Here is a 57,671-nt window from a genome sequence, read left to right as displayed (position 1 = left end):
GGTGCGGTGGATCCGCTCGAAGCCTTCGGCGGCGATCGCTTCCACACCGGCCAGGCGCACGCCCTTGGCGGCCCAGTCACGTGAGCTGCCCTGGCCGTAGTCGGCACCGGCGATGATGATCAGCGGCTGCTTGCGGCTCATATAGGTTTCGATCGCTTCCCACATCCGGGTGACCTGGCCCTCCGGCTCCACACGCGCCAGCGAGCCTTGCGTGACCTGGCCATCGACTACGGCCATTTCATTGATCAGCTTCGGATTGGCGAACGTCGCACGCTGCGCGGTGAGGTGGTCACCACGGTGGGTCGCGTAGGAATTGAAGTCCTCCTCGGGCAGGCCCATCTTCGCCAGATACTCGCCGGCCGCGCTGCTGGCCATGATCGCGTTCGACGGTGACAGGTGATCGGTAGTGATGTTGTCGCCGAGCACCGCCAGCGGTCGCATTCCGGTCAGGCTGCGCGCACCGGCCAACGCGCCTTCCCAGTACGGCGGGCGGCGGATGTAGGTGCTCTGCGGGCGCCAGTCGTACAGCGGGCTGATCGGGGCGCCGTGTTCCACCTTGAAGGTGAACATCGGGTCGTAGACCTTGCGGAACTGCTCCGGCTTGACGCTGGCCTTGACCACCGCGTCGATCTCGGCATCGCTCGGCCACAGGTCCTTCAGCGTGATCGGGTTGCCGTCGGCGTCATGGCCGAGCGCGTCCTTCTCGATATCGAAGCGCACCGTACCGGCGATCGCATACGCCACCACCAGCGGCGGCGAGGCCAGGAAGGCCTGCTTGGCGTACGGGTGGATGCGGCCGTCGAAGTTGCGGTTGCCCGAGAGCACGGCGGTGGCATACAGGTCGCGGTCGATCACTTCCTGCTGGATCTTCGGGTCCAGCGCGCCACTCATGCCGTTGCAGGTGGTGCACGCGAAGGCGACGATGCCAAAGCCCATCTGTTCCAGCTCGGTCAGCAGGCCGGCTTCTTCCAGATACAGCTGCACGGCCTTGGACCCCGGCGCCAGCGAGCTCTTCACCCACGGCTTGCGGGTCAGGCCGGCGTGGTTGGCATTGCGCGCCAGCAATGCCGCGGAGATCACGTTGCGCGGATTGCTGGTGTTGGTGCAGCTGGTGATCGCGGCAATGATCACCGCGCCATCGGGCATCAGGCCGTCGGCCTGTTCCAGCTTGCCCGAGGCCAGCTTGCCTTCATCGGCGATGCCGCGGGCGGCCAGGTCGGTGGTCGCCACGCGCTTGTGCGGGTTGGACGGGCCGGCCATGTTGCGCACCACGGTGGACAGGTCGAACTGCAGCACGCGCTCGTACTGCGCGGTGACCAGGTCGTCGGCCCACAGGCCGGTGGCCTTGGCGTAGGTTTCCACCAGCGCGACCTGGGCATCTTCGCGGCCGGTCAGGCGCAGGTAGTCCAGGGTCTGCTGGTCGATGTAGAACATCGCCGCGGTGGCGCCGAACTCCGGCGTCATGTTGGAGATCGTGGCGCGGTCACCGATGGTCAGCGCGTTGGCGCCCTCCCCGTAGAACTCGATCCACGCACCGACCACGCGCTCCCTGCGCAGGAATTCGGTCAGCGCCAGCACCACGTCGGTGCAGGTGATGCCGGGCTGCGGGCGGCCGGTCAGCTCCACGCCGATGATGTCGGGCAGGCGCATCCAGGAGGCACGGCCGAGCATCACGCTCTCTGCTTCCAGGCCGCCCACGCCGATCGCGATCACGCCCAGCGCGTCCACGTGCGGGGTGTGGCTGTCGGTGCCCACGCAGGTATCCGGGAAGGCCACGCCATCGCGCACCTGCACGACCGGCGACATCTTCTCCAGATTGATCTGGTGCATGATCCCGTTGCCCGGCGGAATCACGTCGACGTTCTTGAACGCCTTCTTGGTCCAGTTGATGAAGTGGAACCGGTCTTCATTGCGACGGTCTTCGACGGCGCGGTTCTTCTCGAACGCAGCCTTGTCGAAGCCCGGGAATTCCACCGCCAGCGAGTGATCGACGATCAGCTGGGTCGGGACCACCGGATTGATCTGCGCCGGATCACCGCCGGCATCGGCGATGGCATCGCGCAGGCCGGCCAGATCGACCAGGGCGGTCTGGCCGAGAATGTCATGGCAGACCACGCGGGCCGGGAACCACGGGAAATCCAGGTCCTGGCGGCGTTCGATCAGCTGGCGCAGCGAGGCCTCCAGCGTGGCCGGGTCGCAGCGGCGCACCAGGTTTTCGGCCAGCACGCGCGAGGTATACGGCAGCGTGGCATAGGCACCGGGCTGCAACGCGTCGACGGCGGCACGGGTATCGAAATAGTCCAGCGCGGTGCCGGGGAGGTTCTTGCGGTACTGAGTATTCATGGCTGGCGATAGCTGCTTGTTGGCGGGCCGGGGCGTCGTGACACCGGCGAAGAAGGAGTAGCGACGCCGCAACGGAGCAGACCGGCATCGCGCCGGCCTGTTCCGCAAAGCACCCGCGAACGGGTGCGGTACGTCTGTCTTACTTGCGCTGGTCGATCGGCACGAAGGCCTGGTCTTCCGGCCCGGTGTAGTTCGCGCTCGGACGGATGATCTTGCCGTCGATGCGCTGCTCGATGATGTGCGCGCTCCAACCGGAGGTGCGGGCGATCACGAACAACGGGGTGAACATCGCCGTCGGCACGCCCATCATGTGGTAGCTGACCGCGCTGAACCAGTCCAGGTTCGGGAACATCTTCTTGATGTCCCACATCACCGACTCCAGACGCTCGGCGATGTCGTACATCTTGACGTTCTGCTGCTCTGCGGACAGGTCGCGCGCCACGTCCTTGATGATGCTGTTGCGCGGATCGCTGACGGTGTAGACCGGATGGCCGAAACCGATCACGACTTCTTTGCGCTCGACGCGGGCCTTGATGTCGGCCTCGGCATCGTCCGGGCTGTCGTAGCGCTTCTGCACTTCGAAGGCCACTTCATTGGCGCCGCCATGCTTGGGACCGCGCAGCGCACCGATGCCGCCGGTGATCGCGCTGTACATGTCGCTGCCGGTGCCGGCGATGACGCGGCAGGCGAAGGTCGAGGCGTTGAACTCGTGCTCGGCGTACAGGATCAGCGAGGTGTGCATCGCCTTGACCCACGAATCCTGCGGCTTCTCGCCGTGCAGCAGGTGCAGGAAGTGGCCACCGATGGAGTCGTCGTCGGTTTCCACGTCGATCGCACGGCCGTTGTGGCTCCAGTGGTACCAGTACAGCAGCATCGAACCCAGGCAGGCCATCAGCTTGTCGGCGATGTCGCGCGCGCCCGGATGGTTGTGGTCGTCCTTCTCCGGCGACACGCAGCCGAGCACGGACACGCCGGTGCGCATCACGTCCATCGGGTGCGCGGACGGCGGCAGCTCTTCCAGCGCGGCCTTGACCGCGGCCGGGATGCCACGCAGCGACTTCAGCTTGGTCTTGTAGGCGACCAGTTCGGCGCGGGTCGGCAGCTTGCCATGGACCAGCAGATGCGCGATTTCCTCGAACTCGCTGGTGTTGGCCAGATCGGCGATGTCATACCCGCGGTAATGCAGGTCGTTGCCGCTGCGGCCGACGGTGCACAGCGCGGTGTTGCCGGCGGCGGTGCCCGACAGGGCGACGGATTTCTTCGGCTTGAAGCCGGGGGCGGTAGTGGTGTCGCTCATGATCCCTCCAGAAAACAGTGTGCGGTCTTACTTCTTGGCGGCGAACAACGCATCGAGCTGCTGCTCGAAGGCGTGGTAACCGATACGGTCGTAGAGTTCCTCGCGGGTCTGCATCGCCTCCACCACATTACGCTGGTGGCCCTCGCGGCGGATGGTCTCATACACGTTCTCTGCCGCCTTGTTGGCAGCGCGGAACGCGGACAGCGGGAACAGCTGAATGGCGACGCCGGCCGAGGCCAGCTCATCGCGGCTGAACAGCGGCGTGGCGCCGAACTCGGTGATGTTGGCCAGCACCGGCACCTTCACCGCATCGACGAAGCGGCGGTAGGTCTCCAGATCGTAGGCGGCCTCGGCGAAGATGCCATCGGCACCGGCCTCGACGCAGGCGATGGCGCGTTCGATCGCGGCCTCCACGCCATCGACCTGGATGGCATCGGTGCGCGCGATCAGGAAGAAGTCCGGATCGGTCTTCGCATCGGCAGCGGCCTTGACCCGGTCCACCATCTCACCCTGCGACACGATCTCCTTGCCCGGGCGGTGACCGCAGCGCTTGGCGCCGACCTGGTCTTCGATATGGCAGGCGGCCGCGCCGGCCTTGATCAGCGACTTGACCGTCCGCGCGATGTTGAACGCGCTCGGACCGAAACCGGTGTCGATATCCACCATCAGCGGCAGGTCGCACACATCGGTGATGCGGCGCACGTCGATCAGCACGTCTTCCAGAGTGTTGATGCCCAGGTCCGGCAGGCCCAGCGAGCCGGCCGCGACGCCGCCGCCGGAGAGGTAGATCGCCCGGTAGCCGGCGCGCTTGGCCAGCAGCGCGTGGTTGGCGTTGATCGCGCCGATCACCTGCAACGGCGATTCGGCGGCCAGTGCGGCGCGGAAACGGGCGCCAGCGGAAGAAACGGGGGTGCTCATGCGGCATTCCATCGTGATTGACCGGTTGATAAGCGCAAGCGCCGTGCCAGGTGGCAAGTGTCTGATTTCATTGAGGCAGCGAGGTGACTGCGACGTTTCACCTTGAAACATTGAAACATCTGTAACATGGCTGCAACTGAAACATTGAAACACGACCGTGTCGATCAGCCTGCCCCGCCACCGCGCCCGCCTGTCCGATCCCGATGCCGATGCCGGCCAACTGCCGGTGATCTGGACCGTCAGCGTGTCGCGCCTGACCGGGCTGCTGGGGGATGTGATCCCCGAGTTCGACCGCCGCGCGCGCATCGTGCCGATCAACCTCGGTTTCGAGGAGGCAGTGGATGTCATCGGCCAGCGCCTGCGCCGCGAACACTGCGATGTGGTGATCGCCGGTGGCTCGAACGCGGCCTACCTGCGCAGCCGGCTGGAGGTGCCGCTGGTCCCGATCCAGGCCAATGGGTTCGATCTGATGGAAGCGCTGGCGCGCGCGCGCCGGATCGCCCCGCGGATCGGCCTGGTCACGCACGCCACCGACGTGCCGACGTTCGGCAGCTTCCAGCACAGCTTCGGGCTGGACATCGAGCACCGCCGCTTCGTCACCCGCGAAGATGCGCGCGACTGCATCGCCGATCTGCGCGCCAACGGCATCGAGGTGATCGTCGGCACCGGCATGGCGATCGACCATGCCGAACAGGTCGGGCTGCCCGGCGTGCTGCTGTACTCGGCCGATTCGGTGCGACAGGCCTTCGAACACGCACTGGAGCTGACCCAGACCCTGGCGCGCTCCGGTGCGCCGTCACCGCGGCGGCGCACACCGGCCAGGCCACGCGACGCCGATCACGCCCTGCTCGGCGACAGCGCGCCGATGCAGCAGGTGCGCGGGCACATCGCGCTGTATGCGCCTTACGACAGCACCGTGCTGGTGACCGGCGCCACCGGTACCGGCAAGGAACTGGTGGCGCGGCAACTGCACGCCGCCAGCGGACGACGCGGCCGCTTCGTCGCGCTGAACTGCGGGGCGATCAGCGAGTCGCTGCTGGAGGCCGAGCTGTTCGGCTACAACGAAGGCGCGTTCACCGGCGCGCGGCGCGGCGGCCGTGTCGGCCTGGTCGAAGCCGCCGAGGGCGGCACCCTGTTCCTCGATGAAATCGGCGAACTGCCGCTGCCGTTGCAGACCCGGCTGCTGCGGGTACTGGAAGAGCGCGAAGTGCTGCGCGTGGGCGCCACCGAGCCGACGCCGGTGGACGTACGCGTGGTCGCGGCCACGTTGCAGACGCTGGAATCGCTGGTGGACACACAACGCTTCCGCCGCGATCTGTACTACCGCCTGGCCGCACTGCGCATCGCGCTGCCGACGCTGCACGAACGGCGCGAGGATGTCCCCTTGCTGGTGAGCCACTTCTTCCGGCAGCTCGCGGGTACGGACGCACCGTTGTCCGCCGAGGCGATGGTGCGACTGCGCGACTACGCGTGGCCCGGCAACGTGCGTGAGCTGCGCAACATGGTCGATCGCCTGCGCATCCACTGGCAGCAACAGCCGGGCGAGCTGACGCTGCCGCAGATGCTGCAGTGGTTGCCGGAACTGCACGCGGCGCAGCAGCCACTGGCGGTTCCAGACGCAGGCGCCCCGGCAGCCCTCACCGCTGCTTCGGCAGCGCGACCGGATGCGGCCGCGCTGCGGCGGCTGCTGGCCGACTGCGGCGGCAACCGCGAGCAGGCGTGCGCACAGCTGGGCGTATCGCGGACGACGCTGTGGCGGTGGTTGCGCGAGGGGCCGACAGGCTGAACAGGCTGCGCGTCAGGCAACCGGATCCAGCGGCAGCCGGAAATACACCACGCGCTCGGTTTCCTCGAATCCACAGGCCCGGTGCGCCGCCTGGGCAGTCACGTCTTCAAGCCGGCTGTCGGAGGCCAGCTCACTGCAGCCCTTCGCGCGCGTCCACGCCTTGGCCGCCGCCAGCAGCGCGCGGCCCAGGCCACGTCCCTGCCAGTCCGGCTGCACGTACCAGCCCTCCAGGAAGCCGACCGGCGTGGTCTCGGTTCCGTTGACGTAGTCGTGCCGGAGCCGCACCTCCGCAAATCCGACCGCTGCCTCGGCGCAGGCCAGGAACACGGCAGCGTCGGCGTCAGCCAGAGAGTCCTGGAGCTCCTCCAGCGTCTCATCTGCATCAGGCCACAAACCCCGCCGCAGGCTTGCCCACGCCGTCGCATCCACACGCGTCGCCTGCCGGATGACCGGCGCGGTGGCGTTCACGGGAACAACATCCGCTTGTTCCACTGCCCGTCCAGACCGATCTCATAGCACCAGCGCTCGTGCAGGCGGAACTGCGCGCCGTACCAGAACTCGATCCGCTGCGGCACCACGCGCAGGCCGCTCCAGCCTTCCGGACGCGGCACGTCGCGGCCCTCGAAGCTGGCCTCGGTGGCGGCCACGCGCGCGTCGAATGCTTCGCGCGAGGCCAGCGTCTTCGATTGCAGCGATGCCCACGCGCCGATCTGGCTCATGCGCGGCCGCGAAGCGAAGTACGCATCGGCCTCGGCGTCGCTGACCTTCTCCACCCCGCCTTCGATCCGCACCTGGATGCCGGCTTCGCGCAGGCTGCGCCACAGGAACAGCAGCGCGGCGCGTGGATTGGCCTGCAGTTCACGCCCCTTGTGGCTGTCCAGGTGGGTGTAGAAGACGAAGCCGCGTTCGTCGAAGGCCTTCAGCAGCACGGTCCTCGCGGAGGGCTGGCCGTTCGGGTCGGCCGTGGCCACCGTCATCGCATTCGGTTCGACTTCGCGGCTTGCCTTGGCTTCTTCGAACAGCCCGGCAAAGGTGGACAACGCTTCGGCATACAGATCGGTCATGGCGGTTTTCTTGTCACGCGGTTTGGGTTTATTGTCGCTGCATGCCTGCACCTGCGTACATGCCCCCGACGAAAGGTTTTCCGGATGCACTGGTCGCACAGGCGCTGGACGACGCACTGAGCTGCGGCGCGGCCATCCCAGTATTGGCGATCAGCGGCCTGCAGGGGAGCGGCAAATCGACGCTGGCCGCCCAGGTGGTGGCACTGGCCGAATCGCGCGGCCTGCACGCGGCGATGCTCTCCATCGACGATGTCTACCTGACCCGTGCCCAGCGCCAGCGCCTGGCGCGGCAGGTACACCCGCTGCTGCTGACCCGCGGCCCGCCGGGCACCCACGATCTGGCCTTGGCCCATGCCACCCTGGACGCGGTCGCAGCCGGCGGCCCGGTCGCCCTGCCCCGTTTCGACAAACTGGCCGACGAGCGCCAGCCTGAAAAGGACTGGCCACGCATCGACCGCCCGCTCGATCTGCTGGTGTTCGAAGGCTGGTTCCTCGGCACGCCGGCACAGGACGAGGCCGATCTGGATCCTCCCCTCAACGCACTCGAACGCGACGCCGATGCCGACGGCCGCTGGCGCCGCTGGTGCAATCACGCGCTCGCGCAGGACTACCCCGCGCTGTGGCAGCGTTGCGACCGCCTGTGGTTCCTGCAGCCGCCGGACTTCTCGGTGATCCCGCGCTGGCGCTGGCAGCAGGAGCAGAACCTGCAGGCCGCCCAACCCGACCGCAGCAGCATGAGCCGCGCCCAGTTGGAGCGCTTCGTGCAGTACTACGAACGGGTCAGCCGGCAGGCGCTGCGTACGTTGCCGGCGCTGGCCGACACGGTGATCGCCCTGGACGAGCAGCGCCGGATCGTCGCGCCGCGCTGACGGCTGCGGTGAGCGGAAACGCAGTGCTCAGCCGACCAGGAAGGTCACCCGCAGATTCACCCGCCACTCGGTGATGTTGCCCTCGCCATCGGTGACGACCTTGGTTTCATTGATCCAGGCGCCCTGGATGCCCTTGACCGTCTCGGACACCTTCTTCAGGCCGCTGCGCACCGCGTCCTCGACGCTGGTCGTGGAGGAGGCGTTGATCTCGATGATTTTAGCGACGGACATGGGTTGCTCCAGTGGCGCGCGGAACAGTCCGCGCCGCCCCACCATGGGGGCCGGCGCGTAAAGGCGGTGGCACGGAGATGTTAGGATCGAGGGATAATGAATCCCGCTCCGAACCTCATCCTGATTGGCCCGATGGGCGCCGGCAAGACCTGCATCGGGCGCCGGCTGGCCGAGCGCTTCACGCTGGACTTCGTGGATGCCGACCAGGCCATCGTGGACAGCACCGGCGCCAGCATTCCGGCGATCTTCGAGCACTCCGGGGAAGCCGGCTTCCGCCAGCACGAGCGCCAGGTCCTGCACGCGCTGCTGGACGGGCACGGCCAGCTGGTCTCCACCGGCGGTGGCGCCGTGCTGGACCCGGACAACCGCGCGGCGATCGCCCGGCGCGGTTTCGTGGTCTACCTGCGGGTCAGCGTGCCGGCCCAGCTGGAGCGGCTGGCCCGCGACCGCGGCCGCCCGCTGCTGCAGCGCCCGGACCGCGAGCAGGTCCTGCACGAGATGGCCGCTGCCCGCGACCCGCTCTACCAGGGTCTGGCCGATCTCACCCTGGATACCGATCTCTACACGCCCGCCGAGGCCACCGCGCAGCTGGTGTTGCGCCTGGCCGCGCAGTGGCAGCGACAGGAAACACCCGAATGACCCCCTCCCCGCGTACCGTCGCCGTCAGCGGCGACACCCCCTACACCATCCACATCGGCCCGGGCCTGCTCGGCCAGGGCGAGCTGCTGACCCGCCACGTGCGCGGCCGCCATGTGCTGCTGCTCAGCGATTCGTCGGTTGCGCCGCTGTATCTGGCCGGAGTGAAGTCGGCGCTGCTGGCCGTCCGCCCGGATCTGCTGATCGGTGAGCTGGTGCTGCCCGCCGGTGAAGCGTCCAAGACGCTGGCCCACTTCGGCGATGCGATCACCGCACTGGCCACCCTCGGTGCCACCCGCGATGCCTGCGTGATGGCGCTCGGTGGCGGTGTTGCCGGCGACCTGGCCGGCTTCGCAGCCGCCTGCTGGATGCGCGGCGTGGACTGCGTGCAGCTGCCGACCTCGCTGCTGGCGATGGTCGACTCTTCAGTCGGCGGCAAGACCGCAGTGGACATTCCCGAAGGCAAGAACCTGGTCGGTGCGTTCCACCCGCCGCGCGCCGTGATCGCCGATACCGCCGCGCTGCGTACCCTGCCGCCGCGCGAGCTGCGTGCCGGCCTGGCCGAGGTGATCAAGTACGGCGCGATCCGCGACCCGTTGTTCTTCCGGTGGCTGCAGGCCGAACACGCCGCGCTGCTGGCGGGCGACGACACCGCGCTGGCCCAGGCGATCGCGCGCAGCTGCGAGCACAAGGCCGAGATCGTCGCGCGCGATCCGCTGGAAAAAGGCGAGCGCGCCCTGCTCAATCTCGGCCACACCTTCGGCCACGCCATTGAGACCGAACAGGGCTACGGCGCACCGGGCAACGACAACCTCAACCACGGTGAAGCGGTCGCGGTCGGCATGGTCCTGGCCGCGTGCCTGTCCGCGCAGCTGGGCATGAGCGGGGACGCCGACACCGCGCAGCTGCGCGACCTGCTGCTGCGCTACGAACTGCCGGTCGCCATTCCCGCTGGCCTGCAGCCCGAAGCGCTGCTGGCCCGGATGCGGCTGGACAAGAAAAACGTCGCCGGCCGGCTCCGCCTGGTGCTGTGGCGTGGCATCGGCCGCGCGGAGGTCGTCGCCGACGTCGACGAGGCCGACGTCCTGCGCGTGCTCGCCGCCGGCTGAGCCTGCGACGTTACGCCGCACCCGCGCCGCGGCTGACGGCCGCGTCCGGCGTTCACGGCTACAATCGGGGCATGCGCGTCTTCCTGCACCAACACGCCCGCGGTGCCGATCCGGCCCGCTATCTCCAGCTCACCCTGCAACCGGACCTGTTCGGGGGCTGGGAGCTGCTGCACGAATCCGGCCCGATCGGCGGGCGCGGGCAACTGCGCCGCGAACTGTACCTGCAGGAAGACCTGGCGCTGGCTGCATTCGAGAAAGCGCGCGACGCACACCTGCATCGCGGCTACGACGTGACCTACACCAGCAGCGATGCGCCGCCCTGAGCGGCCACCGCCGCCCCCCCCCCTCCGGCCCTGCGCCACCAGATCCCAAGGAAGCGTTCCGTGACCAGCCCCTCCCGCCATGATCGCCTGCTGCGCGCCCTGCGCCGCGAACCGGTGGACTGCACCCCCGTCTGGCTGATGCGCCAGGCCGGCCGTTACCTGCCCGAGTACCGCGCCACCCGCGCCAAGGCCGGCAGCTTCCTGGCCATGGCCAAGAACCCGGACATCGCCTGCGAAGTCACCCTGCAGCCGCTGCGCCGCTTCGACCTCGACGCCGCGATCCTGTTCTCGGACATCCTCACCATCCCCGACGCGATGGGCCTGGAGCTCTACTTCGTCGAAGGCGAAGGCCCGAAGTTCCGCCACCCGGTGCGCGACGCCGCCGCCATCGCCAAGCTGGCCGTGCCGGACATGGAAACCGAACTGCGCTACGTGATGGACGCCGTCCGCGTGATCCGCCGCGAGCTCGACGGCAGCGTGCCCCTGATCGGCTTCTCCGGCAGCCCGTGGACGCTGGCCTGCTACATGGTCGAAGGCGGCGGCAGCAAGGACTTCGCCCGCATCAAGGCCATGGCCCTGAACGAACCGGCCGCCCTGCACCAGCTGCTCTCGGTCGTCACCGACGCCGTGATCGCCTACCTCGCCGCCCAACGCGCGGCCGGCGCCCAGGTCCTGCAGGTCTTCGACACCTGGGGTGGCGTCCTCAGCCCCACCATGTACCGCGAATTCTCCCTGCGCTACCTGACCCGCATCGCGCAGGAACTCGAGCGTGGCGAAGGTGCCGAGCGCACCCCGCTGATCCTGTTCGGCAAAGGCACCGGCCTGCACCTCGGCGCCCTGGCGGACACCGGCGCCGACGCCCTCGGCGTCGACTGGACCCTCGACCTCGCCGACGCCGTCGCGCGCACCGGCGGTCGCGTCGCCCTGCAGGGCAACCTCGACCCCACCACCCTCTACGGCAACCCCGCCGCCATCGAGCGCGCCGCCGGGCAGGTGCTCGACAGCTACGCCAAAGGCAACGGCGGCTCCCGCGAAGGCCACGTCTTCAACCTCGGCCACGGCATGTCGCCCGACATGAACCCCGACCACGTCCAGGTCCTGGTCGACGCCGTCCATCGTTTGAGCCGACGCTGATCGCCATCGGCAGGTAGCCGGCCAGCGGCCGGCACCCCCGGCATGGCCGACGACGCAGGCGTTCTGCATCCAGAACGCCTGCGCGGGTCTGCATCCTCGAGACGGACGGAGCATGCCGTCAGCAGCTGATCGGCCCCGATCATTGCCGCGCTGCGCGCGGCCATCCACACATGGCGTGGATCTACCCATTTCATCCCCGGCATCACGCTCATCCCCGGCATCAGGTTCATTGCCAGCATCACGTTCATTGCCGGCATCACGTCCACTCGCGGCATCAGGACGAGCGTCTGATTTCCTGCATCTACCGCACTTTCCATGGCAGCCAGCCCACTGTCATGGGTGTGGCACGGGTGGGTTGGCGGGACCATGAGCGCCATGGATGGCGCGACATGAGCCTCCATGGGTGAAGGCGCATTGCTTGCGAGGCACTGCCTCGCATGCGACTGAACGCCCAGCCGCCAGCGGCTGGGCCGGGCCGCGGAGCGGGATTCACGGCGTGTCCCGCCAACCCGCCCGTGCCGCACCCTCTCCGCGACACCGACCGACCCAATGCTTCGGCTTCGGCTTCGGCTCTTGACCACCCTCTGATCCCACATCGGCGATCATATCGCCCTCGTTGACGAAGGCCCGCACCATGACCACCAGCAGCTATGCCTCGATCCGGCCCCTGTTGTGGCTCGTATCGCTGGCCATCTTCATGCAGATGCTGGACTCCACCATCGTCAACACCGCCCTGCCTGCCATGGCCCGCAGCCTCGGCGAAAGCCCCCTGCAGATGCAATCCGTCGTCTTCAGCTATGCCCTTGCCGTCGCCACCTTCATCCCCGCCTCCGGTTGGATCGCCGACCGCTTCGGCACACGACGCACCTTCCTCGTCGCCATCATTCTGTTCACCCTCGGCTCGCTCGCCTGCGCCCTCGCCCAGACCCTGCACCAGCTCGTCGGCGCCCGCGTCCTGCAGGGCATTGGCGGCGCCATGCTGCTGCCGGTCGGCCGCCTCGCCGTCATGCGCTCTGTCTCCCGCGAAGAATTCCTCCGCGCCATGAGCTTCATCGCCATCCCCGCCCTGATCGGCCCGCTCATCGGCCCCACCCTCGGCGGCTGGCTCGTGGAAGTCGCCTCCTGGCACTGGGTGTTCCTGATCAACCTCCCGATCGGCATCATCGGCTATGTCGCGGCCATGAAAATCATGCCCGACCACTACGCCGAACACCGCACCCGCTTCGACATCGCCGGCTATCTGATGCTCGCCTTCGGCATGGTCGTGCTCTCGCTCGCGCTGGACGGCATCTCCGGCATGGCCACCCCCCATGCCCTGGTCATGCTGATGACCGTCGCCGGCCTCGCCGCCCTGGTCGGCTACTGGCTGCACGCCGCCAACTCGACGGCGCCGCTGTTCTCGCTTGCCCTCTTCCACGTCCCCAGCTACCGCATCGGCATCCTCGGCAACCTGTTCTCGCGCATCGGCAGCAGCGCCATGCCCCTGCTCATCCCGCTGCTGCTGCAGGTTGGCATGGGCATGAGCCCGATGAACGCCGGCCTGTTGATGATCCCGGTCGCGGCCGCCGGCATGGTCTCTAAACGCTACGCGGTCAAACTGGTCGAACGCTTCGGCTATCGCCGCGTGCTGATGGTCAACACCGTGCTGGTCGGCCTGGCGATGGCGAGCTTCATCTTCATGACACCGGGCCAGCCCCTGTGGATCCGCATCGTCCAGCTGGCGTTGTTCGGGGCCGTCAACTCGTTGCAGTTCACCGTCATGAATACCGTCACCCTGCGCGATCTCGACCGCGACTTCGCCAGCGCCGGCAACAGCCTGCTGTCGATGGTGATGATGCTCGCCACCGGGTTCGGTGCGGCCGCCGCCGGCAGCCTGCTGGCCGCCTTCAATCACCTTGATGCCTCGCACGGCGCCACCGCCGCGCTGCACGCGACCTTCGTCTGTGTCGGCGCCATCACCCTGACCTCCACGCTGATCTTCTGGCAGCTGCCCGATACGCGGCCCTCGCCGCGCGACGTCGAAGAGGTCGCCGAGTAACCGCGGGGAGACGGTCAGCGGTTGGCGATCAGCGATGGGGCGCCGTCAGGGGAGCAACGGTCCGCTGCTACCGGGGGGCGTGCAGGACCCGCGCGATCGCCTCGACCAGCAGGTCGCCGGTCACCGGCTTGCGCAGGAACGCATCGAAGCCGGCATCGCGGGCCTGCTGCTCGATCGACGGATCCGTCCGCGCGGTCACCGCAATCAAGGGCATCTCGAAGCCCTGGCTGCGCAGATGCCCGGCCAACGCGATGCCGCCGAGGCCCGGCAGGTCCAGGTCCATCAGCGCCACATCGAACGGCGCCTCGCTGACCTCGCGCAACGCCGACAATGCGTGCTCGGCATGCACCACCTCGTGCCCGCGCGCGGACAACAATCCGCTGACCACTTCCGCCACCGTCAGATCGTCCTCCACCAGCAGGATCCGCAGCGGCGGCAACACCGATTGCGCGCCCTCGGCGGCACCCGGCACGCCGGTCGTCCCCGGCTCCAGCGGCAACGGCAGCGTCACCGTGAAGCGGGTCCCCACGCCGAGCTGGCTCTGTACGCCGATCTGTCCCTGCATCGCCAGCGCCAGTTCGCGGCAGATCGCCAGTCCAAGTCCACTGCCGCCGTACTGCGCCGCGGTGCGCGCGCCATCGGCCTGCTCGAAGCGACGGAACAGCCGCTCCTGCTGATCGGCGCTGATGCCCGGCCCGGTATCGGAGACTTCGATGTGCAGCCCGCGACCGGGCGTGATCGCCCGTAGCGTCAGACGCACTTCGCCGTGGCTGGTGAACTTGATCGCGTTGCCGAGCAGATTGAGCAATATCTGGCGCACGCGCAGTTCATCGCCGACGGTGCGGGTGCCGGGCGACACCGTGTTGTCGACCACGAACCGCAGCCCCTTCTGCCCCGCCAGCGCGGCCATCAGCGAACAGACATCGTCGATCGGCCGCTGCAGCTGGAACGGCTGCGCCTGCAGCTCCAACCGCCCCGATTCGATCCGCGCCAGGTCCAGCGCATCGTTGACCAGGTGCAGCAGATGCTCACCGGCATGCCGGATCGATTCGGTATAGCCGCGCTGCTGCGCGTTCAACGGCGAGGACAGCAGCAGTTCGCTCATGCCCAGCACCCCGGTCATCGGCGTGCGTACTTCGTGGCCGAGGTTGGCCAGGAATCGCGTCTTGGCCATCGAGGCCTGCTCGGCCAGCTCCTGCTTCTGCAGCGCCAGCTGGTAGGCATGCCGGCGCTGCAGTCGGCGCCGGTACAGCCAGGCGAACAGACTGAGCAGCAGCAGCACGACCGAGGTCAGCAGCAACAATCCCGTCAGGCTGCGCCACCACGGCGGCAGCACCCGGAACTCCAGCACCTGCACACGCGACCAGATCTGGTCGGCCGAGCGCGCCTGGACCTCCAGGCGATACCGGCCCGGCGGCAGGCGGGAGAACAGTCGCTCGCCCCCCGGCCCCACTTCAACCCAATCGGGATCGTAGCCAGCCAGGCGGTAGCGGTAGTTGTTGGACGTGGAGTCCGCGAACGACAGCAGCCGCGCCACGATCCGCAGGTCGCGGTCGCCATCGGCGATGTCCAGCGGCACCGCATGGGTCAGGTCCAGCACGCGGTCGCCGCGGCGCACCTCGACCCGCTCGATCACCAGCGGCGCACGGCGCGTGGCGGGCTTGACCTGCGCCGGATCGAACATCACCACCCCGGCCGGCGTGCCGCCGACGATGCGCCCGCTCGCGGTCAGCGTCAGCGTGCGGCGACGGAATTCCTGGCTGGGCAGGCCATCGTGCACGCCATACTGGCGCACGCTGCCGACCTGCGGATCGACCCGCACCAGCCCACGTGCGTTGGCCGCCCATACCACGCCCTGCCGGTCCACCACTACGCCGTTCGCGGTGATCGCCGGATAGCCCGCACCGCTACCGATCACCTCCTGCAGGGTCAGCCGATCGCCCTGCCAGCCGTAGTGCGAGAGCTTGCCTTCTTCGGACAGCCATACACTGTCATCGTCGGCCAGCGCCATGGCGTGGACGCCGGCAGAAGGGCCGCCCGGCAAGGGCGCAAAACGCGACTCCGCCGCCACCCACTCCAGCAGACCCTGCCCTGTGGCCACCCACAGGCGATCCTGCGGGCCACACTGGATGTCCAGCACGCTCTGGCCGATCTTCAGCCCGGCATGGCCCAGGGCGACCCGGTGCAGCACGCGTCCGTCGAGATCACGTTGCTGCAGTCCGTTGGCCGACGCTGTCCACAGGCGCTGGCCATCGCACAGCGCCAAGGATTCGATCGGGCCCTCCATTGCGGCATCGACCGCCGCATCGCGCCCCCAGCGCCGGATCCGCTTCTGGCCGGGGTCGTAGCGCAGCAGCGCATCCCAGGACCCGATCCAGACCTGACCACGCGGGTCCTCGAGCACCGACTGCAGCCACTGCGTGCCATCCACCCAGGTCCGGTGCTGCTCGACCTTCCCGCTCACCGGGTCGAACTTGTCCAGCGCGCCATGCGTACCGACCGTCCACACGCCCCCGTCGGCGGCCGCGCCCATGCCCAGCACATAGGCGTTGCGCAGTGACGCTGGATCATCTTCCAGCCGCGAGAGCACCGAGAACTGCCACCAGCGTGGCAGCAGGTGCCACAGCCCGCCGTTGGTGCTGGCCAACCAGATGCCGCCCTCGCGATCTTCGTAGGCGCCGGTCCAGTTCGGCCGCACCTGGCCACGGGCGATCGCGCTGTACAGCGGCACCTGCTGGAACTGACCGTCCATGACGCGCCCCAACCCGGAGCGCGTGTCGAGCCAGTACCCGCCCTGTTCGTCGCGCAGCATCATCCCCAGGATCTGATCACCTTCGGCAACCGTCCACGGCGCCGGCGCGAAGCGACCGTCCGGGCGGCGCACGGTGACCCCGGCATTGCTGTTGATCCACAGGCTGCCGTCCGGCTCGGCGGTGAGCCCGGTGATGACGCGCGCCGACAACTGCGCGCTCGGCACCCGTTCGAAATCGTGCCCGGTCCAGCGCGCCAGGCCCGCCTGGGAGCCGATCCACAACGTGCCATCGAGCGTGGTGGTCAGATAGCCGACCGAGGCGGCCGGCAGGCTGCGTGGATTGCCGGGTTCGGGCATGAAGCGGGTCAGCGTGCCGTCGCGCTCGAGCCGATGCAGCCCGCCCTGGTAGGTGCCGAACCAGATCGCGCCGTCGGGCGTGGAGGCCACGCTCCAGATCGTGTTGCTGCCGATCCCGGGATGACTGTTGCGGTCGTAGAAGCGGATGTCGCGCCGATCGGCCGACATCATCGCCAGGCCGGCATTCTCCGTGCCGATCCACAACTGGTTGCGCGCATCCACGTGCACGCTCCAGACATGGTTGTCGCGCAGGCCATCCTCGGCGCGCCAGATCCGGTAGTTGCGGCCGTCGTAACGGGCCAGGCCATCGTTGGTGGCGATCCACAGGTAGCCGTAGCGATCCTCGGCCATGCGGTTGACGGTGTTGGACGGCAGACCATCGAACACGGTCAGCTGCCGCGGCGTCGGCGGTACCGGCTGGGCCGGCGCGACCGCCGGCCAGAGCACACACAGGCCGATCAGCAACGGCCACAGCACACGCAACACCTGATGGCTCTCCCGGGTCTGTCCGTGGATTCACTGCCGTCGCCCGGAATGGGCCTGTCACCCCCGACCACCCCGGTCATCGGGCAACGCCCCGCATAGTAAACCGTTCCCCGGGCCGGCACGATCCACGTTCCTTGCCATGACCCGCTGCATCGCCGCGTGCAGTGCATCGCCCTGCAGCGGCTTGTGCAGCAGACCGTCGGCCCCGGCCGCGGTGACCGAGGCCTCCAGTTCCGGCTCACGGCGGGCCGTGAGTATCAGTACCGGCAGGCGCGGGTCGCGCTGGCGCACCAGCCGCAGCAGCGACAGTCCGTCCATGCCCGGCAGATCCAGATCCAGCAGCATCAGCTGCGGGCCGGGTCGGGCCAGGGCGGTCAACGCCGCCAGCGCATGCCCGGCAGCAACCACCGCGTGACCGCGCATATGCAGCAGGCCGGTGAGGACCTCGGCCACGAGAGGATCGTCTTCCACCAGCAGGACCTGCAGGCCATCGTGGTCAGTCAGCGTCGCCTGCAGGTCGGGCAACTGCGTGCCGCAACCGGCCAGCGGCAGGCTCAACACGGCCTGCCATCGAAGATCGGACAACCGTAGTACCCGCAGCTGTCCCTGCATCGCAGCGGCCAGCACGTCCACGTCGGCCAACCTCTCGCGCACCACGTCCAGCGCCGACGATGGAAGCGCACCGGGCACCGCGATGACATCCAGCAGCAGGCCGGTGCCGCCCGGCAGCCAAGCCATGCGCAGGGTCACGCCGGTCGCCCCTACCTGCAGGGCGAGCTCCCGCGCGAGCAGGTGCACGGCCTGTCGCAGCCGGTCCGGATCGCCGACGCGACAGGCACCCGCCGGCAGTGGAGGGCCCAGCGACAGCCGGCAACCGTGCAGGTCCAGACAGGCAGCCAGCGCGGCCTCCATGTCCATCCTCCAGGGTCCGATGGCGAAACGACGCGGCTGGACACGTACTTTCCCAGCCTGCAGCCGGGCGTTCTCCAACGCCTCGTCGACTACCTGCAGCAAGGCGCGCCCTCCCTGCTCGATGTGCAGCACCTGCTCGCGCGCGCGCGCTGACAGCGGCCTGGCCAACAGCAGTTCGCTCATGCCCAGCACGCCGGTCAGCGGCGTCCGCACTTCGTGGCCGAGCGTGGCGAGATACTGCTGCTTGGCCTGCGCGGCCCGTTCGGCGCGCGCCTGCCGGCGTGTCGCTGCGCGCCGCGCGTTCGCCCGCCTCTGGTGGCGCCGCACGGCCCCTGCCAGCAGCGCCGCGCCGCCCATGGCGACCAGGCAGAACAACGCCCATGCACCGGGATGGGCCCAGCCGCTGTAGTCCACCTGCAGGCGCACCTGCTGCAGCGGCGTCCACTCGCCGTCCACACCACGCGCCTGGAACTCGAGCACATGTCCGCCGGCCGGCAGGCGTGGAAAGCCCCGCGTCCCGCGTTGTCCCGCGCGGACCCACGCCGGATCCTGCCCGCGCAACCGGAACCGGTAGTCGGTCAAGCCGCGCTGGCCACCCGACAGCAGCCTAGCCGACAACTGGATGTCGCGATCGTCGGCGTTGAGCCGTAGCGGATCGCCCACAGGCAGCTCGATCCATCGCCGCTTTCGACGCACCTGCACCCGGTCGATCACCAGCAGCGGAGGCACGGTCGCCGCCAGCATGCCGGCCGGATCCAGGGCCAGCACATCGCCAGCCGGATCCATCGCCAGCAGATGACCGCCGACCGCGACCAGGCCGAGGTCGAACACCATCGGCGGCAAGCCATCATCGACGGTGTACAACCGGGTGCTGCGGCGGTCGGGGGCGAGCCGCACCACGCCACGCGCGGTGGTGGCCCACAGCGCCCCATCAACTGCATCGGCCAGTCCCCGCGGCAGCACCGCCGGCAGCCCCTGCGTCGCGTCGATGCGTGTGGAGCGGTGCAGGCGAGCAAACGTGCGCCGGTAGGCGGTCCAGCCGTCCGGATCAACCGCCCACAGCTGGCCGTCGGCGGCCAGGTGCAGCGCCCCGACCGCGCGGCGTGGGCCGCCCGGCACGAGATCAAAGCGAGCGTGCGCCGGTTGCCACTGCTTGAGTCCGTCGCTGTCGCCCAGCCACAGCTGCCCGGCAGGGCCGCATTGCAGGACAAAGGGGGTGCCTCCCGGACGCAGCCGCACTGCGTCAAAGGTGCGCTCGAGCAGGACCTCGCCGTCCTCCGCACGCTGCTGCAGCCGACCATTGCCGGCCAGCCACACCCGGCCATCGCAGGCCAGCAGGGCGGCCTGCGTCGACGTCGCCGGCCCGGTGTCGTCCGCGCCCACCCGCCAGCGCCGCCGATGCCCCCGCACAGGATCGATCCGGGTCAGCCACGGGGCTGCGAATACCCACACCCTGCCCTGTCCGTCTTCGACCACCGCGTGGCGATCGGGACGGGAAGGGTCCTGCGTGTAGGACCACCGGGCCCGCAAGAATCCGTGTGCGGGCGAGACCTTACCCAGCATCCCGCCGCGCGCCCACCACGCCTGCCCGTCGGCCGCAGTGGACAACGCACCCGGTGCACTGGCCAGTGGATTGCCCGGTGCCGTGAACCGCTCGAGGTGCCGCCACTGCGCGCCGAGCCGCCACACCCCCTGATGGCTGCCCAGCAACCAGACCCGTCCCTGCCGGTCTTCGACCACCCGCACGATGCGCGGCATGCTGCGCCCGTGCAGGTGGGGCAGCGTGATCGCATGGCGATCCTGCCCGTGCCGATCCTGCCACCACAGCTGCCTGCCGTCGGCAAACCAGTTTCCGCCGGCACGGCTCGGGCCGAGCCACCGTGCCGGTTCGCGCGGCCGGGGTGCCGGCTGCAACGCGGGCAGGTGTCGCACCTCGGTGCCATTGGCGGTACTCGAGCGCATCGCGCCCTGCGCATCCCGCCCCAGCGCCGTCACCGGCAGCAGGGAGGCGCCCAGCATCGCCGGCGTCTGGAACCGATCGTCATGCCACCGCGCCAGACCCTCCGCACTGCCGATCCATACCCCGCCCTGCGGATCGGCCGCGAGGTGGTCCACCCGTGCCGACGGCAGGCCGCCGCCCCCGGCACCCGGCAGGTACTGGCTCAGCCGGCGATCAGGTCCCAGCCGGAACAGCCCGGCGTCGCGGGTGCCGAACCAGACGCTGCCCTCGTCCATCGGCAGGATCGCCAGCACCGGGCTGGTCGCGGCGGCCGACGCGCGTGGCCCGGCCCAACGCTCGAACTGCTGGCGATCGGCCGACAGTCGCTGCAGGTAGCCATTGGCGGTCCCGATCCAGAGCTGGTCGCGGGCATCCAGCGCCATGCTGCGCACCTCGTTGTCGGCCAGGCCGTGCTCCATGCGCCACACCCGGAAGCCACTCCCGTCGTAGCGGGCCAGACCGTCTCCGGTCGCGAACCAGAGATAGCCCTGCCGGTCCTCGACGATCTGATGCACCACATTGGACGGCAGGCCGTCCACGGTGGTGACGCGCGCGCCGTGGCTCGGCAGCGCCAGTGCCGACACCGCCGGCAGCAGCCCGCCGAGCAGCACACCGACCCATAGCCGTCGCAGCCCGTGCTTCATGCGACGCGCCTGCAGCGCGCCAGTCCATCGGCCAGCGCCGCCCGGCTTACCGGCAGCCGCAGGAACACATCGAAACCTGCTGCCATGGCCTCACGCTGGGCCCCCGCGTCCGCGCGCGGGGTCAAGGCGATCCGTGGCACCCCCGGGCAGCAGCGCGACAATCGCGCACCCGCCCGTTCAGCGCCCACGCGCAGGTCGGGGTCGACCACGATCACATCCCAGCCCATGCCCTCGCCCGCTGCGGTCGGGACGTCATCGAGCCCCGGCACATACCGCGCCGAATGCCCCAGCGATGCCAGCACTGCCGGCAGCACCTGGCCGACCACCGGCAACGGATGCACCACCAGCACCTGCAGTTGTCCGGCACCGATGGGTTCTGCAGGCGCCTGCAACGGCGTGCCTGCCTCACCGGCCTCGACGCAGGGCAACGGCAGGCAGACATCGAAGCAGGCGCCCTCGCCGGGATGGCTGCTGACGGTGATGTCGCCGCCCATGGCCAGCGCCAGATCGCGGGAGATGGACAACCCCAGGCCACTGCCGCCATGGCCTGCGGCCGTCCGTGCGCCGTCGGCCTGTTCGAAGCGCTGGAACAGGCGCTGGCATTGCGCGGAGGTCATGCCGGGACCGGTATCGAGCACCCGCAGCAGCATGCCATCACGCCCGTCCGCCCACCGCGCTTCCAGCCGGACCGTGCCCTGCACGGTGAACTTCAGCGCATTGCCCACCAGGTTGAGCAGGATCTGGCGCAGGCGTCGCGCATCGCCGATGAAGCAGGCCGACGCCGGCACCGTGCTGGACCACTCCAGCACCAGCGCCTTGGCGTGCGCCACCGGCAACAACAGCGCATGCAGTTCTTCGATCAGATCCTGGAGCACGAACGGTGCCGGCTGCAGCTGCAGCTGCCCGGACTCGATGCTGGCCATGTCCAGCGCATCATCCATCAGCCGCAACAGGTGTTCGCCGGCGTAATGGAGGCTGTTGATCCGGTTGCGCTCCTCCGGAGCCAGCGGCGCGCGCAGCAGCAGTTCGCTCCAGCCCAGCACGGCGGTCATCGGCACGCGGATGCGCGTGCCCAGCGCGGTCAGGAAGCGCGTGCGCTGCACGGATGCGCGTTCGGCATGCTGCTGCCGGCCATGCAGCCAGCGCCAGCGCCGCTGCCGCCGGCGACGCGCCTGATAGCCGCACGCCCCCAGCCACGCCACGCCGATCGCGGCGGCTGCGGCGGCCCACCGCGCCAGCGGCGTCTGCCACCCCGCCGGCGCGACCTGCAAGGTGACCCGGCGAGACGGCGACCAGCTTCCGTCGCCCTGACGGGCCTGTACCTCCAGCACCTGCACACCTGCCGGCAGACCTTCGAACACGCGCAGCCCGGCGGCACCGCTTTCCTGCCATTCCGGATCATGCCCCTGCAGCCGGAACCGGTAGCGCACATGGGCCTGCTCGCCGCCGCTGAGCAGGCGCGCGGCGACGCGGATGTGCCGGTCCGCCCCCGACAGCGGCACTGGCCCGGTGCCGACCGGCACGCTGATCTGCGCGTTGCCGCGACGGGCGGTAATGGCGTGTATCACCAGGCCCGGCGTTCGTGCCGGACGCAGCACGGCCACCGGGTCGAAGAACAGCACACCGCCCTCATGCACCGCTGCGACCACATGGTCACCGGCGGTTCGCACCAGCCGACGTGGCAACACATCATGCGCCGGCAGGCCATCGTCGCTGCCGAAACGACGTACACCGCCCGCATGCGGATCGACGCGGACCAGCCCACGCGCGTCGCCAGCCCACGCCACGCCGCGCGCGTCGACCACCAGCGCACGCGCGAGCAGCTGCGGGTAGCCCTGCGCCTGGCCAAAACCGTGCGTCATGCGCAGCCGCTGCCCATCCCACCGATAGCGGCGCAGCATGCCCGGACTGCTGACCCAATAGTGGCCGTCCCCGCCGCGTGCGATCGCGCCCACCGCGTCACGGGGTGCGCCTTCGACGGAGGCGAAGCGTTCCTGTGCGGGCAGCCAGCGCTTCACGCCGCTGCGATCAACCGCCCACAGATCGCCATCGTCGGTACACAGCAAGTGCGGGCCGTGCGCCGGCGGCACCAGGCCAAGTGTCTGTGGCACGGCGGACCACTGCAGCGCGCCCTCGGCATCGCGTCGCTGGATGCGGTCGGAACGGGCCAGCCAGAGCGAGCCGTCGCCGCAGGCCTGCAGGTCCACCGCGCCCGTACCGCCCTCCCACCCCAGCAACCAGTGCCGCAACCGGCCGGTACCGGGCACGTAACGGGACAACGTGTTGCCGCTGGTCACCCATACCTGGCCGCGGCGATCTTCGGCCATGCCCACGGCACCCGTGCGCAGACGCGCGGGGCGGTAGTCGAAGCCACGGTCGGCGCGCCCGGTACGCAGGTCCACGCGCTGCACGCTGCCGCTCTCGCTGGCCACCCACACCTGCGCGTCGCCGGCGGGTGCCAGCGCAAGGACATGGTCGCCGTCCAGTCCCGGTCCGCCGTCGCGTGCACCCGGCAGCAGCGTGAACTGGTGCCAGCGCGCGGGCAGATGCCACAGCCCCTGGCTGCGACCGATCCACCACAGGCCCCCGACCCGGTCTTCCAGGGCCTGACCGACCGCGGCGGCCTGGAGCGTGGTGCCATCGTGCCCGCGCAATGGCACGGGCTGCGGCGCTTTGCCGCGCGCATGGCGCAGCAGGCCCGCAGCTCCGCTGGTCCACAGTTCTCCCGCCGTACTGCGCAGCAGGGGTATGTCGGGGTGCGCGGGCCGGGGCAGTACTGCACCGTCGGCCGTCCAGCGATGCACGCCCCCTCGCGTTTTCGCCCACACGCCGCCGTCGGGATCGGGCCACAGCGAGTGAACATCACCGCGCGCATCCGGTGGCAACGGCACGGCCAGGAAGCGGTCGCCCTCGCGCCGCAGCACGCCCTCGGGCGTACCGACCCAGAGCCGGCCATCGCGATCGGTGACCAGAGCGGTCACCCGCGCGACCGGGACGGCCTGCGGCTGCAGCGGCACGACCTGCCAACGGCCATCGGCATGCCGCGCGAACAGCCCGTTGCCGTTGGTCCCGACCCAGAGCATCCCCTCCCGCGTGCTGGTGATCTGCACGACCCCGGTGCGCGGCAGCACTGCGCTCCCATCGCCCGGCACAGGCTGGATCACGCGCCGATCGGCGGAGACCATCACCAGTCCCTCCGAGGCCGTCGCCAGCCAGAGGCGATCCTGTGCATCGACATGCAGCGCGCGCAGGTCCACGTCAGGCAACCCCTGCTCACGGCGCCACGCGCGGAAGCGATGGCCATCGAAGCGCAGCAGGCCGTCATCGCTGGCGAACCACAGGTAGCCGACACGGTCTTCGCCGATCGCACGGATGGCCGAGGTCGGCAGCGCGTCTGCAGGACCCATCGGCCGCGGCCACGGCAACGTGACCAGGGTGCCGGCGGCGGCAAGCGCTGGCAGCCAGAGCATGACCCCCAGCATCACCCCCACCCACCGCCTGCCCACCGGTTCGGATCGGCCTCCTGCCACACGCACCCCGACCGCCTCCGCTGCTTGAACAGCACGGTACGTCAACGCCGCGCGAACGCAGCCGTCCAGAACGGGACCACGTCACATGCCGATCAATGAAGTTTCAGATCAACAATCAGGAATCAAGACGAATCGGCAATCGCAACAGCATGCGACCGCTCAATACCGGGGAGGTTTGCCCGCGCGCGCCTGTGCGATCGCATCGACCAGCATGTCGCCGGTCACCGGCTTGCGCAGGAAGCCATTGAATCCGGCCGCCAGCACCTGCTGCTCGGCATACGCATCCGAGCGTGCGGTCACCGCGATCAAGGGCAGTTCATAGCCCATGGCGCGCAGCTGCCCGGCAATCGCGAGGCCATCCAGCGCCGGCAGATCCAGATCGAGCAGACCCACATCGAAGCTGCCGGCTGCCACCTCCGACAATGCCGCCAGGCCGTGCAGCACATGCACCACCTCGTGCCCGCGCGAGCGCAGCAGCCCCGCGATGACATCGGCGACGGTTGCATCGTCTTCGACCAGCAGGATCCGCAATGGCGGCAACTGCGTGCGCGTCTCCTGACCCGGATCACGCGGCGTGCCGAGCGGCTGCACGGTCCAGGGCAGCGGCAGCGATACCGTGAAGCGGGCGCCATCGCCGAGCCGGCTGTCGATCTGGATGCGGCCGCCCATCGCCACCGCCAGTTCCTGGCAGATCGCCAGGCCCAGGCCGCTGCCGCCATAACGCGAGGCGGTCCGCGGACCGTCGGCCTGTTCAAAGCGATGGAACAGCCGCTCCTGCTGGTCCTGGTTGATCCCCGGCCCGGTGTCGGAGACCTCGAAGATGATCGTGCGGCCGTCGTCGGCCAGCTCGACACCGAGCCCGACATGGCCGTGCTCGGTGAATTTGATCGCGTTGCCGAGCAGGTTCATCAGGATCTGGCGTACGCGCATCTCATCGCCACTGACCTGCACCGGACCGGGCAGATTGAAGCTGCGTTCGAAGGCCAGCCCACGGTGATGGGCCATCGGTTCCATCAGCGCCTCGACCTGGTCGAGCAGGGACATCAGATCGAACGGCCGCAGATCCAGCTCCAGCCGCCCCGCCTCGATCCGGGCCAGATCCAGCGCATCGTTGACCAGCCGCAGCAGGTGTTTGCCGGCGTGCTGGATCGAACCGGCATAGCCACGCTGCACCTCGTCCAGCGACGTGGACAGCAGCAGTTCGCTCATGCCCAGCACGCCGGTCATCGGCGTGCGCACTTCATGCCCGAGCGTGGCCAGGAACCGGCTCTTGGCCTGCGAGGCCTGCTCGGCCAACTGCTGCTTGTGCACCGTCAACTGCCATTGCTGGCGACGGCGCAGGCGCGCACGCGCCACGTAGGCCAGCGCCGCGATGCCGACCAGGCCGAGCAGCACGTAGCCCACGATCGCCCAGCCACTGCGCCACCACGGCGGGCGCACCTCCAGCTCCAGCGTGCTCGGCGGCGTCCACGCGCCCTGCGACGTGGCCGCCTGCACCTCGATGCGGTAATGCCCCGCCGGTAGGCGCGACAGCATCCGCTCCCCATCGGCAGCCTGCATCACCCAGTTCTGGTCGTAGCCGGATACCCGGTAGCGGTAGCGGTTGCCCTGCGGATTGGCGAAGGACAGCAGGCGGGCGGATACGATCAGGTCGCGGTCCTGCGGTCCCAGCACGATGGGCGCCTGGGTCGGCAGCATCTGCTGGCCTTCGGCATCGTCGCGGCGCACCTGCACGCTGTCGATCACCAACTGCGAGGGCGGCAGCACCCTGTCCGCCGCATCCGGATCGAAGCCGACCAGACCGGTCGCGGTCACCGCCAGGACCCGGCCATCGCGCGCCTGCACCGGCGGGCGATTGCTGAACTCCACATCCGGCAGGCCGTCGCGCTCGCCATACAGGCGCAGCCGCCGCTCGGCGCCGTTCCATCGGATCAGGCCGCGGGGCGTGGTCGCCCATACCTGCCCATCGCTGCCCAGCGCCAGGCCGCCCATCGAAACCGCGGGCAGTCCCTCGGCCGCCCCGACGCGTTCGCGCAGGCTCATGCTCAGGCCATCCCAGCGATAACGCTCCAGCGCCCCCTGGCGTGCCAGCCACAGTTCATCCTGGCCGGTCCACGCCGCATCGTAGATGCTGCCGCGGGAGATGCCCGGCACCTGTTCGAAACGGTCGATGCGCCATCGCATCAGGCCCATCGCGTCGCCCATCACCCAGAGCTGCCCGCGCGGATCGAACACCATCTGCTCGACCGGATTCTCGGTCAATCCGCGGTTCTGGTCGTTGCGGATGGTATCGAGCACGTTGCCCTGCGCATCGCGGCGCTGGATGCCGAAGTTCATCACCGACAGCCACAGCTCGCCGTTGGGCGCCTGGCGGATCAGGTCGATGCGCTGCCGCACATCCGCGCCGCCCCCGATCTTCCAGTCGCGCAGCGTGCGCGTCGCAGGCTGGTACAGGCTCAATCGACCGGCGCGACCGAGCCATACCGCGCCGTCCTCGCGTGGCAGCAGCGACCACGTCGCGCCGACCCCGATCTGCGTGTCGTCGGCGATCTGCCGCAGCTGGCCCTGCGCATCCAACGTGTACAGGCCGTGCGCACCGGAGATGTAGTAGGTGTCGCCGAGCGCTGCCGCGCCGAGCAGATAGACGCTGTCCAGCGGTTTGCCGTCGAGCTGGTACCAGCTGGAGAAGCGCTTCCAGTCCGGTGGCAGATACGCCAGCCCCTGGGTCAGCATCGCCACCCACAGGCCGCCTTCGTGGTCCTGCAGCATGTCCAGCACGCCGCTGCGGGCGGTCAGGAAGCCACTGCCGGCATCGCCGGCCAGCAACCGTACCCTGCCCGCATCACCGCGGTACAGGCCATCGGCCGTCCCCAGCCAATAGCCGCCGTTGCGATCGTGGATGACGGTGGCCGCGCGCACGTCCGCACTGAGCGTCCAGGGCGCGGGCCGGACCTGGTCGTCGGCACCGATCCGGAACAGGCCGCCTTCGGTCCCTGCCCAGACCGTGCCGTCGGGCTCCCGGGTGAGGCGGAACACGCTCTTGCCGCCGAGCAGCGCCGGCGCGATGCGGGTGAAGCCGTCGCCATCCCAGCGCGCCACGCCGTTGGACGTGCCCACCCAGACCCGCCCCTGCGGATCGGCCAACAGACTGTAGATGGTGTTGTCGGGCAGGCTGCGCGGATCGTCCGGGGCAGCCTGGTACCTGACCAGGGTGCCGTCCTCGCCGCGCCGGCAGATGCCGTGCTGGTTGGTGCCGATCCACAACGATTGCGAGGCATACGCCAGCGACCAGAACTGGCCTTCGCAGGCCTCGCTCAACGCAGGAAAGCGGGTGAACGCGCTGCGGTCGGGACCGAGCATGCTCAGGCCGACCCCGTTGCTGCCGACCCAGACGCGATCCAGTGGATCGATCAGCAGCGTTTCCACCTCGTTGCCGGGCAGCGAGCCCGGGTCGGCCGGATCATTCCGCCAGACCCGCAGGCCCACGCCATCCACGCGGGCCAGGCCATCATCGGTACCGGCCCAGATATACCCCTGCCGATCCTGGGCCAAGGCCAGCACCATGCGCGAGGGCATACCCTCGGCCGCGCCGAGGCGGCGCAAGCGTGGCGTTTCTGCCGATGTCCCTGCGGCTTCCAACACTGACGGCACTGCGCACAACCACAGCCCCAACAGCACGATGCCTGCACCCCAGCGGCGCGTGCTCATCGATCCGGTCTCCCTGTTGGTACGGATTGTCACACAGCGATCAGGACGGTGTCCGCATCCTGGCCGGGCTGCCGTGGATGGAACGGCTGTTGCCGGCCGCACCACGATCTGTTGCAGCCATGACCCTGCTTCCCGGCACCCGGCTGTGCGTATGATCGCCACAGACCCTGACGGAGCCAGCGCCTTGCTCACGCGCCTGACCCTTGCCCTGCTGCTGGCGGCCACCCCGCTGCTGGCCATCGCCGCCCCTGACCGCTATCGGCTCGATCCGGTGCACACCCGCGTGTTGTTCGCGGTCGAACATGCCGGCTTCTCGCATGCACTCGGCACCGTGTCCGGCAGCGAAGGCGTGCTGGTGTTCGATCCGGACGACTGGCGCACGGCGCGTCTCGACGTCACCGTGCCGATCCAGCGCCTGGACCTGGGCGACGCCAAATGGAACACGGCCACGCTGGCGCGCAACCTGCTCGATGGCGAGCGCTTCCCCGAAGCGCGGTTCGTCTCGACCCGGGTCGAACCGATCGATCCGACCCACGCCAACGTCATCGGCCAGCTCACCGTGCGTGGCGTGACCCGCGAGGTCACCCTGGCGGTGACCCTCAATGCGCTCAAACGCCACCCGCTGCCACCGTTCCGGCGTACCGCCGGCTTCTCGGCGACCGCCACGCTCAGCCGCAGTGCCTTCGGCGTGGATGGCTGGGCCTCGATGATCGGCGACGAGGTGCAGTTGCGGATCGAGGCCGAAGCCGTGCGTGATCGCAACGCCGGCGATCCTGCCGATGCCGCGCCCACCGATGCGCCGGGAACTCCCGCCGCCCCGGCCGACTCAGAGACTCCACAGCCGGTCCAGGAGACCACGCCATGACCGCCAAGAACACCCCGACCCGCTGGGGCGGCGTCAGCCTGACCCTGCACTGGTTGATCGCCGTGCTGATCCTCGCCCTCGGCATCGTCGGGCTGACCATGGGCGAACTGCCCAGGACCCCGAAGTACTTCTGGGTCTACACCCTGCACAAATCGATCGGCATCACCGTGCTGGCGCTGGTCGTGACCCGCCTGCTGTGGCGCCTGTACGCCGGCGCACCGCATCCGGTGCCGGGAACGCCGACCTGGCAGGAGCGCATCGCCTCGGCCACGCATTGGCTGCTGTACGTGCTGATGTTCGCCCTTCCGCTGTCGGGCTGGCTGTACGACTCGGCCAGCGGCCTGCGCCCGTTCCGCTGGTTCGGCCTGGTCGATGTGCCGAAGCTGAGCCCACCGGACGAACGCGTCACCCAGATCTCGCACGCCATCCATGAGTGGGGCTTCTGGCTGCTGATCGCCGTGGTCGTGGCCCATGCCGGTGCCGCGCTCTATCACCATTTTTACCAACGCGATGCCACGCTTGCGCGCATGCTCCCGCAGCGCTGGCTTGCCTCCCCCCAGAAGGATTGACCATGAACATCAAGCTCACCTCCCCCGCCGCGGTCGCCGCCGCCCTGGCCGGCCTGCTGGCCACCGCCCCGGTGCTAGCCGCCGATTACGTGCAGGCGCCCGGCTCGGTACTGGCCTTCGCCACCAAGTACGACGGCGAAGTGTTCACCGGCACCTTCCCGGGCTTCGATACCAAGATCAGTTTCGATCCGGCCAAGCTGGATGACGCCAAGCTGGAAGTGACCATTCCGCTGGCCGGCGCCAAGAGCGGCAACAGCGACCGCGATTCGACCCTGCAGGGCGCGGACTTCTTCAACGTGGGCAAGTTCGCGCAGGCCAAGTACAGCGCCACCAGGTTCCGCTCGCTCGGCAACAACCAGTACGCCGCCGACGGCACGCTGGAACTGCGCGGCGTGAGCAAGCCGGTCACCCTGACCTTCACCTGGACCCCGGGCGCGCAGCCCGTGCTGGCCGGCAAGGCCACGGTCAAGCGCCTCGACTTCGGCGTGGGCGGCGGCGACTGGGCGGACACCAAAACGATCCCGAACGAGACCGCGATCAGCACCAAGGTGGTACTGAAAGCGAAGTAACGTCATCGGTAGTGCCGGCCGCTGGCCGGCTCCTCGGGCGGTGATCGACTCCGGGGAGCCGGCCAGCGGCCGGCACTACCGCATCAGGCAGCGCGAGCCGCATCCGGCACCGCGAGCCACATCAGGCACCGCGAGCGACATCAAGCACCGCCGAGCGGCGTCGGGCACCGACGACCGACGTCAGGCCCTCGTTGGAACGCCCGGTGTCAGCCGATCCAGTCCCGCAGTCCCGCCACATCGAACGGCCAGTCCAGTTCCCGCCCCTGCGCATCGCGCAACACCGGCACCCGCAGCCCGTAGCGGGCCTCCAGCGCGGCATCGTCATCGATGAACACACTGTCCAGATCGGCAAGCCGGGCCTGGGCCAGCACCGCCAGGGCCTGGTCGCACAAATGGCAGTCATCACGCTGGTACAAGGTAAACACCGGCCCACCCGCCTTGGGAAATGTTGCGCCGCAGCCAGAGCCGGCCGCACGAAGCGCATAGAATAGCGCTCCATCCGATACCCGCAGTTTGGCAATCATGGCTGTCAGCACGTTCGACGTTTTCAAGATCGGCATTGGCCCGAGTTCTTCGCACACCGTGGGACCGATGAAGGCTGCCGAACGTTTCGTGCACCGCTGGCTGCTTGATCCGGGCCACCTGCAGGACGTGGTGCGCATCCGCGCGGATGTCTACGGCTCGCTGGCGCTGACCGGCCGCGGCCATGGCACCGACAAGGCCGTGCTGCTCGGGCTGGAGGGCCAGCGCCCGAACCTGATCGACCCCGACATCATCCCGGAGACGCTCGAGCGCATCCGCAGCAGCAAGCGCATCCGCCTGATGGGACAGCACGAGATCGCCTTCGACGAGAAGCGCGACCTGGGCCTGAACAAGCGCCAGAAGCTGCCGTACCACACCAACGGCATGCGCTTCACCGCCTATGGCGCCGATGAGCAGGTGATCGCCACGCGCGACTACTACTCCGTCGGCGGCGGCTTCGTGGTCAACCAGGACGATGCGGCCGATGACCGCATCGTGCCCGATGAAACCCCGCTGCCCTACCCGTTCAAGAGCGGCGACGAACTGCTCGCGCAGACCGCGCGCAGCGGGTTGAGCATCGCCCAGATGATGTTCGAGAACGAGAAGTGCTGGCGCACCGAAGACGAGATCCGCGACAGCCTGCGCGAAATCTGGAGCGCCATGCAGGCCTGCGTGGAGCGCGGCATCCGCCAGGAAGGCACCCTGCCCGGCGGCCTGCATGTCTCGCGCCGTGCCCCGGCGTTGTACCGCGAACTGTCCTCCAAGCCGGAAGCGGCGATGCGCGATCCGTTGACCACGCTGGACTGGGTCAACCTGTACGCGCTGGCGGTGAATGAGGAAAACGCCGCCGGTGGCCGCGTGGTCACCGCACCGACCAACGGCGCCGCCGGCGTACTGCCGGCGGTGCTGCACTATTTCGACCGCTTCTGCCCCGGCGCCAACGAACAGCGCGTGTTCGATTTCCTGCTGACCTCGGCGGCGATCGGCATTCTGTACAAGGAAAACGCCTCGATCTCCGGTGCCGAAGTCGGCTGCCAGGGCGAGGTGGGCGTGGCCTGCTCGATGGCGGCCGGCGGCCTGGTCGCCGCGCTGGGCGGCAATCCGAGCCAGATCGAGAACGCCGCCGAGATCGGCATGGAACACAACCTCGGCCTGACCTGCGACCCGATCGGTGGCCTGGTCCAGATCCCCTGCATCGAACGCAATGCGATGGGCGCGGTCAAGGCGATCAACGCCTCGCGCATGGCGATGCGCGGCGATGGCAAGCACAAGGTGTCGCTGGACAAGGTCATCAAGACCATGCGCGACACCGGCCGCGACATGCAGGACAAGTACAAGGAAACCAGCCGCGGGGGGCTGGCGGTCAACGTCATCGAGTGCTGATCGACCGCCCACGACGGTAGAGCCGACCTCGGGTCGGCCGCTGTCGTTCGCATCATCGGCCCGCCTGCACGGCCGCTCCGGTACAGTCAGGTCTTCCCTGTTCCGGAGACTGCCATGCGCATCCTGGCCGCCGCCCTGCTCGCCTGCCTGCCGCTGACCACCCTCGCCGCCGAGACCTACGGCCCGCGGCTGGAAGGCTTCGATTACCCGTACCCGGTCAAGATCTTCCGCTTCGAGTCACAGCGCCAGCCGCTGGAGATGGCCTACATCGACGTTCCTGCCAGTGGCAAAGGCTTCGCCGGGACGGTCGTGCTGCTGCATGGCAAGAACTTCTGCGCGGCCACCTGGAAGGACACCATCGCGGCGCTGAGCGCGGCCAGCTACCGGGTGATCGCACCGGACCAGGTCGGCTTCTGCAAATCGAGCAAGCCCGGGCGCTACCAGTACTCGTTCGGCCAGCTGGCGGCCAATACGGAAGCGCTGCTGGAGCATCTGGGCTATGGCGAAGGCAAGCTGCACATCGTCGGCCATTCAATGGGCGGCATGTTGGCGGCGCGCTTCGCGTTGATGTATCCCCAGCGATTGCTCAGCCTGTCGCTGGTCAACCCGATCGGCCTGGAAGACTGGAAGGCCAAGGGCGTGCCCTGGCGCAGCATCGATGCCTGGTACGCGGGCGAGCTGAAGACCAGCTTCGACAGCATCAAAAAGTACCAGCTGGAGGTGTACTACAACGGCCAGTGGAAGCCCGAGTACGAGCAGTGGGTGCGCATGCAGTCGCGCATGTACGACGGCCCCGGCAAACAGGCGGTGGCGTGGAGTCAGGCGCTGACCTCTGACATGGTGTTCAACCAGCCGGTTGTTTATGAGTTGCCGACGCTGACCGTGCCGACCACGTTGTTCATCGGCCAGACCGACCGCACCGCGATCGGCCGTGATCTGGCGCCGCCGGCGCTGAAAGCGACGCTGGGCAATTACCCGGCGCTGGGCAAGGCGGCCGCCGCGGCGATTCCGGGCGCCACCCTGGTGACCTTCGAAGACCTCGGCCACTCGCCGCAGGTGCAGGATCCGGCACGGTTCAATGCGGCATTGCTCAAGGCGCTCTCACAACACGACTGAGCCGACACCCCGGTAGTGCCACGCCATGCGTGGCAGCGGCCGTCCTCAGCGTTCTCCACCGACGCAGCCAGCCCACCCTGGCGCTACCGTGTGCCTGGGTGGGATCGCGCGGCAATCAGCGCCGCACGATCGCCAGCACGTCGTCCAGTAGCGCGGCGGCGGTGACCTCCGCCCCGGCGCCCGGCCCCTGGATCAGCAGCGGCTGGGCGTGATACCGGTCGCTGTGGATCGCCACCCGGTTGTCGGTCTGCGCGCCGCCGGCCAGCGGATGGTCGCGCGGCAGTACACGCAGCCCGACGGAGGCCCCGTCGTGATCGAAACCACCGACGAAACGTAGACACCCTGCTTGTTCCTGCGCCTGCTGCCAGTAAGCCTGCAGCGGTGCGTCCAGCAGCGAAAGCCGGCCCAGCGCATCCGCCGGTGACTGCGCGGCGAGCGCCTCCGGTACCAGCGAGGCGACCCGTACCTGCTCGGCGCGCAGCGCGATGCCGCTGGCCCGCGCCAGGATCAGCAGTTTGCGACGCACGTCCTCGCCGGAGAGATCCACGCGCGGGTCCGGCTCGGTGTAGCCGGCCTCGGCGGCCTCGCGCACCCACGCCGAAAACGGGCGCTGGCCATCGAAGTGATGGAACAACCAGGCCAGCGAACCGGACAGTACGCCCTCCACGCGATGGATGCGGTCGCCACCGGCGACCAGCGCGCGCAGGCTGCTCAGCAGCGGCAGGCCTGCACCCACCGTTGCACTGTCGCCGTAATGCGCAGCACCCTGCTGTCCGCTGTCGGCGATGGCCTGGGCACGGGCCAGCTGCGCGCCCTGGCCGAGCTTGTTGGCGGTCACCACGTGCACGCCACGCGCCAACCACTGTTCGTGCCAATTGGCGACCTCGTCACTGGCCGTCGCATCGACCACCACATCGCCACGCTGCAGGCCTTCGGCTTCCGCCCAAGGCTGCAGCACCACCGCGCCGCGCGCCGCAAGGTTGGCCTGTGCAAGCTCGTGTGCGGGGGTCTGTTCGCAGGCCCGCGCCGTACGCGAATTGGCCAGCCACGAGAACGACGGCAGGGTGACGCCGCGGTCCTGCAGCGCGGCATAGCGCTGCACGAAGGCGGTGCCGACCGTCCCGGTGCCGAGCAGCGCCAGCTTTCGATGGGCGGCCAGTGGCAGGGTCAGGACCGCGCTCATGCATCCACCTGTTTGCGCCGCTGCACATCACGATGCTGATCGATCACCACCTGCGCGCGCTCCAGCCCGCCCTGCAGATCGGCCACCAGATCTTCCGGCGACTCGATGCCGACCGAGAGGCGCAGCAGCCCTTCGCTGATCCCGGCATGCGCACGCGCTTCCGGGGTCATCGCGGCGTGGGTCATGGTCGCCGGATGCGCGACCAGGCTCTCGACGCCGCCCAGCGACTCGGCCAGGGTAAAACAGCGCAGGCCATCCACGAACGCGCGCACCGCCGCATGCGGATCCTCGCCCGGGCACGAGGCCAGTTCGAACGAGAGCATCGCGCCGAAACCGCTCTGCTGGCGGGCCGCGATGGCATGGCCGGGATGATCGGCCAGGCCGGGGTAGTACACGCTGGCGACCGCATCGCTGGCGGCCAGCAGCTCGACCACGGCGGCCGTGTTTTCCTGGTGCGCACGCAGGCGCGCACCGAGCGTACGCAGGCCGCGCAGGGTCAGGAACGCATCGAACGGCGAGCCGGTCAGGCCCAGCGCGTTCGCCCACCACACCAGCTGCTCGTGCACCGCCGGATCACGTGCGATCACCGCCCCGCCGACCACATCGCTGTGCCCGTTGATGTACTTGGTGGTGGAGTGCAGCACCAGATCGGCACCGAAGCTGATCGGCTGCTGCAGCGCCGGCGACAGGAACGTGTTGTCGACCACCACCTTGGCCCCGGCCTTGTGCGCGGCATCGATGACGAAGCGCAGGTCGGTGATGCGCAGCAGCGGGTTGGACGGGGTTTCGATCAGCACCAGGGTCGGCGACTGCGCCAGCGCGTCGGCCAGCGAGCGCGGATCGGTCAGGTCGGCGGTGATCAGGCCGAAGTGACCCTTCTTTGCCAGTGCGTTGAACAGGCGCCAGCTGCCGCCGTACGCATCGTGCGGCACCACCAGGGTGTCGCCGGGCTGCAGCAGTGCATTGAGCACCAGGTTGATCGCGCCCATGCCGGTCGAGGTGACCACCCCGCCCGCGCCGCCTTCCAGTTCGGCCAACGCTTCGCCGAGCAGGTCCCGGGTCGGGTTGCCGCTGCGCGTGTAGTCGTACTGGCGCTTGTTGCCGAAGCCATCGAAGCTGAAGTTCGAGGACAGCACGATCGGCGGGGTCACCGCGCCGTGGGCGGTGTCACGGTCGATGCCGGCACGCACGGCGGCGGTGACGCGGCTACAGGACGGCTCGGTACCAGCGGAACGGCTCATGCGGTTTCTCCGGGGGATCGAAAAGCGGTGGCGAGGATCGCGTCGATGCGATCGGTTTCTTTCAGGAAGGCGTCGTGGCCATACGGCGAGCGCAGCACGCGCAGGCTGCCGCGCGGGCCCAGCCCCTCGACCAGGCCGACGCAGTCGGCCAGCGGCACCAGGCGATCGCCTTCCACGGCGACCACGACGGTCGGCACCAGGATGGCGGCCGGGTCGATGCGATGCAGGTCGATCGATTCGGACAGGCGCAGGTAGGCATCGACCGGGGTACGGGCGACGTACTGCGCACCGGCGGCATCCAGATAATCTTCAGCGGCGACGCGCACGCGGCCATTGACCACTTCCGGCGCGGCGTCGAAGCGCTCGCCGAATTCTTCCGGCGTCCGGTAGCTGAGCATGGCGAACTGGCGCGCCAGCGACAGCCCGTGGCTTTCGGCGCACTGCAGCTGGCCCAGCGCGACCGCGCGGCGCTGCAGCGCGCGCCAGGCCGCGGCATACGGATGCGGACGATGCGCGCCGCTCACCGCGATCAGCTTCTGCAGGCGCTCGCGGTGACGGATCGCGAACTGCTGGCCGACCAGCGCGCCGTAGGAGTAGCCGATGAAGCACTGCAGGCGGGCGATGCCGAGATGATCCAGCAGCAGGGCAAGCGCATCGGCCTGGTCGGCGGTATCGATCGGCAGGTCCAGCGCACCGTCGGCGCCGATGAAATCGAAGGCCAGGATGCGCAGCGAGGCCGGATCCAGCGCGCGGCCCGCGGCGACCAGGCCTTCGGCCCAGCCCTTTTCGGGGAATTCGGCATTGGCCGCCACGTGGCGATGCGCGGAGATGCCGCCGGCCAGCACCACCACCGGCGCATCGGCGCGACCGACGCATTCGTAGCGCAGGCGCACCGGCCGCGGCCCGCCGTGACGCATCGACAGCACCGCCGCGATATCGCCGCGCACGGCGTTCAGCCCAGCGTCGACGGGGACGCTGAGCGGTGCGAAAGAGTCGGTGGCGACAGGGGCGGCGGTGGCGAAACGCATGGCGGTATCCAAAGTAGGAGTCGGCCATCGAGCTTTCGCGGAGCTCGCGTTCGAAGCGCACGCACGGTGCACGGTTCGAACCATCTTTCGGAAGACACCAACGGTCTCCGCAGGATTTGGCACCTACGCAGGTCGCTTTCGCGTCTGCGGGCTGCCCCGGCTTCAAAGGGCCTGTCCCTCTGCCGGTCTCGATGGTGGAGCCACGATGCCAGTGCTTCCGGGTCATGTCAATCCCTTCATCGGCATGAAGCGATATATATTCCAGATGATCATCAGTCACGCATACTCGGGGCACCTTCCCAATCGGCCAGAGCCTTGCGCTGCCTGCGTCTGCCCACCCTGATCCTCGTCCTGGCCCCGGCGCTGAACGCCGGTACCGCGCCGGCCAGTGACTGGCGCAACGGCTGGCGGATCGACCGCCCGGCGAAAACCAGCCCTGCCCGTCCCGCCCCGGTGGCGGCAGCGCCCGGCCTCGCCGTGCTGACCCTGGAAGGCGCCGGCGAGCGCTGGCAGGCGCGGGTCGACAACCGCCTGGCCGGTCCGGCCCAGGTCTCGGTGCGGCCCGCCGCAGGCACCCCGGCGATGCCGGGCCTGCCCCTGCAGGCAGTGATCGCCGGCGCGGCCAGCGTGGTGGTCACCCGCCTGCAGCCACCCGCCGGTGCGACCGCGATCCGGCTGGACATGATCGCCGTCCCGGGGGATCCGGCGGCGCGCCCACGCGATGTGGCCTATCTGCTCCCCTTCGATGCTGCCCGCATCCAGGTCAGCCAGGCGCCGCAAGGGCAATACAGCCACACCGACCCGGAGAACCGCGACGCCATCGACTTCGCGCTGCCCGAAGGCAGCCCCGTGCTCGCGGCGCGGGCCGGCACCGTCATGCAGGTCCAGGCCGGGTACCAGGGCAATGGCCAGGACCGCGACCACGATCTGGGCCGGGCCAACCTGGTGCGGGTGCTGCATGAGGACGGCAGCATGGCCGTGTACGCCCATCTGCAGCACAACGGCGCACTGGTGCGCCCGGGCGAGCAGGTCCAGGTGGGGCAACGCATCGGGCTGTCGGGCAATACCGGCTACAGCGCGGCCCCGCATCTGCACTTCGCGGTGCAGGTCAATGCGGGCATGCGGCTGCGCTCGATCCCGGCCCGCATCGTCAGCCCCCAGGGCGAGCTGCGCTTCGCCCGGACCATGGACGAGGCCGGCGCATCCGCCCTGCCCTGACCCCGGCCATGCCCGCCCCCGCTATACTGAGCGGCTTATCTCCATGAAAAGCGCCCCGGGCGGGCGCGTCACGCCATGTCCGAAGTCGCTACCGAAGCCGCGCGCCGCCGCACCTTCGCCATCATTTCCCATCCTGACGCCGGCAAGACCACGCTGACCGAAAAGCTGCTGCTGTTCGGCGGTGCGATCCAGATGGCCGGTTCGGTCAAGGGTCGCAAGGCCGCGCGCCATGCCACCTCCGACTGGATGGCGCTGGAAAAGGAGCGCGGGATCTCGGTCACCTCCTCGGTGATGCAGTTCCCGTACGAAGGCAAGATCGTCAACCTGCTCGACACCCCCGGCCACGCCGACTTCGGCGAGGACACCTACCGCGTGCTCACCGCGGTGGACTCGGCGCTGATGGTGATCGACGTGGCCAAGGGCGTGGAAGAGCGCACCATCAAGCTGATGGAAGTGTGCCGCCTGCGCGACACCCCGATCATGACCTTCATCAACAAGCTCGATCGCGAGGGCAAGGAGCCCATCGACCTGCTGGATGAAGTGGAAAGCGTGCTCGGCATCCAGTGCGCGCCCGTCACCTGGCCGATCGGCATGGGCCAGCGCCTGAAGGGCGTGGTGCATCTGATCAGCGGTGAGGTGCACCTGTACGAGCAGGGCCGCAACTTCACCCGCCAGGATTCGACCATCTTCCCGTCGATCGATTCGCCGGGGCTGGCCGAGAAGATCGGCGAGCGCATGCTGGCCGATCTGCGCGACGAGCTGGAACTGGTGCAGGGCGCCAGCCATCCGTTCGACGTGGAGGCCTACCTGGCCGGCAAGCAGACCCCGGTGTTCTTCGGCTCGGGCGTGAACAACTTCGGCGTGCAGCCGCTGCTGGACTTCTTCGTCGAGCATGCGCCGTCGCCGCAGCCGCGCGCGACCACCGGCCGCGTCATCGCGCCGCAGGAAAACAAGCTGACCGGCTTCGTGTTCAAGATCCAGGCGAACATGGACCCGCAGCACCGCGACCGCGTGGCGTTCATGCGGGTGTGTTCGGGCCGTTTCGTGGCCGGCATGAAGACCTTCCATGTGCGCACCGGCAAGGAAATGAAGCTGGCCAATGCGCTGACCTTCATGGCCAGCGACCGCGAAATCGCCGCCGAAGCGTGGCCGGGCGATGTGATCGGCATCCACAACCACGGCACGATCTCCATCGGTGACACCTTCACCGAGGGCGAAGCGGTCAGCTTCACCGGCATCCCGAACTTCGCGCCGGAACTGTTCCGCCGCGCACGCCTGCGCGATCCACTCAAGCTCAAGCAGCTGCAGAAGGGCCTGGCGCAGCTGTCCGAAGAGGGCGCGACGCAGTTCTTCCGTCCGTTGATGAGCAACGACCTGATCCTGGGCGCCGTGGGTGTGCTGCAGTTCGATGTGGCCGCCTACCGCCTGAAGGACGAGTACGGCGTGGAAGCGACCTTCGAGCCGGTCAGCGTGACGACGGCACGCTGGGTGACCTGCAGCAACGAGAAGAAGCTGGAGGAGTTCCGCGAGAAGAACGCGGGCAACCTCAGCATCGATGCCGCCGGCCAGCTGGTGTACCTGGCACCGACGCGGGTCAATCTGCAGCTGGCGCAGGAGCGCGCGCCGGACGTGCGCTTCGCGGCCACGCGCGAAGCCGCGCACAGCGTGTCGGTCAGCTGATCCTTCGCCGATCTGTCGGCTGAACGGCCGCGCGTGCATGCGCGGCCCATCTTGGCGATGATAGGGGGGAGCGGGCTCCCCCTCCCCGCACATCCGATCATCGCCATGACCTCTGTCGTTTCCGTTCGAGAAGAAATCGCCAGCGCCTTGACCCACGGGCTTGGCGCCGTCGCTGCCCTGGCTGGCAGCGCTGTGTTGATCACGTTGGCCGCCATCTATGGCGACGGCTGGCAGCTGGCCAGTGCGATCGTGTTCGGTGTGGCGCTGTTGCTGTTGTATACGGCCTCGACCCTCTATCACGCGATCCAGCATCCGGTCGCGAAGGGCCGGTTGAAGGTGTTCGATCACTGTGCGATCTACGTGTTGATCGCCGGTACGTATACGCCGTTCACGCTGATCGGGCTGCGCGGCGGGCCGTGGGGCTGGGGGATGTTCACGGCGATCTGGGCGCTGGCGTTGTTCGGGGTGGTGTTCAAGTTGTTCTATACGGGCCGTTTCAAGCTGTTGTCGACGATCATCTATATCGCGATGGGCTGGATGGTGATGGTGGCGATCAAGCCGATGTGGCATTCGCTGGATGGGTGGACGCTGGGCTGGTTGTTGGCCGGCGGGGTGTTCTATACGTTGGGGACGGTGTTCTATCACCGGGAGTCGGTGCCGTATTCGCATGCGATCTGGCATCTGTTCGTGATCGGCGGGAGTGTGTGCCACTTCGTTGCGGTGACTGCGCAGATTCTTTGAGTGCTGTTTTCCGTCCGGTGAGGGGAACGGCGACGGCGACGGCACCAGCAACGGCAACGGCAAGCGCAACAGCAACAGCGAGAGCGGCTCGGGCGTCAGGCGTGCGCCAGGCTGGGTCGGCGCGGGTGGGTTGGCGGGACACGCCGTGAATCCGTCCATGGAGGCTCATGTCGCGCCATCCATGGCGCTCATGGTCCCGCCAACCCACCCGCACCGCCCCGCTCACGGTTGGCTGGTGGCCTGGGAAGGTCAAGATCTTTGGCTGGATCGGGTGCCGAGTGTGGCCGCGCATGGGGACCGCGCCGCGCCTCTTGAAGCCGTCTACAACGGCGACCTCGATGATCGACACGTCTCACCCTGACACTACGCTTACCAATGCTTCGCGTTGCCTGCACGATGCAAGGGCAACCATGGGGATGTGAATACTGCCCCGTCCCCTGCTCCGTCCGATGCTGCTTCCCGTTCCCGCTGGCGATGGCGTCGTCCCGGGAAGCGGGGGCAGCGCTGGTTGGCCATTCTGGTGTTCCTGTTTGCGGCGCTGTTGATCCTGATCGCGCTCTGGGACTGGAATTGGTTCAAGGGGCCGGTGGAGCGGGCGGTGCAGGCCAAGACCGGGCGTGAGTTCCATATCACCGGGGATCTGGATGTGGATCTCGGTCGGGTCACGACGGTGCGCGGTGATGGGCTGACGTTTTCCAATGCGACGTGGGCCAAGCAACCGCAGATGGCGACGGCGGATCGGGCGGAGATCGATCTGCGGGTGTGGCCGCTGCTGCGCGGGCAGGTGCGGATTCCGGAAATCCGGCTGACGCGGCCGGACCTGCTGCTGGAGACGGCGCCGGAGAAGAATCAGCCGGGCAACTGGGATTTCCTGGGACCGAGTGATGGCGATCCGCCGGTGCTGCAGCGGTTGCTGATCGAGGATGGCCGCCTGCAGTTCCAGGACGCGGCAGGCAGGACGGATGTGCTGGTCTCGCTCAACAGCGGCAAGCCGCGCGATCGTGAGAGTGGTCCCCCGCTGTTCGTCAAAGGCAAGGGACGCTGGCAGGGCAATGCGTTCTCGCTGGATGGCAATACCGAGTCGCCGCTGGAGCTGACCAATACCGGGCATCCGTTCCGCATCCATCTGGATGGGCGGGCGGGGAATACGCATGCGATCGCGAGCGGCACGCTGACCAATCCGTTCCAGCTGCGGGTGTTCGATCTGGAGCTGATGCTCAGCGGCCAGGACATGGAGGATCTGTTCCCGCTGATCGGGATCGCGATCCCGTCGACGCCGCCGTACCGGCTCAAGGGGCGGTTGAAGCGCGACAACGCGATGTGGCGCTACGAGAATTTCACCGGCACGGCCGGCGACAGCGATCTGGGCGGTACCGCGCAGATCGACGTGAGCGGCGAACGGCCGTTCCTGAAGGCGGATCTGGTGTCCAAGCGGTTGGACTTCGACGATCTGGCCGGCTTCATCGGCGCGCCACCGAAGACCGGCGCCGGGGAATCGGCCAATGCCGAGCAGAAGGCGAAGGCGGCCGAGCTGGCCGCGCGCACCAAGGTGCTGCCGGATACGCCGTACAACCTGTCCAAGCTGCGCGCGATGGATGCCGATGTGCGCTGGAAGGCGCAGCGGATCAATTCGCCGACGCTGCCGCTGGACGACATGGATGCCCACCTCAAGCTCGACGATGGGCTGCTGCGCCTGGAACCGCTGAACTTCGGCGTGGCCGGTGGCGACATCCGCAGCACGATCCGGATGGATGCGCGCAGACAGGCGATCTCCACGCAGCTGCAGGCGACCATCCGCAAGGTGCAGCTAGGCAAGCTGTTCCCGGATGCGAAGCTGGCCGAGCAGGCATCGGGCGGGATCAGTGGCGATGTCAGACTGACGGGCCAGGGCAACTCGATCGCCGCGATGCTGGGCAGTTCCGATGGCACGGTGGCGGTCGGCATGGGCCGCGGGCACGTCGGCAATCTGATCATGGAACTGGCCGGCCTGGATGTCGCCGAATCGGTGAAGTTCCTGTTCACCGGCGACAAGCAGATTCCGCTGCGCTGTGCGTGGGGCGACTTCGGCGTGGACAACGGGGTGATGCAATCGCGGTCGCTCGCCTTCGATACGACCGATACGTTGATCCTCGGCGAGGGCAAGGTGGACCTGAAACAGGAACAGCTGGACCTGCTGCTGCGCCCGCGCCCGAAGGACATGAGCATCCTGGCACTGCGCTCGCCGCTGCGCATCGGCGGCACCTTCAAGGATCCCTCGTTCCGCCCGGACTTCAAGGCCTTGGGCATCCGCGGAGCGATCGCCCTCGCGCTGGGCAGCATCGCGCCGCCGGCGGCGCTGCTGGCGACGATCGAAACCGGCCCGGGCGAGGACAGCAACTGCGGCGGCCGCTACGCCAAGTAAGCGCGTGGACGCACGGGCAGGGACCGACCCAGCGTCGGCCTGCCCTGCCGCACGGATGCCTGCTCAGCCAGCGACGATGTACTGCTGCAGCTGATCCAGTTTCTGCGCCTGTTCGTCGATCACCGACTTGACCAGATCGCCGATCGAGATCACGCCGAGCACGCCGGTGCCGTCTACCACCGGCAGGTGGCGGATGCGGTAATCGGTCACCAGTTGCAGGCAGTGTTCGACCTGTTCGCCCGGGGCGACGGTCACTACCTTGGGCGTCATGATCTCGCGCACTTCGGTCGTCCGCGAGGAGCGCTCGTGCAGCACGATCTTCCGCGCGTAATCGCGCTCGGAGAGGATGCCGACCAGCTGCCGGCCCTCCATCACCAGCACCGCGCCGATGCCTTTTTCGGCCATCAGCCGGACCGCGTCGATCACCGCCGAGGTCGGGGCGACGGCGAATACCTCAGGGGACTTGCCTTCCAACAGCTGTCGTACCGTGGTCATCTCGCAGCTCTCCACCGATGGGATGCACGGCCGAGTCTGCCACGAACGGTGGTTGCCAGGTGTCAATCACGTACAGCGGGCGCTGCTTGGATTCCTCATACAGCCGGCCCAGGTATTCGCCGATCAGGCCCAGCGCGATCAGCTGGATGCCGCCCAGGAACAGGATCACCGCCATCATCGTCGGCCAGCCGGCGACGCGGTCGCCGTACAGGGCCGCCTTCAACACGACCGCCAGCGCGAAGAGGAACGCGAACGTCGCTGCGGCCAGGCCCAGGTAGGTGGTCACGCGCAGCGGCGCGGTCGAGAATCCGGTGATGCCTTCCAGCGCGAAGTTCCACAACCGCCAGAAACCGAACTTGCTCTCGCCGACCAGCCGCGCGTGGCGATGGTAGGGCAAGGCCTTGCGGCGGAAGCCGACCCAGCCGAACAGCCCTTTCATGAACCGGTGACGCTCACGTAGCTGGCCCAGCGCCTGCAGCGCGCGCGGCGACAACAGCCGGAAATCGCCGGTATCGGCCGGGATCGGGGTCTTGGACAGGCGCCCGATCACCCGGTAGAAGGCCTTGGCGGTCGACCGCTTGAGCCAGCTTTCGCCATCGCGCACCAGGCGCGTGCCATACACGTTGTCGTAGCCCTGCTGCCACAACGCGACGAATTCGGGAATCAGCTCGGGCGGATCCTGGCCGTCGGCATCGAGGATCATCACCGCGCCCTCGTCGACCAGATCCAGCCCGGCCGTGAGCGCGGCCTCCTTGCCGAAGTTGCGCGACAGCCGCAGAACGCCGACGCAGGCATCGGTCTCGGCCAGGCCCTGCATCACCGCCCAGGTGGTATCGGTGCTGCCGTCATCCACATACAGCACGCGGCCGTCGATGCCCTCCAGCCCATCGAGCACCGCGCGCAGCCGCGGGTGCAGCATCGGCAGGGCCAGTGCTTCGTTGTGTGCGGCGACGACGACGGTCAGGCGAGGGCTGTTCATGCGGCGATTGTAGCGTCAGGCAATCACGTACATGAATGCTCAGTCCCGGTCGAGGTAGGCATCCCCGCCCAGCTGCCGCGCCTGCCGCTGGATCCATGCCGCACGGCGCTGCACGTACGGCCCGGGCTTGGCCGCGCTGTAACGCCGTGGCGATGGCAGCACCGCCGCCAGCCGCGCGCTTTCGGCCGGGCTCAGCCGCGACGCGTCCTTGTTCCAGTACTGCCGCGACGCGGCCTGCGCGCCATAGATGCCGTCGCCGAACTCGGCGATGTTGGCGTACATCTCCAGGATCCGCGACTTCGGCCATAGCGCTTCGATCAACACGGTGTACCAGACCTCCAGGCCCTTGCGGATCCAGCTGCGGCCCTGCCACAGGAACAGGTTCTTGGCGACCTGCTGGCTGATCGTGCTGGCCCCGCGCAGGCGGCCGCCGCGTGCGTTGTGGTCGCGCGCCTTCTCGATGGCCTGCAGGTCAAAGCCGTTGTGCCCCGGGAAGCGCTGGTCCTCGGCAGCCACCAGCGAGATGGGCAGGCTGGGCGCCATCTGCTCCAGGTCGCGCCACTGGTAGTGCAGGCGGTAGCTCCAGTCGCCCTGCCCCAACGCCTCGCCGTAGCGCCACAGCATCACGCTGGAGACGGGCGGATCGATGACGCGCAGGACCAGTACCTGCAGCACGCTGAACCCCACGAACAGGACCGGCAGCCACAGCAGGCGTTTCCAGTGCCAGCGGCGTTTACGGGATGGTTCCAGGTCCGGTTCGACCTTGAGGTTGCTGCGCTCTGCCCCCATTACTGGTGCATCCTTTACTTGCACGGTGGTCGGCGCATTATCCGGCAACCGGCACTCCTTTCGCGCAGCCACCGAACCGATGACCGCCCAATCCGACTCCCTTGTCCGTTTCCTGCTTCCCGATGCCGGCGTCCGCGGCGTGCACGTGCACCTCGATGACACCTGGCGGGAAATCCTCTCCCACGCGGTGTATCCGCCGGGCGCCGCTGAACTGCTCGGCGAGGCCAGCGTGGCCTCGGCGCTGTTCACCGGCCACACCAAGGTCGATGGCCGCCTGTCGATCCAGCTGCGCAGCAATACCGCGATGCGTACCCTGTTCGCCGAGTGCACCGCGGCCGGCACGCTGCGCGGCATCGTCCAACTGGCCGACGGCGGCGACGACGCGCCGCGCGACCTCACCGCCCTGGGCGCGGATGCACTGCTGGCGATCACCATCGAGAATCCCGGCCTGGATCCGCGCGAACCGCAGCGTTACCAGAGCCTGGTCGGTTTGACCGCAGCCGGCCTGGACGAAGCCTTCGAAGATTATTTCCGCCAGTCCGAACAGCTGCCGACCCGCTTGCTGCTGGCCGCCGACGGCACCCGCGCCGCGGGCCTGCTGCTGCAGAAGCTGCCCGGCGATGAAGGCGACCAGGATGGCTGGTCGCGGGCCAGCGCCCTGTTCGAGACCCTGGGCAAGCAGGAACTGCTGGAGGTGCCGGGCCACGACCTGCTGCACCGCCTGTTCCATGAAGAGACGCCGGAACTGCTGGGCGACAAGGCCCTGCGCTTTGCCTGCTCGTGCTCGCGCGAGCGGGTGGAAGGCATGCTGCAGTCCATCGGCGAGGAAGAGGCCCGTGCCGCCGCCGAGCCCAGCGGCGCGGTCGAGGTGCGGTGCGAATTCTGCGGGCAGGAGTATCACTTTCCGTTGACGGAATTCGACATACTGTTCCGCGAGATGGACGTTTCCTCGCCGGCACCTGAACGGCTTCAGTAATCTCTGCGCGAGTTTTGTTCTGGGGAGAACGAAGACTTGTTAAGAAATCATAAACGCCCTAGGATCAATGTCCCGCTTCGGCGGGAACTTGTGTTCACTGCGCTTGTCTGAGAGTTCCCATGCATTCCCTTCTGCGTCTACCGCTGGCCCTGATGATCGCCCTAGGCGCGATCCCGGGCGCGCATGCGCAGGCCAAGGGCAAGCAGGACGGCACCGTGTTGCCGGTCTGGAACAAGGGCAGCGGCAAGGTCGAGGCCCTGCTGTACCTGGAACCGACCGGCGAGCAGGCCGTCGGCGCCCGCTGGCATTTCGGGCGCAGCTCGCTGGATGCGGCCTTCGGGTTGTCGTCGGGTGACTCGCTGGGCCTGCTCTGCAACAGCAGCCGCGGCACCAGCATCAGCGGATTGGCCAGCCATTGCATGCTGGCCACGCTCGGCGATGAAGACGACAACACGCTCAGCCGCCGCGTCAGCGGCACCGCGGCGTTCAACCGCCCCGGCGGTCGCGTCGGCCTCACCGCCGGTAGTGGCCGTGACACCCTGCCGGCCTGGCTGGCGGGTCCGAACAAATCGCCGTCGCTGCGGGCCGAACAGAACGATCTGACCGTGTTCGGGCAGAAGAACATCGGTCGCGAGGGCTTCGTGTCGATCGGCGGCACCTATGCGAAGGCGCGTCTGGTCCCGATCGCGGACGCCTCCCCGGCGATCGTCGACCGCTGGGACAGCAAGAGCCTCACCATCGGCGCTGGCTATGGCAATTTCAGCGGCAACATCATCGGCCGCGTGGTCGATGTCCCCGGCCAGCCCGGCAAGTGGGAAGGCCTGGGCGTCGGCCTGACCTGGCGCACGCCGTGGAGCGGCCAGCTCACCGTCGGCGCCGAGAACGTGGTCACCCGTGGCAAGAATCCGTTCGCCCCGCGCAACGAGAGCACCGACGAAGGCACCGTGCCCTACGTCCGGTACGAGCAGGACCTGTAAGCCAGGCGTCCCTGCCCCGCTTCGCGATGCCCGACCGCGCAGCAGGCGCCCCCCCCCGTTTCCCTGATCCACGCCGCTCGCCCGTAGCGGCGTTTCTCTATTTGCCCCGGAACGCTGGCCGTGGGCAGCCAGCCGGACGTCTGGTCTCTCAGCGCCACGGGGCGAGGAGACACCGGCACCGTCGATTGCATGCACCGGCGTGCGGGCTTCTAGCATAAGGCGTACCGGAAGGGTCACCGGCAGGACAATCACGACAGGGGGAAGGCCGCGGGTGCGGCGCGCGGGGTGCAAACCCGGGCCCGTATTCAGGTACAAAAGATACAAATCGACATAAAAAATGTGCCAAAAGTCATCACTTCTTGGTCGTGGCCAATGGCTGGTTCCGCCGGTTAATGCCCTACAAGCCTTGCGGCACAATGACTTTGCCGAATTTCACCTGAATCACATGAAGTATTAACGGGTCTTTAATTTCTCCGAATACGTGGTTACTATCGAGTCAGCTTCGCGACTTGGAGACGCCTTTCGTCTCCGCGCTGAAGCCCATCCCAGAACCCGTAGCACCCAAGTCCATTTGGAGAGAGAGAGCCAATGAATTGCAGGACAAACAAGCTGCGCGACGCCATTGCGTTTGCGCTGGTGGTGACCGCTGGTAGCACCGGTGCAGCCTATGCACAGGAAACCCAGACCCTCGACAAGATCGAAGTCACCGGTTCGCGCATCAAGCGCGCCGACGTGGAATCGTCGCAGCCGGTCTTCACGATGAGCCGCGAGCAGATCCAGGCCCAGGGCCAGACCTCCATCGGCGACATCATCCAGAACATCGCCACCAGCGGTTCGACCCTCAACAGCACCTACAACAACGGCGGCAACGGCGAAACCCGCGTGAACCTGCGCAACCTGGGTTCCAGCCGTACCCTGGTGCTGGTCAACGGTCGTCGTTGGGTCGGTGGTACCGGCCTGGGTGGCGCGGTCGATCTGAACACCATCCCGTCCGCAGCCGTCGAGCGCATTGAAGTCCTGAAGGACGGCGCCTCGACCATCTACGGTTCGGACGCCATCGCCGGCGTGGTCAACATCATCCTGCGCAAGAACTTCGACGGTGCAGAAGCCAACGCCTACTACGGTCAGTACGACAAGGGCGACGGTTCGCGCGAGTCCTACGACTTCACCATCGGTTCGGCCGGTGAGAAGTGGCACGCCACCCTGGGCGTGGGCTACGTGAAGGAAGAACCGGTGTGGGCGGGCGACCGTGCCATCTCGGCGGTGCCGGTCTTCGGTTCCGTGCCGTACACCGGCAACAGCTCCACCACGCCGGAAGGCCGCTTCGGCTACTTCCAGCAGGTCGGCACCAATCCGGACGGTTCCCCGCGCTTCGGCGCCGCCCGTCCGAACGGCAGCGAAGGCTACTTCATCACCGGCAACGGTGGCAGCACCTGGCGCAACTACGGCCAGGCCGACAGCTTCAACCACGCCCCAGGCAACCTGCTGGTCACCCCGCAGGAGCGCACCTCGATCTTCGCCGACGCCGGTCTGAGCATCACCGACAACGTCCGCTTCAAGACCACGGTGACCTACAACGAGCGTGAATCCGAGCAGATCCTGGCGGCCATGCCGATCGTGCTGGGCCGCGCCGCGCCGGGCACCAACGGTGCCAACATCGTCATCAGCGCCGACAACATCTACAACAACACCGGCCGTGATATCGACTACATCCAGTACCGTGCGAACGAGACTGGCGGTCGTATCTACAAGCAGAACGTCAAGACCTATGCGTTCAACGGTGCCTTCGAAGGCGACTTCGAAGTGAACAGCCGCTTCTGGAACTGGGAAGCCGGCATGTTCTACGGCAAGAACGACCAGACCGACGTCACCACCGGCTTCTTCAACATCTCCGCGCTGCGCAGCGCCCTGGGCCCGTCGTTCGTCGACGCTACCGGCGCTGCACGTTGCGGTACCGCAGGCAGCGTGATCGACGGCTGCGTGCCGATGAATATGCTGAGCGGCGCCGGCTCGCTGACCCAGGACATGATCGACTATGCCGGTTTCACCGCGCATGACGTCTACGGTTACGAGCAGAAGACCTACTACGGCAGCATCGGCGGTGAACTGTTCGACCTCCCGGGCGGCGCGTTCGCCTTCTCGCTGGGTGCCGAACACCGTGAAGAATCCGGCTTTGACGGCCCGGACGCACTGATCAACTCCGGCGACACCACCGGCAACGCCCGTACCGCGACCGACGGCAGCTACAAGCTGGACGAAGCGTACCTGGAACTGGCGATCCCGCTGCTGTCCGGTGTGACCGGCGCGCAGCTGCTGGACTTCAGCGTGGCGACCCGCTTCTCTGACTACAGCAACTTCGGCAACACCGTGAACAGCAAGTTCGGTTTCCGCTGGAAGCCGATCAACGACCTGATGATCCGCGGTAACTGGTCCGAAGGCTTCCGCGCCCCGACCATCGCCGAGCTGTACCAGGGCGTGAGCGACACCTTCGAAGACGTGGCCGATCCCTGCGCCGGCGTCCAGACCGGAAACGCGAACACCCCGCCCGCCAGCTGCGCCGGCGTGCCGGCTTACAACCAGTCCAACTCGCAGATCCGTACCACCACCGGTGGCAACCCGGATCTCGGCCCGGAAACCTCCACCTCCAAGACCCTGGGCTTCGTCTACAGCCCGAGCTTCGCACCGGGGCTGGACGTGTCGGTCGACTGGTGGAACATCAAGATCGAAGGTGCCATCTACGCGCAGACCGCCCAGCAGACGCTGGACGCCTGCTACGACCAGGGCGTGGCTTCGCAGTGCGCCCTGATCGAACGTGACAGCACCGGGCAGATCTCCAACCTGCTGGCCGTGCCGAGCAACGTGGGCACGATGGAAGTGGAAGGCTGGGACGTGACCCTGGGCTACCGTATGCCGGATACCGCGTACGGCAGCTTCAGCTTCGTCCTGGATACCGCCTACACCTCCAAGTACACGATCGAAGATCCGGTGACCGAAGGCTACAACCGCGTCGGCAACTACCTGAGCCGCGACAACTACTGGCGTGTGCGTTCCAACCTGCTGGTTGCCTGGCAGCTGGGTGATTTCGGTGCCACCGCATCGGCCCGTTACTACTCGAGCCAGAATGAAGACTGCAGCGGCACCTCGTTCGGTGGCGCCAACTTCAACCTGCTGTGCTCGGATCGTGACCACGTCGGTATCGGTGGCCAGGATGATCCGCAGCGCAAGATCGCCAGCGTCACCTACACCGACCTGAGCGCCTACTGGCAGTCGCCGTGGAACGCCCGTGTCACCGTCGGTGTCAACAACGCCTTCGACCGCGATCCGCCGCTGGCGTACACCACCTTCGCCAACTCGTTCGACCCGCAGTACGAAATCCCGGGCCGCTTCTTCTACATGCGCTACAACCAGAAGTTCTGATCGTAGCCACGTAGCAGCCTGAGACAGAACCACGGCCCTTCGGGGCCGTGGTTTTTTATTGCCTGCCGTTCCCGCGCGCACAAAAAAGGCCGCGTTTCCGCGGCCTTCTGCATGTCCGTGGCGAACCAATCAACCGAGCGGAATCAGCGTCTCGATCACATGCTCCACGTAGGCTTCGAAGTCCTCGCGCGCCTGCTTGGGCTGCTGCAGCTGCAGCGACAACTGCAGGAAACCCACATAGGCCGCGTAGGCCAACCGTGCACGGTGCTGCGCATCGGTGCGGCTCAGGCCGGCCTGCCGGAACGAGGCAACCAGATACTCCAGGCGCCGGTGCGAAACACGGTCGATGACCGGGCGCACCATCGGGTGATCGAGCGCCTTGAGCAGCTCGCTGTAGATGATGTGCGGCTGCACTTCATGCGCGACCACCTGGAACAGCTGGCGCAGGCGCACGCGCGGATCGGTGACATCGGCCAGGCTGCCGAAGACCTGCTCCTGCTCGAACAGTTCCCAACGCTCCAGCGCCGCCTGCAGCAACGCGTCGCGCGAGGGGAAGTGCCAGTAGAAGCTGCCCTTGGTGACACCAAGACGTCGCGCCAGCGGCTCCACCGCGACCGCGCCCACGCCTTGTTCGGCAATCAGATCCAGTGCGGCCTGGGCCCAGTCTTCGGCACTGAGGCGGCTGTTGCGGCCGGCACGTGGCTCGCCGGCGGAAGCTTCGGGTTCATTCATAGGTGGATTTAACCATACGCCGGGGTTGGTTGCAGTATGTGAATCGTTGAAAGTCCGCTTCACGCCTGCTGGCACAAGGGATGAGACCACCATACTCCGAAGTATTGACATCGCACAGGGCAGGTCCATACTAGCGAGTATGGTCACTCCTTCTTCTACCCTGCCCCGCTTTGACGATGAGCGACTGACCGGCGCGCATGACGCCGTGCTCGCCGCCACCCGTTCGGGCCCGGGGCGCCGCGGCACCGTCCTGTTCGCCCACGGCTTCGGCCAGACCCGGCATGCCTGGAACGCCACCGCGAACGCGCTGGTCGAGGCCGGCTACCAGACCCTGGCCTACGACGCGCGCGGCCACGGCGATTCCGACTGGAACCCGGCCGACCTTGCCTACCACGGCGAACAGTTCGCCGATGACCTGATCGTGCTGGCGGGCGAACAGCCGCAGCCGCCGATCCTGATCGCCGCGTCGATGGGCGGCCTGTTCGGCCTGCTCGCCGAGTCGCGCTGGCCGGGCCTGTTCTCGGCGATGGTGCTGGTGGACATCACCCCACGCTGGGATACCGCCGGTGTCGAAAAGATCCTGATGTTCATGACCGCGCACCCGGAGGGTTTCGCGTCGCTGTCCCAGGCCGCCGACGTGATCTCCTCCTACATGCCGCACCGCCCGCGCAAGTCCGACGACGCCCTGCGTGCCCTGCTGCGCGAGGACGGTCACGGTCGCTGGCGCTGGCACTGGGATCCGCGCCTGGTCGCCGAGCTGGCGCGTGACAGCGAACAACACCAGGACGCGCTTGCCGAGGCGGCGCGCCAGGTGAAATGCCCCCTGCTGCTGGTCAGCGGTGGCCGCAGCACCCTAGTCACCCCGCAGACGGTGGCCGAGTTCCTCGCGTTGGTGCCACATGCACGCCACGTGCAGCTGCCGGAGGCCACCCACATGGTCGCCGGTGACGACAACAACGCCTTTACCGCTACTGTGTTGGACTATCTGGACGTGTTGCCCTCGGCCTCCGCCGTCGCATCGTCCGTCACTACCGAGCACGTCACCGGAGCACGCTCATGAGCATTGTCGTTCCCTTCCTCGCGATCCTGCTGGCCGGCGCGTTCGTCGCCTACCACCGGATGCGCCTGATCACCTGGACGATCATCAGCCTGGTGCTGCTGGCCGCCTGCTGGTTCATCCCCTACGTCAACCAGACCGCCACGATCGTGGCCGCGGCCATCGTCGCCGTCATCGCCGTGCCGCTGCTGCTGCCCTTCATCCGCAAGCCGCTGCTGACCGCGCCGATGATGAAGGTGTTCCGCAAGGTGCTGCCGCCGCTGTCGCAGACCGAACGCATCGCACTGGAAACCGGCTCGGTCGGTTTCGAAGGCGAGCTGTTCACCGGTGATCCGGACTGGAACATCCTGCTCAACTATCCCAAGCCGCAGCTCACCGCCGAGGAACAGGCCTTCCTGGATGGCCCGGTCGAAGAGCTGTGCAGGATGGTCAACGACTGGGAAATCACCCATGTCTACGCCGACCTGCCGCCGGAGCTGTGGAGCTTCATCAAGAAGAACAAGTTCTTCGGCATGATCATTCCGAAGGAATACGGCGGCCTGGGCTTCAGCGCGCTGGCACACCACAAGGTGATCCAGAAGCTGGCTTCGGTGTCGAGCGTGGTCAGCTCCACCGTCGGCGTGCCGAACTCGCTGGGCCCGGGTGAACTGCTCAACCATTACGGCACCCAGGAACAGAAGGACCAGTACCTGCCGCGCCTGGCCGATGGCCGTGAAGTGCCCTGCTTCGGCCTGACCGGTCCGTTCGCCGGCTCGGATGCGACCTCGATTCCCGATTACGGCATCGTCTGCAAGGGCGAGTGGAACGGCGAGCAGGTGCTCGGCGTCAAGCTCACCTTCGACAAGCGCTACATCACCCTGGCCCCGGTGGCCACGCTGATCGGCCTGGCCTTCCGCATGTACGACCCGGATGGCCTGATCGGCAGCACCCGCGACATCGGCATCACCCTGGCGCTGCTGCCGCGTGATACCGCCGGCGTGGAAATCGGCCGTCGCCACTTCCCGCTCAACTCGACCTTCCAGAACGGCCCGATCCGCGGCAAGGATGTCTTCATCCCGCTGACCCAGCTGATCGGCGGCGCCGAGAAGGCCGGCAAGGGCTGGAACATGCTCAACGAGTGCCTGGCCGTCGGCCGCTCGATCACCCTGCCCTCCACCGCCAGTGGCGGTGCCAAGGCCGGTGCGGTGGTGACCGGTGCCTATGCGCGCATCCGCAAGCAGTTCGGCCTGTCGGTCGGCCGCTTCGAGGGCGTGGAAGAAGCGCTGGCCCGCATCGGTGGCAAGGCCTACGCGATCAGTGCGCTGTGCCAGGCCACGGCCGCTGCGGTGGACCGCGGCGACGTGCCGTCGGTGCCGTCGGCGATCGCCAAGTACCACTGCACCACCATGAGCCGTGAAGTGATCTCGGACGTGATGGATGTGATCGGCGGCAAGGGCATCATCCTGGGGCCGCGCAACTTCGCCGGCCGCAGCTGGCAGGCCGCGCCGATCGCGATCACGGTCGAAGGCGCCAACATCATGACCCGCAGCCTGCTGATCTTCGGCCAGGGTGCGATCCTCTGCCACCCGTGGGTGCTGAAGGAAATGAAGGCCGCGCAGGACCCGGACACCCGTGCCGGCCTGCAGGAATTCGACCGCAGCCTGTTCGGGCATATCCGCTACGGCATTTCCAACGCCGTGCGTTCGTTCTGGTTCGGCCTGACCGGCGCGCGTTTCGGTGCCGCCCCGGGCGATGCCTACACCCGCCGCTACTTCCGCAAGCTGGACCGCTACTCGGCCAACCTGGCGCTGATGGCCGACATCTCGATGATGACGCTGGGCGGCAAGCTGAAGTTCAAGGAATCGCTGTCCGGCCGCCTGGGCGATGTGCTGAGCCACATCTACATGACCAGCGCGATGCTCAAGCGTTACCACGACGAAGGCGCACCGACCGCCGACCAGCCGCTGCTGGCTTGGGCCTTCCATGACAGCGTGCACAAGATCGAACTGTCGCTGTCGGCCGCGCTGCGCAACTTCCCGGTGCGTCCGATCGGCTGGCTGATGTGGGCGCTGATCTTCCCGTTCGGCCGCCGTGCCGAAGCGCCGGGTGACCGCCTCGGCCACCGCGTCGCCGCGCTGCTGATGGCGCCCAACGAGGCCCGCGACCGTCTGGCCAGTGGCGTGTTCCTGACCCCGTGCGAGAACAACCCGGGTGGCCGCATCAACAGCTACCTGTCCAAGGCGATCATGGCCGAGCCGGTGGAGCGCAAGTTCATCAAGGCGCTCAAGACCAAGGGCATCGAAGCACTGGACTTCGTCACCCAGCTGGACGAGGCCGTGGCCGAGGGCGTGATCACCCAGGACGAGCGCACCCTGCTCGAAGAGCTGCGTACGCTCACCCTGGAAACGATCACCGTGGACGACTTCGATCCGGAAGAGCTGCGCTCGGCGGGCTACTACAAGCGCGCCCAGCAGGACGCGCAGTCCGAAGCCGCCTGATCCCGATCCCGGCCATCATGTGAACGGAAACGGCGGACTTCGGTCCGCCGTTTTTACAGGGAGATCCTGGATGTCCGCTCCACTGTTGAATCTTTACCGGCGCATGCAGCGCTGGCCCGCCGGCCGCTGGCTGTTCTCGCGCGCGGTGTGTTTCAAGGCACCCTACTTCGCCAGCATCGCCCCGCGCATTACCGTGCTTGAACCTGGGCGTTGCGAAGGGCGCATCGCACACCGGCGCAGGGTCACCAACCACATCGGCACCGTGCACGCGATCGCGCTGTGCAACCTGGCCGAACTCACGGCCGGGCTGATGGTGGATGCGTCACTGCCCAAGGGCATGCGCTGGATCCCGAAGGGCATGGAGGTGCAGTACCTGGCCAAGGCGACCGGTACCCAGCATGCCGTGGCGACACCGGAGCAGCCGATCGTCGCCGCCGAGGCCGGCTACGCGCTGCCGGTGAAGGTGCAGGTCCGCGATGACGCCGGCACGGCGGTGTTCGAGGCGCGGATCGCGATGTGGGTGTCGCCGGTCAAACGTTGATCGATGGCGCGCAGCCACCCATGGGGTGGCTCTTATCTCTTGCCGATCTGGCACTTTAGGTGCCGAGAGCCCGGCGTGGGCGACCGTGTGGCTCTAGGTCTTGCGACCGCTGGGTAGCTTGGGTCCCCACGCCGGTTTCTCCCTGATCCGCCCGAACAGTTGATCGAGTTGGCGCTCGGACTGATAAGACTGGGCAAGCGGGGGGAGCTCTCGACCCTGTCAGCCTAGCGGAGTTCTGCCATGTATGGGATCGGGATCGATGTAAGTCAGGCCACGCTGGATGTGGCCGTCCATGAACAGGCGTTTCGCCAATTCAGCAACGACAAGCGCGGCTTTGTGCGGCTGATTCAGTGGCTGAAACAATGGCCCATCACGCAGGTCGTTCTGGAAGCCAGCGGCGGGTACGAGCGTGCCGCACTGGAAGCTTTGCACGAGGCTGGGCTTCCGATGGTCCGCATCAATCCTGCTCGGGCCCGCCGCTTCGCCCAAGCCACGGGACGTGCTGCCAAAACCGATCGACTCGACGCAGCCGTGCTGGCGCAGATGGCCCAACTCCTGCCGCTCACCCGCTACGTGCCACCGGCGCCCTGGCAGCGGCGGTTGGCCGAATTTGCCCAGTGCCGCCGTCATCTGGTGCAGATGCGCGTCAGCGAGATGCAGCGCTTGCGGCAGCTGACCGATCCAGTCCTGATCACGATCAAGCAGCGCCATCTTGCCCAGCTGTCCGAAGACCTTAAACAGCTGGACAAGGCCATTGCCGAGCAGCTCGCCGCGCAGCCGTGCTGGAAGAACATCGGAACGCTCAAAGGCGCTGGGCCGATCCTGGTCAGCACCTTGGCCTGCGAACTGCCGGAGCTGGGAACACTGGGGAGCAAGGCCATTGCTTCGCTGGTCGGCCTGGCGCCCATGAACCGCGAGAGCGGTACCTGGCAGGGCAAGCGCAGCATCACCGGGGGCCGGGCCGTAGTGCGCGAAGCGCTCTACATGGCGGCGCTAACCGCCATCCGTTACGAGCCCAGGCTACGTGACTTTTACGCGACCTTGAAAGCCAAAGGCAAGGCGAGCAAGGTGGCGCTGGTAGCGGTCATGCGCAAGATGCTGGTCATCCTCAACGCCCGCAAGCGGGACGCCGAGGCCGCGTTGGTCTGCACCTGATAAGACAGTTGCTACCCCGGAGATCAGGCCGGCACCATCCACCACGCGGCCACCGCCAGGATCGCCGGCACCGCCTGGATGAAGAAGATCCGCTTGTTGACGCTGTACGCGCCATAGCAGCCAGCCATGATCACGCAGCCGAGCATGAAGTTGACCAGCATCGGCAGGTGATCGAACAGGCCCCAGAACAGGCCGGCGGCGAGGAAGCCGTTGTACAGGCCCTGGTTGGCCGCCAGCACCCGCGTCGTCTCCGCCTTCTCCGGCGTATTGCGGAAGGTCTTCAGGCCCAGCGGCTTGGTCCACAGGAACATTTCCAGGACCAGGAAGTACACGTGCAGCAGGGCGACCAGCAGGGTCAACGACAGCGCGATCCAATACATGGGCAGGCTTCCAGAACGTAATGCAGAGAGCTTACTCCGGGCGCTCGCCCGGCAGCTTCTTTTCTTCGCGCAGCACGCCGAGGGCGGCGATGGTCATGGCGCCGGCCACCACCAGGCCGCCGACGAACACGATCTGCGAGCCGAACAGGGACAGCCCCTTGTGCACCCAGGCGAAGGTCAGGTCGCCGCCACGGTAGACCACGGTGTCGATCGCCGCGCCGGCCTTGTAGCGCCACTGGCGGTCCACACGGGTATAGATCGTCTCGCGCGCCGGCTTGGCCAGTGAGAATTCGCTGGCGCGGGTCATCACCTGCACCATCGCCACCATCAGCGGCAGCGGCGAGGCAGCCAGGATCGAGAACCCGATGATGATGGCGGCACCTGGAATCAGCAGCGCCGGGGCGATGCCGAACCGCGACAGCAACCAGCGCGTGAAGCCGAGCTGGATGATCAGGGTCAGCGTGTTCACCGCCAGGTCCACGCGTGAGAAGAAGGCCGTGCTTGCTGCGGCATCGGGATACAGGCGGCGCACGATCGAGGCCTGCTCGTTGTAGAGCATGGTGCCCACGCCCACGCCGAACAGCACCATCAGCGCCAGCCAGCGCAGCATCGGCTCACGCACGATCAGCTTCAGGCCATCGAACACGCTGCCGCCCATCGGCGTTTCGCCGGACACCAGCTGCCGCTCCTGTTCGCGTGCCACCGCCCACAGCCGCAGCCGCCAGATGCATCCCAGGCAGATCAGCAGGAAGCCGGCCGAGACCAGCATGAGGTTGGCGATGCCGACCGTCTGCACCAGCGCCGAGGTGATGATCGGGCCGAGGAAGGCCCCGATCGTCCCGGCGGCGCCGAGGTAGCCGTAGTACGCGCGCGCCTCCACGTTGGAGAAGACGTCGGCCATGAAGCTCCAGAACACCGCTACCGCGAACAGGTTGAAGACCGTGATCCAGAAGAAGAACGCCATGCCGCGCCCGGGCATGCCGGTCTCGAACATCACGTAGAACCCGAGCAGGGTGACGATGAAGAACCCGTACACCACCGGCA

General features: G+C 67.9%; 43 protein-coding genes and 1 riboswitch (2 of these 44 cut by a window edge). Of the genes, 23 read left to right on the top strand and 20 right to left on the bottom strand.

The genetic code is table 11. The features are described from left to right. From acnD to prpB, 3 genes are all read right to left on the bottom strand, one after another. Positions 1–2,343: the 5' portion of a Fe/S-dependent 2-methylisocitrate dehydratase AcnD gene (acnD, locus tag HDC96_RS13090; RefSeq protein ID WP_179460342.1), read on the bottom strand. The gene continues 273 nt to the left of window position 1, outside the view; only the first 2,343 of its 2,616 coding nucleotides appear in the window; its start codon is at positions 2,341–2,343; its stop codon lies beyond the left edge, outside the window. Positions 2,344–2,482: 139 nt separating this feature from the next. Continuing rightward, on the bottom strand, positions 2,483–3,640 hold the full coding sequence (prpC, locus tag HDC96_RS13085) for a 2-methylcitrate synthase (protein WP_088432970.1): 1,158 nt from the start codon (positions 3,638–3,640) through the stop codon (positions 2,483–2,485). Between the two features lie 27 nt (positions 3,641–3,667). Next, positions 3,668–4,558: a methylisocitrate lyase gene (gene prpB / locus HDC96_RS13080; protein ID WP_176990577.1), complete on the bottom strand. Its 891-nt coding sequence runs from the start codon at positions 4,556–4,558 to the stop codon at positions 3,668–3,670. Between the two features lie 163 nt (positions 4,559–4,721). Here prpB and prpR point away from each other — a divergent pair, with 163 nt between their 5' ends. Further along, the gene (gene prpR / locus HDC96_RS13075; protein ID WP_343203016.1) at positions 4,722–6,344 is read left to right on the top strand and encodes a propionate catabolism operon regulatory protein PrpR; all 1,623 of its coding nucleotides are present in this window, start codon (positions 4,722–4,724) and stop codon (positions 6,342–6,344) included. A gap of 12 nt (positions 6,345–6,356) precedes the next feature. Here prpR and aac(6') read toward each other — a convergent pair whose 3' ends face one another. Together aac(6') and pdxH are read right to left on the bottom strand one after the other, a co-directional pair. Continuing rightward, positions 6,357–6,812 (bottom strand): aminoglycoside 6'-N-acetyltransferase, encoded by a 456-nt coding sequence (aac(6'), locus tag HDC96_RS13070; RefSeq protein WP_179460341.1) that lies wholly within the window; start codon positions 6,810–6,812, stop codon positions 6,357–6,359. Beyond that, on the bottom strand, positions 6,809–7,408 hold the full coding sequence (gene pdxH / locus HDC96_RS13065) for a pyridoxamine 5'-phosphate oxidase (RefSeq protein ID WP_179460340.1): 600 nt from the start codon (positions 7,406–7,408) through the stop codon (positions 6,809–6,811). The genes aac(6') and pdxH overlap by 4 nt, the downstream gene beginning before the upstream one ends. Positions 7,409–7,449: 41 nt before the next feature. Between pdxH and HDC96_RS13060 the strand changes: the two genes are divergently transcribed. Beyond that, complete coding sequence (locus HDC96_RS13060; RefSeq protein WP_179460339.1) at positions 7,450–8,277, top strand: kinase; 828 nt, start codon at positions 7,450–7,452, stop codon at positions 8,275–8,277. A gap of 27 nt (positions 8,278–8,304) precedes the next feature. Here the strand turns inward: HDC96_RS13060 and HDC96_RS13055 are convergent, their stop codons facing one another. Further along, entirely contained in the window at positions 8,305–8,508 is a 204-nt protein-coding gene (locus HDC96_RS13055; RefSeq protein WP_179460338.1) for a dodecin family protein, read from the bottom strand. Between the two features lie 96 nt (positions 8,509–8,604). Here HDC96_RS13055 and HDC96_RS13050 point away from each other — a divergent pair, with 96 nt between their 5' ends. From HDC96_RS13050 to mdtD, 5 genes are all read left to right on the top strand, one after another. Continuing rightward, positions 8,605–9,147 (top strand): shikimate kinase, encoded by a 543-nt coding sequence (locus HDC96_RS13050; RefSeq protein WP_179460337.1) that lies wholly within the window; start codon positions 8,605–8,607, stop codon positions 9,145–9,147. Further along, the gene (gene aroB, locus HDC96_RS13045) at positions 9,144–10,253 is read left to right on the top strand and encodes a 3-dehydroquinate synthase (RefSeq protein ID WP_179460336.1); all 1,110 of its coding nucleotides are present in this window, start codon (positions 9,144–9,146) and stop codon (positions 10,251–10,253) included. The genes HDC96_RS13050 and aroB overlap by 4 nt, the downstream gene beginning before the upstream one ends. A 71-nt stretch (positions 10,254–10,324) precedes the next feature. Continuing rightward, on the top strand, positions 10,325–10,576 hold the full coding sequence (locus HDC96_RS13040) for a WGR domain-containing protein (RefSeq protein ID WP_179460335.1): 252 nt from the start codon (positions 10,325–10,327) through the stop codon (positions 10,574–10,576). Positions 10,577–10,636: 60 nt separating this feature from the next. Continuing rightward, the gene (hemE, locus tag HDC96_RS13035; RefSeq protein WP_179460334.1) at positions 10,637–11,710 is read left to right on the top strand and encodes a uroporphyrinogen decarboxylase; all 1,074 of its coding nucleotides are present in this window, start codon (positions 10,637–10,639) and stop codon (positions 11,708–11,710) included. Between the two features lie 634 nt (positions 11,711–12,344). After that, complete coding sequence (mdtD, locus tag HDC96_RS13030; RefSeq protein ID WP_179460333.1) at positions 12,345–13,748, top strand: multidrug transporter subunit MdtD; 1,404 nt, start codon at positions 12,345–12,347, stop codon at positions 13,746–13,748. Between the two features lie 67 nt (positions 13,749–13,815). On the opposite strand, the gene HDC96_RS13025 is transcribed toward mdtD, so the two are convergent. The 4 genes from HDC96_RS13025 to HDC96_RS13010 form a co-directional block, all read right to left on the bottom strand. Beyond that, the gene (locus HDC96_RS13025; protein WP_218842226.1) at positions 13,816–17,340 is read right to left on the bottom strand and encodes an ATP-binding protein; all 3,525 of its coding nucleotides are present in this window, start codon (positions 17,338–17,340) and stop codon (positions 13,816–13,818) included. 60 nt (positions 17,341–17,400) lie between these two features. Beyond that, entirely contained in the window at positions 17,401–20,898 is a 3,498-nt protein-coding gene (locus HDC96_RS13020) for a response regulator (RefSeq protein ID WP_179460331.1), read from the bottom strand. Then, positions 20,895–24,368, bottom strand: a complete 3,474-nt coding sequence (locus tag HDC96_RS13015) for an ATP-binding protein (protein ID WP_179460330.1) — start codon at positions 24,366–24,368, stop codon at positions 20,895–20,897. The genes HDC96_RS13020 and HDC96_RS13015 overlap by 4 nt, the downstream gene beginning before the upstream one ends. Positions 24,369–24,587: 219 nt before the next feature. Further along, positions 24,588–28,136, bottom strand: coding sequence for an ATP-binding protein (locus HDC96_RS13010; protein ID WP_179460329.1), 3,549 nt, complete (start codon positions 28,134–28,136; stop codon positions 24,588–24,590). Between the two features lie 184 nt (positions 28,137–28,320). Here HDC96_RS13010 and HDC96_RS13005 point away from each other — a divergent pair, with 184 nt between their 5' ends. The 3 genes from HDC96_RS13005 to HDC96_RS12995 are packed head-to-tail and all read left to right on the top strand — an operon-like array spanning position 28,321 to position 30,139. Beyond that, positions 28,321–29,001 (top strand): YceI family protein, encoded by a 681-nt coding sequence (locus tag HDC96_RS13005; protein ID WP_257018715.1) that lies wholly within the window; start codon positions 28,321–28,323, stop codon positions 28,999–29,001. Then, positions 28,998–29,570, top strand: coding sequence for a cytochrome b (locus HDC96_RS13000; protein WP_179460327.1), 573 nt, complete (start codon positions 28,998–29,000; stop codon positions 29,568–29,570). Before HDC96_RS13005 ends, HDC96_RS13000 begins: the two co-directional genes overlap by 4 nt. 2 nt (positions 29,571–29,572) lie before the next feature. Beyond that, positions 29,573–30,139: a YceI family protein gene (locus HDC96_RS12995; protein ID WP_179460326.1), complete on the top strand. Its 567-nt coding sequence runs from the start codon at positions 29,573–29,575 to the stop codon at positions 30,137–30,139. A 206-nt stretch (positions 30,140–30,345) separates the two neighbouring features. On the opposite strand, the gene HDC96_RS12990 is transcribed toward HDC96_RS12995, so the two are convergent. Next, positions 30,346–30,564 (bottom strand): glutaredoxin family protein, encoded by a 219-nt coding sequence (locus HDC96_RS12990; protein ID WP_179460413.1) that lies wholly within the window; start codon positions 30,562–30,564, stop codon positions 30,346–30,348. Positions 30,565–30,661: 97 nt separating this feature from the next. On the opposite strand from HDC96_RS12990, the gene HDC96_RS12985 reads away from it, so the two are divergent. Continuing rightward, complete coding sequence (locus tag HDC96_RS12985) at positions 30,662–32,044, top strand: L-serine ammonia-lyase (RefSeq protein ID WP_123730460.1); 1,383 nt, start codon at positions 30,662–30,664, stop codon at positions 32,042–32,044. A gap of 114 nt (positions 32,045–32,158) precedes the next feature. After that, entirely contained in the window at positions 32,159–33,160 is a 1,002-nt protein-coding gene (locus HDC96_RS12980) for an alpha/beta hydrolase (RefSeq protein WP_179460325.1), read from the top strand. Between the two features lie 115 nt (positions 33,161–33,275). Here the strand turns inward: HDC96_RS12980 and HDC96_RS12975 are convergent, their stop codons facing one another. Genes HDC96_RS12975 through HDC96_RS12965 form a run of 3 tightly spaced genes read right to left on the bottom strand, consistent with a single transcriptional unit; the run spans position 33,276 to position 36,612 of the window. Then, positions 33,276–34,343 carry a homoserine dehydrogenase gene (locus HDC96_RS12975; RefSeq protein WP_179460324.1) on the bottom strand — a complete coding sequence of 356 codons (1,068 nt, stop codon included), beginning with the start codon at positions 34,341–34,343 and terminating at the stop codon, positions 33,276–33,278. Continuing rightward, positions 34,340–35,584: an O-succinylhomoserine (thiol)-lyase gene (locus HDC96_RS12970; protein ID WP_179460323.1), complete on the bottom strand. Its 1,245-nt coding sequence runs from the start codon at positions 35,582–35,584 to the stop codon at positions 34,340–34,342. Before HDC96_RS12970 ends, HDC96_RS12975 begins: the two co-directional genes overlap by 4 nt. Continuing rightward, positions 35,581–36,612, bottom strand: coding sequence for a homoserine O-succinyltransferase (locus tag HDC96_RS12965; protein ID WP_179460322.1), 1,032 nt, complete (start codon positions 36,610–36,612; stop codon positions 35,581–35,583). The genes HDC96_RS12970 and HDC96_RS12965 overlap by 4 nt, the downstream gene beginning before the upstream one ends. 77 nt (positions 36,613–36,689) lie before the next feature. Further along, positions 36,690–36,810: riboswitch (SAM riboswitch) on the bottom strand. Between the two features lie 117 nt (positions 36,811–36,927). Here HDC96_RS12965 and HDC96_RS12960 point away from each other — a divergent pair. From HDC96_RS12960 to HDC96_RS12945, 4 genes are all read left to right on the top strand, one after another. Beyond that, entirely contained in the window at positions 36,928–37,830 is a 903-nt protein-coding gene (locus HDC96_RS12960; protein ID WP_179460321.1) for a M23 family metallopeptidase, read from the top strand. A 75-nt stretch (positions 37,831–37,905) separates the two neighbouring features. After that, the gene (locus HDC96_RS12955) at positions 37,906–39,510 is read left to right on the top strand and encodes a peptide chain release factor 3 (protein ID WP_123730457.1); all 1,605 of its coding nucleotides are present in this window, start codon (positions 37,906–37,908) and stop codon (positions 39,508–39,510) included. 99 nt (positions 39,511–39,609) lie between these two features. Beyond that, positions 39,610–40,251 (top strand): hemolysin III family protein, encoded by a 642-nt coding sequence (locus tag HDC96_RS12950; RefSeq protein WP_179460412.1) that lies wholly within the window; start codon positions 39,610–39,612, stop codon positions 40,249–40,251. Positions 40,252–40,765: 514 nt separating this feature from the next. Continuing rightward, on the top strand, positions 40,766–42,652 hold the full coding sequence (locus tag HDC96_RS12945; RefSeq protein WP_343203015.1) for an AsmA family protein: 1,887 nt from the start codon (positions 40,766–40,768) through the stop codon (positions 42,650–42,652). A gap of 63 nt (positions 42,653–42,715) precedes the next feature. Here HDC96_RS12945 and HDC96_RS12940 read toward each other — a convergent pair whose 3' ends face one another. The 3 genes from HDC96_RS12940 to mtgA are packed head-to-tail and all read right to left on the bottom strand — an operon-like array spanning position 42,716 to position 44,915. Next, entirely contained in the window at positions 42,716–43,147 is a 432-nt protein-coding gene (locus HDC96_RS12940) for a CBS domain-containing protein (protein ID WP_176990598.1), read from the bottom strand. Continuing rightward, complete coding sequence (locus HDC96_RS12935; protein ID WP_179460319.1) at positions 43,107–44,126, bottom strand: glycosyltransferase family 2 protein; 1,020 nt, start codon at positions 44,124–44,126, stop codon at positions 43,107–43,109. The genes HDC96_RS12940 and HDC96_RS12935 overlap by 41 nt, the downstream gene beginning before the upstream one ends. A gap of 39 nt (positions 44,127–44,165) precedes the next feature. Beyond that, positions 44,166–44,915, bottom strand: a complete 750-nt coding sequence (mtgA, locus tag HDC96_RS12930; protein ID WP_179460318.1) for a monofunctional biosynthetic peptidoglycan transglycosylase — start codon at positions 44,913–44,915, stop codon at positions 44,166–44,168. 79 nt (positions 44,916–44,994) lie between these two features. Between mtgA and HDC96_RS12925 the strand changes: the two genes are divergently transcribed. From HDC96_RS12925 to HDC96_RS12915, 3 genes are all read left to right on the top strand, one after another. Continuing rightward, positions 44,995–45,891, top strand: a complete 897-nt coding sequence (locus HDC96_RS12925) for an Hsp33 family molecular chaperone HslO (protein ID WP_179460317.1) — start codon at positions 44,995–44,997, stop codon at positions 45,889–45,891. A gap of 152 nt (positions 45,892–46,043) precedes the next feature. Then, positions 46,044–46,868, top strand: coding sequence for a hypothetical protein (locus HDC96_RS12920; protein WP_176990627.1), 825 nt, complete (start codon positions 46,044–46,046; stop codon positions 46,866–46,868). A gap of 588 nt (positions 46,869–47,456) precedes the next feature. Continuing rightward, the gene (locus HDC96_RS12915) at positions 47,457–50,285 is read left to right on the top strand and encodes a TonB-dependent receptor (RefSeq protein WP_179460316.1); all 2,829 of its coding nucleotides are present in this window, start codon (positions 47,457–47,459) and stop codon (positions 50,283–50,285) included. 129 nt (positions 50,286–50,414) lie between these two features. Here HDC96_RS12915 and HDC96_RS12910 read toward each other — a convergent pair whose 3' ends face one another. Further along, positions 50,415–51,017, bottom strand: a complete 603-nt coding sequence (locus HDC96_RS12910) for a TetR/AcrR family transcriptional regulator (RefSeq protein ID WP_019185113.1) — start codon at positions 51,015–51,017, stop codon at positions 50,415–50,417. A gap of 139 nt (positions 51,018–51,156) precedes the next feature. On the opposite strand from HDC96_RS12910, the gene HDC96_RS12905 reads away from it, so the two are divergent. The 4 genes from HDC96_RS12905 to HDC96_RS12890 all read left to right on the top strand — a co-directional run bounded on the left by HDC96_RS12905 (position 51,157) and on the right by HDC96_RS12890 (position 56,247). Beyond that, positions 51,157–52,077, top strand: a complete 921-nt coding sequence (locus HDC96_RS12905; protein ID WP_179460315.1) for an alpha/beta fold hydrolase — start codon at positions 51,157–51,159, stop codon at positions 52,075–52,077. Continuing rightward, the gene (locus HDC96_RS12900; RefSeq protein WP_179460314.1) at positions 52,074–54,551 is read left to right on the top strand and encodes an acyl-CoA dehydrogenase; all 2,478 of its coding nucleotides are present in this window, start codon (positions 52,074–52,076) and stop codon (positions 54,549–54,551) included. The genes HDC96_RS12905 and HDC96_RS12900 overlap by 4 nt, the downstream gene beginning before the upstream one ends. 70 nt (positions 54,552–54,621) lie before the next feature. Then, entirely contained in the window at positions 54,622–55,092 is a 471-nt protein-coding gene (locus HDC96_RS12895) for a hotdog fold domain-containing protein (RefSeq protein WP_179460313.1), read from the top strand. 240 nt (positions 55,093–55,332) lie between these two features. After that, the gene (locus tag HDC96_RS12890) at positions 55,333–56,247 is read left to right on the top strand and encodes a transposase (RefSeq protein WP_179460312.1); all 915 of its coding nucleotides are present in this window, start codon (positions 55,333–55,335) and stop codon (positions 56,245–56,247) included. 23 nt (positions 56,248–56,270) lie between these two features. On the opposite strand, the gene HDC96_RS12885 is transcribed toward HDC96_RS12890, so the two are convergent. Further along, complete coding sequence (locus HDC96_RS12885; protein WP_179460311.1) at positions 56,271–56,627, bottom strand: DUF1304 domain-containing protein; 357 nt, start codon at positions 56,625–56,627, stop codon at positions 56,271–56,273. Positions 56,628–56,658: 31 nt separating this feature from the next. Continuing rightward, on the bottom strand, positions 56,659–57,671 hold the 3' portion of the coding sequence (locus HDC96_RS12880; RefSeq protein ID WP_179460310.1) for an MFS transporter. 325 nt of this gene lie beyond the right edge of the window; only the last 1,013 of its 1,338 coding nucleotides appear in the window; its start codon lies off the right edge, out of view — the gene reads right to left on this strand; the stop codon is at positions 56,659–56,661.

The sequence above is a fragment of the Stenotrophomonas sp. JAI102 genome, from assembly GCF_013409105.1.
Lineage (GTDB): Bacteria > Pseudomonadota > Gammaproteobacteria > Xanthomonadales > Xanthomonadaceae > Stenotrophomonas > Stenotrophomonas maltophilia_AA.
Note: the sequence above shows the minus strand (reverse complement) of the source record. Positions and strands in the feature narration are given on the sequence as shown.

Excerpts from the sequence above, each read along its gene's own strand:
- prpC (WP_088432970.1), bottom strand. The coding sequence starts at position 3,640 with ATGAGCGACACCACTACCGCCCCCGGCTTCAAGCCGAAGAAATCCGTC.
- prpB (WP_176990577.1), bottom strand. The coding sequence starts at position 4,558 with ATGAGCACCCCCGTTTCTTCCGCTGGCGCCCGTTTCCGCGCCGCACTG.
- pdxH (WP_179460340.1), bottom strand. The coding sequence starts at position 7,408 with ATGACCGATCTGTATGCCGAAGCGTTGTCCACCTTTGCCGGGCTGTTC.
- HDC96_RS13060 (WP_179460339.1), top strand. The coding sequence starts at position 7,450 with ATGCCTGCACCTGCGTACATGCCCCCGACGAAAGGTTTTCCGGATGCA.
- HDC96_RS13055 (WP_179460338.1), bottom strand. The coding sequence starts at position 8,508 with ATGTCCGTCGCTAAAATCATCGAGATCAACGCCTCCTCCACGACCAGC.
- HDC96_RS13050 (WP_179460337.1), top strand. The coding sequence starts at position 8,605 with ATGAATCCCGCTCCGAACCTCATCCTGATTGGCCCGATGGGCGCCGGC.
- aroB (WP_179460336.1), top strand. The coding sequence starts at position 9,144 with ATGACCCCCTCCCCGCGTACCGTCGCCGTCAGCGGCGACACCCCCTAC.
- HDC96_RS13040 (WP_179460335.1), top strand. The coding sequence starts at position 10,325 with ATGCGCGTCTTCCTGCACCAACACGCCCGCGGTGCCGATCCGGCCCGC.
- mdtD (WP_179460333.1), top strand. The coding sequence starts at position 12,345 with ATGACCACCAGCAGCTATGCCTCGATCCGGCCCCTGTTGTGGCTCGTA.
- HDC96_RS13020 (WP_179460331.1), bottom strand. The coding sequence starts at position 20,898 with ATGAAGCACGGGCTGCGACGGCTATGGGTCGGTGTGCTGCTCGGCGGG.
- HDC96_RS13015 (WP_179460330.1), bottom strand. The coding sequence starts at position 24,368 with ATGCTCTGGCTGCCAGCGCTTGCCGCCGCCGGCACCCTGGTCACGTTG.
- HDC96_RS13010 (WP_179460329.1), bottom strand. The coding sequence starts at position 28,136 with ATGAGCACGCGCCGCTGGGGTGCAGGCATCGTGCTGTTGGGGCTGTGG.
- HDC96_RS13000 (WP_179460327.1), top strand. The coding sequence starts at position 28,998 with ATGACCGCCAAGAACACCCCGACCCGCTGGGGCGGCGTCAGCCTGACC.
- HDC96_RS12995 (WP_179460326.1), top strand. The coding sequence starts at position 29,573 with ATGAACATCAAGCTCACCTCCCCCGCCGCGGTCGCCGCCGCCCTGGCC.
- HDC96_RS12985 (WP_123730460.1), top strand. The coding sequence starts at position 30,662 with ATGGCTGTCAGCACGTTCGACGTTTTCAAGATCGGCATTGGCCCGAGT.
- HDC96_RS12980 (WP_179460325.1), top strand. The coding sequence starts at position 32,159 with ATGCGCATCCTGGCCGCCGCCCTGCTCGCCTGCCTGCCGCTGACCACC.
- HDC96_RS12975 (WP_179460324.1), bottom strand. The coding sequence starts at position 34,343 with ATGAGCGCGGTCCTGACCCTGCCACTGGCCGCCCATCGAAAGCTGGCG.
- HDC96_RS12970 (WP_179460323.1), bottom strand. The coding sequence starts at position 35,584 with ATGAGCCGTTCCGCTGGTACCGAGCCGTCCTGTAGCCGCGTCACCGCC.
- HDC96_RS12965 (WP_179460322.1), bottom strand. The coding sequence starts at position 36,612 with ATGCGTTTCGCCACCGCCGCCCCTGTCGCCACCGACTCTTTCGCACCG.
- HDC96_RS12955 (WP_123730457.1), top strand. The coding sequence starts at position 37,906 with ATGTCCGAAGTCGCTACCGAAGCCGCGCGCCGCCGCACCTTCGCCATC.
- HDC96_RS12940 (WP_176990598.1), bottom strand. The coding sequence starts at position 43,147 with ATGACCACGGTACGACAGCTGTTGGAAGGCAAGTCCCCTGAGGTATTC.
- HDC96_RS12935 (WP_179460319.1), bottom strand. The coding sequence starts at position 44,126 with ATGAACAGCCCTCGCCTGACCGTCGTCGTCGCCGCACACAACGAAGCA.
- mtgA (WP_179460318.1), bottom strand. The coding sequence starts at position 44,915 with ATGGGGGCAGAGCGCAGCAACCTCAAGGTCGAACCGGACCTGGAACCA.
- HDC96_RS12925 (WP_179460317.1), top strand. The coding sequence starts at position 44,995 with ATGACCGCCCAATCCGACTCCCTTGTCCGTTTCCTGCTTCCCGATGCC.
- HDC96_RS12920 (WP_176990627.1), top strand. The coding sequence starts at position 46,044 with ATGATCGCCCTAGGCGCGATCCCGGGCGCGCATGCGCAGGCCAAGGGC.
- HDC96_RS12915 (WP_179460316.1), top strand. The coding sequence starts at position 47,457 with ATGAATTGCAGGACAAACAAGCTGCGCGACGCCATTGCGTTTGCGCTG.
- HDC96_RS12910 (WP_019185113.1), bottom strand. The coding sequence starts at position 51,017 with ATGAATGAACCCGAAGCTTCCGCCGGCGAGCCACGTGCCGGCCGCAAC.
- HDC96_RS12905 (WP_179460315.1), top strand. The coding sequence starts at position 51,157 with ATGGTCACTCCTTCTTCTACCCTGCCCCGCTTTGACGATGAGCGACTG.
- HDC96_RS12900 (WP_179460314.1), top strand. The coding sequence starts at position 52,074 with ATGAGCATTGTCGTTCCCTTCCTCGCGATCCTGCTGGCCGGCGCGTTC.
- HDC96_RS12895 (WP_179460313.1), top strand. The coding sequence starts at position 54,622 with ATGTCCGCTCCACTGTTGAATCTTTACCGGCGCATGCAGCGCTGGCCC.
- HDC96_RS12890 (WP_179460312.1), top strand. The coding sequence starts at position 55,333 with ATGTATGGGATCGGGATCGATGTAAGTCAGGCCACGCTGGATGTGGCC.
- HDC96_RS12885 (WP_179460311.1), bottom strand. The coding sequence starts at position 56,627 with ATGTATTGGATCGCGCTGTCGTTGACCCTGCTGGTCGCCCTGCTGCAC.